General features: G+C 42.2%; 54 protein-coding genes, 1 tRNA gene and 1 pseudogene (2 of these 56 running past the window's edge). 21 read left to right on the forward strand and 35 right to left on the reverse strand.

All coding sequences use genetic code 11. From position 1 onward, the window contains the following. The 5 genes from VL20_RS16380 to VL20_RS16400 all read left to right on the forward strand — a co-directional run. On the forward strand, positions 1–1,507 hold the 3' portion of the coding sequence (locus VL20_RS16380) for a dynamin-like GTPase family protein (protein WP_052277117.1). The gene continues 920 nt to the left of window position 1, outside the view; the window shows 1,507 of its 2,427 coding nt (coding positions 921–2,427); its start codon lies beyond the left edge, outside the window; it ends in the stop codon at positions 1,505–1,507. Positions 1,508–1,713: 206 nt separating this feature from the next. Continuing rightward, positions 1,714–2,574 carry a formylglycine-generating enzyme family protein gene (locus tag VL20_RS16385; RefSeq protein ID WP_052277118.1) on the forward strand — a complete coding sequence of 287 codons (861 nt, stop codon included), beginning with the start codon at positions 1,714–1,716 and terminating at the stop codon, positions 2,572–2,574. A gap of 46 nt (positions 2,575–2,620) precedes the next feature. Continuing rightward, positions 2,621–2,929, forward strand: a complete 309-nt coding sequence (locus tag VL20_RS16390; RefSeq protein ID WP_284525826.1) for a nucleotidyltransferase family protein — start codon at positions 2,621–2,623, stop codon at positions 2,927–2,929. Positions 2,930–3,090: 161 nt separating this feature from the next. Further along, positions 3,091–3,690, forward strand: coding sequence for a Uma2 family endonuclease (locus VL20_RS16395; RefSeq protein ID WP_052277120.1), 600 nt, complete (start codon positions 3,091–3,093; stop codon positions 3,688–3,690). Positions 3,691–3,739: 49 nt separating this feature from the next. Continuing rightward, positions 3,740–4,636 (forward strand): AEC family transporter, encoded by an 897-nt coding sequence (locus tag VL20_RS16400; protein WP_052277121.1) that lies wholly within the window; start codon positions 3,740–3,742, stop codon positions 4,634–4,636. A 630-nt stretch (positions 4,637–5,266) separates the two neighbouring features. Here VL20_RS16400 and VL20_RS16405 read toward each other — a convergent pair. Further along, positions 5,267–6,553 (reverse strand): O-antigen ligase family protein, encoded by a 1,287-nt coding sequence (locus VL20_RS16405; RefSeq protein ID WP_052277122.1) that lies wholly within the window; start codon positions 6,551–6,553, stop codon positions 5,267–5,269. Position 6,554: 1 nt separating this feature from the next. Then, complete coding sequence (locus VL20_RS16410) at positions 6,555–7,382, reverse strand: YaaW family protein (RefSeq protein ID WP_002789131.1); 828 nt, start codon at positions 7,380–7,382, stop codon at positions 6,555–6,557. A gap of 97 nt (positions 7,383–7,479) precedes the next feature. Between VL20_RS16410 and VL20_RS16415 the strand changes: the two genes are divergently transcribed. From VL20_RS16415 to VL20_RS16430, 4 genes and pseudogenes are all read left to right on the forward strand, one after another. After that, positions 7,480–8,424, forward strand: a complete 945-nt coding sequence (locus tag VL20_RS16415; RefSeq protein ID WP_052277123.1) for an NAD(P)/FAD-dependent oxidoreductase — start codon at positions 7,480–7,482, stop codon at positions 8,422–8,424. Positions 8,425–8,692: 268 nt separating this feature from the next. Beyond that, entirely contained in the window at positions 8,693–8,947 is a 255-nt protein-coding gene (locus tag VL20_RS16420; RefSeq protein ID WP_002734677.1) for a DUF7219 family protein, read from the forward strand. A 225-nt stretch (positions 8,948–9,172) separates the two neighbouring features. Further along, complete coding sequence (locus tag VL20_RS16425; RefSeq protein WP_052277124.1) at positions 9,173–11,236, forward strand: ABC transporter ATP-binding protein/permease; 2,064 nt, start codon at positions 9,173–9,175, stop codon at positions 11,234–11,236. A gap of 129 nt (positions 11,237–11,365) precedes the next feature. Next, positions 11,366–11,896, forward strand: a pseudogene (locus VL20_RS16430) (GNAT family N-acetyltransferase); the annotation flags it as partial. 266 nt (positions 11,897–12,162) lie between these two features. Here the strand turns inward: VL20_RS16430 and VL20_RS16435 are convergent. The 7 genes from VL20_RS16435 to VL20_RS16465 form a co-directional block, all read right to left on the reverse strand. Then, positions 12,163–13,137 carry an MvdD family ATP-grasp ribosomal peptide maturase gene (locus tag VL20_RS16435; RefSeq protein ID WP_052277125.1) on the reverse strand — a complete coding sequence of 325 codons (975 nt, stop codon included), beginning with the start codon at positions 13,135–13,137 and terminating at the stop codon, positions 12,163–12,165. Between the two features lie 55 nt (positions 13,138–13,192). After that, positions 13,193–14,173 (reverse strand): MvdC family ATP-grasp ribosomal peptide maturase, encoded by a 981-nt coding sequence (locus VL20_RS16440; RefSeq protein ID WP_052277126.1) that lies wholly within the window; start codon positions 14,171–14,173, stop codon positions 13,193–13,195. A gap of 42 nt (positions 14,174–14,215) precedes the next feature. Beyond that, the gene (locus tag VL20_RS16445) at positions 14,216–14,437 is read right to left on the reverse strand and encodes a DUF2283 domain-containing protein (protein WP_052277127.1); all 222 of its coding nucleotides are present in this window, start codon (positions 14,435–14,437) and stop codon (positions 14,216–14,218) included. 10 nt (positions 14,438–14,447) lie between these two features. Further along, positions 14,448–15,728 (reverse strand): rod shape-determining protein RodA, encoded by a 1,281-nt coding sequence (rodA, locus tag VL20_RS16450; RefSeq protein ID WP_081417817.1) that lies wholly within the window; start codon positions 15,726–15,728, stop codon positions 14,448–14,450. Between the two features lie 17 nt (positions 15,729–15,745). Beyond that, a complete protein-coding gene (locus VL20_RS16455) occupies positions 15,746–16,807 on the reverse strand; it encodes an Mrp/NBP35 family ATP-binding protein (protein ID WP_052277128.1) in 1,062 nt (353 codons plus the stop codon). 183 nt (positions 16,808–16,990) lie between these two features. Next, the gene (locus VL20_RS16460; protein ID WP_052277129.1) at positions 16,991–17,782 is read right to left on the reverse strand and encodes an MOSC domain-containing protein; all 792 of its coding nucleotides are present in this window, start codon (positions 17,780–17,782) and stop codon (positions 16,991–16,993) included. Next, positions 17,769–19,046: a glycosyltransferase gene (locus VL20_RS16465; protein ID WP_052277130.1), complete on the reverse strand. Its 1,278-nt coding sequence runs from the start codon at positions 19,044–19,046 to the stop codon at positions 17,769–17,771. Before VL20_RS16465 ends, VL20_RS16460 begins: the two co-directional genes overlap by 14 nt. 165 nt (positions 19,047–19,211) lie before the next feature. On the opposite strand from VL20_RS16465, the gene VL20_RS16470 reads away from it, so the two are divergent. After that, positions 19,212–20,372 carry a glycosyltransferase family protein gene (locus VL20_RS16470; RefSeq protein ID WP_052277131.1) on the forward strand — a complete coding sequence of 387 codons (1,161 nt, stop codon included), beginning with the start codon at positions 19,212–19,214 and terminating at the stop codon, positions 20,370–20,372. Here VL20_RS16470 and VL20_RS16475 read toward each other — a convergent pair. Both VL20_RS16475 and VL20_RS29120 read right to left on the reverse strand, forming a co-directional pair. Then, positions 20,369–21,685: an AtzE family amidohydrolase gene (locus tag VL20_RS16475; RefSeq protein ID WP_052277132.1), complete on the reverse strand. Its 1,317-nt coding sequence runs from the start codon at positions 21,683–21,685 to the stop codon at positions 20,369–20,371. The two genes, VL20_RS16470 and VL20_RS16475, sit on opposite strands and share 4 nt — an antisense overlap. Continuing rightward, the gene (locus tag VL20_RS29120; protein ID WP_128575240.1) at positions 21,682–21,858 is read right to left on the reverse strand and encodes a DUF4089 domain-containing protein; all 177 of its coding nucleotides are present in this window, start codon (positions 21,856–21,858) and stop codon (positions 21,682–21,684) included. The genes VL20_RS16475 and VL20_RS29120 overlap by 4 nt, the downstream gene beginning before the upstream one ends. Positions 21,859–22,463: 605 nt before the next feature. Here VL20_RS29120 and VL20_RS16480 point away from each other — a divergent pair. The 3 genes from VL20_RS16480 (at position 22,464) to VL20_RS16490 (ending at position 26,558) form a co-directional block, all read left to right on the forward strand. Beyond that, complete coding sequence (locus VL20_RS16480) at positions 22,464–24,065, forward strand: B12-binding domain-containing radical SAM protein (RefSeq protein ID WP_052277133.1); 1,602 nt, start codon at positions 22,464–22,466, stop codon at positions 24,063–24,065. A 170-nt stretch (positions 24,066–24,235) separates the two neighbouring features. Beyond that, positions 24,236–25,666, forward strand: coding sequence for an ABC transporter substrate-binding protein (locus VL20_RS16485; RefSeq protein ID WP_052277134.1), 1,431 nt, complete (start codon positions 24,236–24,238; stop codon positions 25,664–25,666). 166 nt (positions 25,667–25,832) lie between these two features. After that, positions 25,833–26,558 (forward strand): WecB/TagA/CpsF family glycosyltransferase, encoded by a 726-nt coding sequence (locus tag VL20_RS16490; RefSeq protein WP_002775551.1) that lies wholly within the window; start codon positions 25,833–25,835, stop codon positions 26,556–26,558. Positions 26,559–26,565: 7 nt separating this feature from the next. On the opposite strand, the gene ureG is transcribed toward VL20_RS16490, so the two are convergent. The 4 genes from ureG to psbP all read right to left on the reverse strand — a co-directional run bounded on the left by ureG (position 26,566) and on the right by psbP (position 29,274). Beyond that, the gene (gene ureG / locus VL20_RS16495) at positions 26,566–27,162 is read right to left on the reverse strand and encodes an urease accessory protein UreG (protein WP_004158168.1); all 597 of its coding nucleotides are present in this window, start codon (positions 27,160–27,162) and stop codon (positions 26,566–26,568) included. Between the two features lie 175 nt (positions 27,163–27,337). After that, positions 27,338–27,925, reverse strand: coding sequence for a Maf family protein (locus VL20_RS16500; RefSeq protein WP_002731779.1), 588 nt, complete (start codon positions 27,923–27,925; stop codon positions 27,338–27,340). Positions 27,926–28,058: 133 nt separating this feature from the next. Beyond that, positions 28,059–28,469: a hypothetical protein gene (locus tag VL20_RS16505; protein ID WP_016517297.1), complete on the reverse strand. Its 411-nt coding sequence runs from the start codon at positions 28,467–28,469 to the stop codon at positions 28,059–28,061. A gap of 256 nt (positions 28,470–28,725) precedes the next feature. Next, positions 28,726–29,274 (reverse strand): photosystem II reaction center PsbP, encoded by a 549-nt coding sequence (psbP, locus tag VL20_RS16510; RefSeq protein ID WP_052277135.1) that lies wholly within the window; start codon positions 29,272–29,274, stop codon positions 28,726–28,728. Between the two features lie 62 nt (positions 29,275–29,336). Between psbP and VL20_RS16515 the strand changes: the two genes are divergently transcribed. Then, positions 29,337–30,119, forward strand: a complete 783-nt coding sequence (locus tag VL20_RS16515) for a tetratricopeptide repeat protein (protein WP_002775527.1) — start codon at positions 29,337–29,339, stop codon at positions 30,117–30,119. Between the two features lie 74 nt (positions 30,120–30,193). On the opposite strand, the gene psb34 is transcribed toward VL20_RS16515, so the two are convergent. The 12 genes from psb34 to VL20_RS16575 all read right to left on the reverse strand — a co-directional run bounded on the left by psb34 (position 30,194) and on the right by VL20_RS16575 (position 41,999). After that, positions 30,194–30,373 (reverse strand): photosystem II assembly protein Psb34, encoded by a 180-nt coding sequence (gene psb34 / locus VL20_RS16520; RefSeq protein ID WP_002732326.1) that lies wholly within the window; start codon positions 30,371–30,373, stop codon positions 30,194–30,196. A gap of 434 nt (positions 30,374–30,807) precedes the next feature. Beyond that, a complete protein-coding gene (trpS, locus tag VL20_RS16525; RefSeq protein WP_002740424.1) occupies positions 30,808–31,818 on the reverse strand; it encodes a tryptophan--tRNA ligase in 1,011 nt (336 codons plus the stop codon). Between the two features lie 61 nt (positions 31,819–31,879). Beyond that, on the reverse strand, positions 31,880–33,193 hold the full coding sequence (locus VL20_RS16530) for a dolichyl-phosphate-mannose--protein mannosyltransferase (protein ID WP_052277136.1): 1,314 nt from the start codon (positions 33,191–33,193) through the stop codon (positions 31,880–31,882). 13 nt (positions 33,194–33,206) lie between these two features. Then, positions 33,207–33,836 carry a Uma2 family endonuclease gene (locus VL20_RS16535; protein WP_042790367.1) on the reverse strand — a complete coding sequence of 210 codons (630 nt, stop codon included), beginning with the start codon at positions 33,834–33,836 and terminating at the stop codon, positions 33,207–33,209. Positions 33,837–33,870: 34 nt separating this feature from the next. After that, positions 33,871–35,919, reverse strand: a complete 2,049-nt coding sequence (locus tag VL20_RS16540) for a DNA phosphorothioation-associated putative methyltransferase (protein ID WP_052277137.1) — start codon at positions 35,917–35,919, stop codon at positions 33,871–33,873. A 43-nt stretch (positions 35,920–35,962) separates the two neighbouring features. Further along, the gene (locus VL20_RS16545) at positions 35,963–36,742 is read right to left on the reverse strand and encodes a photosystem II electron transport protein, Sll1252 family (RefSeq protein ID WP_052277138.1); all 780 of its coding nucleotides are present in this window, start codon (positions 36,740–36,742) and stop codon (positions 35,963–35,965) included. Positions 36,743–36,906: 164 nt separating this feature from the next. Then, entirely contained in the window at positions 36,907–37,416 is a 510-nt protein-coding gene (locus VL20_RS16550; RefSeq protein WP_052277139.1) for a hypothetical protein, read from the reverse strand. A gap of 554 nt (positions 37,417–37,970) precedes the next feature. Continuing rightward, on the reverse strand, positions 37,971–38,162 hold the full coding sequence (locus VL20_RS16555; protein WP_081417818.1) for a type II toxin-antitoxin system HicB family antitoxin: 192 nt from the start codon (positions 38,160–38,162) through the stop codon (positions 37,971–37,973). Beyond that, complete coding sequence (locus tag VL20_RS16560; RefSeq protein WP_052277141.1) at positions 38,155–39,375, reverse strand: efflux RND transporter periplasmic adaptor subunit; 1,221 nt, start codon at positions 39,373–39,375, stop codon at positions 38,155–38,157. The genes VL20_RS16555 and VL20_RS16560 overlap by 8 nt, the downstream gene beginning before the upstream one ends. Before the next feature lie 43 nt (positions 39,376–39,418). After that, positions 39,419–39,640 (reverse strand): DUF4327 family protein, encoded by a 222-nt coding sequence (locus VL20_RS16565; protein ID WP_002789177.1) that lies wholly within the window; start codon positions 39,638–39,640, stop codon positions 39,419–39,421. 168 nt (positions 39,641–39,808) lie between these two features. Continuing rightward, a complete protein-coding gene (gene argB, locus VL20_RS16570; protein WP_052277142.1) occupies positions 39,809–40,696 on the reverse strand; it encodes an acetylglutamate kinase in 888 nt (295 codons plus the stop codon). Positions 40,697–40,775: 79 nt separating this feature from the next. Further along, positions 40,776–41,999 carry a M20 family metallopeptidase gene (locus VL20_RS16575; RefSeq protein WP_052277143.1) on the reverse strand — a complete coding sequence of 408 codons (1,224 nt, stop codon included), beginning with the start codon at positions 41,997–41,999 and terminating at the stop codon, positions 40,776–40,778. A 177-nt stretch (positions 42,000–42,176) separates the two neighbouring features. Here VL20_RS16575 and VL20_RS16580 point away from each other — a divergent pair, with 177 nt between their 5' ends. After that, on the forward strand, positions 42,177–43,334 hold the full coding sequence (locus VL20_RS16580) for an IS630-like element ISMae23 family transposase (protein ID WP_052277144.1): 1,158 nt from the start codon (positions 42,177–42,179) through the stop codon (positions 43,332–43,334). A 61-nt stretch (positions 43,335–43,395) separates the two neighbouring features. On the opposite strand, the gene VL20_RS31235 is transcribed toward VL20_RS16580, so the two are convergent. Next, positions 43,396–43,554 carry a hypothetical protein gene (locus VL20_RS31235; RefSeq protein ID WP_158499359.1) on the reverse strand — a complete coding sequence of 53 codons (159 nt, stop codon included), beginning with the start codon at positions 43,552–43,554 and terminating at the stop codon, positions 43,396–43,398. 481 nt (positions 43,555–44,035) lie between these two features. On the opposite strand from VL20_RS31235, the gene VL20_RS16585 reads away from it, so the two are divergent. The 5 genes from VL20_RS16585 to VL20_RS16605 all read left to right on the forward strand — a co-directional run bounded on the left by VL20_RS16585 (position 44,036) and on the right by VL20_RS16605 (position 48,788). Next, positions 44,036–44,554, forward strand: a complete 519-nt coding sequence (locus tag VL20_RS16585) for a C-phycocyanin subunit beta (RefSeq protein WP_002789180.1) — start codon at positions 44,036–44,038, stop codon at positions 44,552–44,554. A gap of 66 nt (positions 44,555–44,620) precedes the next feature. Further along, positions 44,621–45,109 carry a C-phycocyanin subunit alpha gene (cpcA, locus tag VL20_RS16590; protein ID WP_002780314.1) on the forward strand — a complete coding sequence of 163 codons (489 nt, stop codon included), beginning with the start codon at positions 44,621–44,623 and terminating at the stop codon, positions 45,107–45,109. Between the two features lie 176 nt (positions 45,110–45,285). Next, positions 45,286–46,164 carry a phycobilisome linker polypeptide gene (locus tag VL20_RS16595; protein ID WP_002745355.1) on the forward strand — a complete coding sequence of 293 codons (879 nt, stop codon included), beginning with the start codon at positions 45,286–45,288 and terminating at the stop codon, positions 46,162–46,164. Between the two features lie 137 nt (positions 46,165–46,301). Next, positions 46,302–47,978 carry a bifunctional 3,4-dihydroxy-2-butanone-4-phosphate synthase/GTP cyclohydrolase II gene (gene ribBA / locus VL20_RS16600; protein WP_052277145.1) on the forward strand — a complete coding sequence of 559 codons (1,677 nt, stop codon included), beginning with the start codon at positions 46,302–46,304 and terminating at the stop codon, positions 47,976–47,978. Positions 47,979–48,044: 66 nt separating this feature from the next. Continuing rightward, positions 48,045–48,788, forward strand: a complete 744-nt coding sequence (locus tag VL20_RS16605) for a Uma2 family endonuclease (RefSeq protein ID WP_052277146.1) — start codon at positions 48,045–48,047, stop codon at positions 48,786–48,788. Positions 48,789–49,134: 346 nt separating this feature from the next. On the opposite strand, the gene VL20_RS16610 is transcribed toward VL20_RS16605, so the two are convergent. Next, positions 49,135–50,193 (reverse strand): D-alanine--D-alanine ligase family protein, encoded by a 1,059-nt coding sequence (locus VL20_RS16610; protein WP_052277147.1) that lies wholly within the window; start codon positions 50,191–50,193, stop codon positions 49,135–49,137. 585 nt (positions 50,194–50,778) lie between these two features. After that, the gene (locus VL20_RS16615; RefSeq protein WP_052277148.1) at positions 50,779–51,783 is read right to left on the reverse strand and encodes a helix-turn-helix domain-containing protein; all 1,005 of its coding nucleotides are present in this window, start codon (positions 51,781–51,783) and stop codon (positions 50,779–50,781) included. Positions 51,784–51,985: 202 nt separating this feature from the next. Between VL20_RS16615 and VL20_RS16620 the strand changes: the two genes are divergently transcribed. Then, complete coding sequence (locus VL20_RS16620) at positions 51,986–52,843, forward strand: hypothetical protein (RefSeq protein ID WP_052277149.1); 858 nt, start codon at positions 51,986–51,988, stop codon at positions 52,841–52,843. A gap of 175 nt (positions 52,844–53,018) precedes the next feature. Here VL20_RS16620 and VL20_RS16625 read toward each other — a convergent pair whose 3' ends face one another. The 5 genes from VL20_RS16625 to VL20_RS16645 form a co-directional block, all read right to left on the reverse strand. Then, positions 53,019–53,204: a hypothetical protein gene (locus VL20_RS16625; protein WP_002759041.1), complete on the reverse strand. Its 186-nt coding sequence runs from the start codon at positions 53,202–53,204 to the stop codon at positions 53,019–53,021. Between the two features lie 533 nt (positions 53,205–53,737). After that, positions 53,738–55,660, reverse strand: a complete 1,923-nt coding sequence (locus VL20_RS16630; RefSeq protein WP_052277150.1) for a S9 family peptidase — start codon at positions 55,658–55,660, stop codon at positions 53,738–53,740. A 131-nt stretch (positions 55,661–55,791) separates the two neighbouring features. Further along, positions 55,792–55,865: transfer RNA gene (locus VL20_RS16635), tRNA-Pro, on the reverse strand. Between the two features lie 92 nt (positions 55,866–55,957). After that, positions 55,958–57,163: an FAD-dependent hydroxylase gene (locus VL20_RS16640; protein ID WP_052277151.1), complete on the reverse strand. Its 1,206-nt coding sequence runs from the start codon at positions 57,161–57,163 to the stop codon at positions 55,958–55,960. Positions 57,164–57,504: 341 nt separating this feature from the next. Then, positions 57,505–57,671, reverse strand: the 3' portion of a protein-coding gene (locus VL20_RS16645; RefSeq protein ID WP_052277152.1) for a phasin family protein. It continues 376 nt past the right edge of the window; 167 of the gene's 543 nt are visible here — the last part of the coding sequence; its start codon lies off the right edge, out of view; it ends in the stop codon at positions 57,505–57,507.

A 57,671-nucleotide genomic window follows, 5' to 3' on the forward strand; every position in this document is an offset into this window, starting at 1 on the left:
ACAACGTTTAGAAAACCTGATTCAAACGCAATTTCGTGATACTTCCCGCCTCTACAAAACCAGCGGACTTTTAGGATTTTATGGGTATCAGGTAAAAAATCAAACCAATATTAATCAGCGTTATGGTTTAGATTCTATCTTTGCCGAAAGTGTTAAAAATTTAGGAGGACAAGAAGAAACACCGCAATTTGTCAGCGAGTTTAATAACTATTGTGCCAACTCAGGTAAATTACTGGCAACTCCCTTTAAAGTTTCCATCCACGGTTATGAAACTCCTAATAAAAATTATTTCCGAGTTTTAAGCGAGTGGGGAAATCCTTTACTAGAGCAGTTAATTGCTGATAGTGGTATCGCAGAATTTCGCACGGCAATTACTCGTTATCTCACGGAGGAAAAGCGTCCGCAATTGTTTGCAACTTTAGCTGATGATTTACAATCTCTCTGCATTACTCTCAAAAATCATTATCAAGAGATTTATCGTGATTTAGAAAGTCAACCACGAGAAATTGAGGCGATGAAAGCTCTGGAGTTAAATCACCTCAATCAAGAGTTAAAGGAAGTGGGAGAGAAATTAACTAAACATATCGATGGTTATGTCAATGCTATCGTGGTTAATAGCGATGAAAACTTCGAGGAAGACTTTAAGAAACTGAAAGCGAGAATGGTATCAAGATTGGATGAGTTATTAAATACTTTTTCTGTCAAAAATGCCTACTCGCAAGCGACTTTAAACCATCCCCGCAATGCCACAGCACCTTTATTAGCAGTATTGGTAGAAGCTTTTTATTATCTGTCTAACCAGCTAGAAGATGTGTTGATTGAGGAGTCAATCAGTTTAATTAGTCGCTTTTGTCAGCGTCTTTTAGATGCGGTAAGGCAAGGTGATTATTATCGGCAAATTTATCGTTTATTGGGTAACGATAGTGGCATAGAAAATCAGCTAAAACAGCTAGAAGAGCAGTTAATTCATGCCTTAGTTTCCGAAGCGAGAACAGAGTGCGATCGCTATGTAAGAGAAAATCACAATTTTTACAACGAAGGCACTTTTTCTATCTTTCAATTTCGGCAAACTGTCCAACAAACTGCCCAAGGTTATGACTGTGAAAGTATTCTTGATGCTGAACCTGCTATCCGTCAATTACTTAAGTTAGATTTTGAGCCAAAAGTATCAGCGACAATTCAGAAAAACTTCCGCCAAACCGTTAATAATACTCTAAAAAATCAATTGATACCAATGGCAAAAAAACAAGCCGATACTATTCTACAACAGTTCAATCAAGCTCGTTCTTATCTAGAACAAACCTTAGAACAGGAAGCGGCGGAAAAAATTGCTAATAATGCCCGCAAACAGGAAGAAATTAACCAAAAAATTGAGAATTATAACCAAGCGATCAACTCTCTCAATACTTGTTTAACTGCTATGGGTTTACAGAAAAATCATTTACCTGTAATTGTTGAACAAGAATTAGAGATTGTCCCGGAAGTTGTTAATCACTCCAGCAATTAATATGGGGAGCGGGAAGGTGGAAAGTAGGGGGAAACAATCCATCTGTTAAAAACCGATTTGCTGTCAAAGCAAAAAATTAATTAAAATTAAAACTCATCGGGGGATAAGCGATCGAAGTCTTGTTATTCTTATAACTGGTGGGTTGCGAGATTTTTCCAGACTCGCAGCTTAACCCGATCAACTAATAACCGATAGAGGGGTGCAGAATGGGAGAATGGTTAGATTTTACCGATGAGGTGGTCACTGTTAATGGCAAAGGTGAGGAAATTAAACGGGAAAAAGTCACTAATCGAGGTTATCAGTATTTTTTAAGCAAAAAAACCTTTTTAGAAATGATTTCTATCCCTAGCGGTCAATACCTCATCGGTGCGCCCAAAAGTGAGTTAGGCTGGAAATTGAGTCAAAGTCCCCAATCTCTGGTTAATATTCAGGCTTTTTGTCTGAGTCGCTACCCAATTACCCAACGACAATGGCGCGAGGTGGCAAAATTAGAACCAGTAAATATTGAACTTAATCCCTATCCGGCCCATTTTGAAGGTTACGATCGCCCCGTAGAACAAATTAACTGGTGGGAAGCGGTGGAATTTTGCGATCGCCTATCCCGTCTCACAGGACTGAATTATCGTTTACCCGCAGAAAAAGAATGGGAATACGCTTGTCGGGGAGGTACATCAACCCCCTTCCACTTTGGCCCGACAATTTCCACTGATTTAGCCAACTATTCGGGGGTGGACTGGGATTATGGCGGGAAAGTGTGCAGTTATGGTCGTTATGGGGAAGGTTCCCTAGGATGCGATCGCAGGGAAACCACACCAGTGGGAATGTTTGCCGTCGCTAACCCTTTCGGACTCTACGATTTGCACGGAAATGTCAGGGAATGGTGTGCAGATTACTGGCGCGATAACTACGAAGCGGCCACCATAGAAGATAGGGACAGACGAGTTTTGCGCGGGGGTTCCTGGAATGATGGCCCTAACAAATGTCGCTCGGCCTACCGAGTCAAATTTCTGGCTACTGCTGGACTCTATGATATTGGTTTTCGTGTCGTTAGCGATAATTCTCCTTAAATCTGAAAACCGATCACTGATTACTGGTGACAGGGAGGTGAAAAAATTGAAAATAGAACTACCCCAGCAAATAATCAGTGAGTTTTGTCAGAAATGGCAGATATCTGAAATGTATTTATTCGGATCGGTTTTGCGGGAAGATTTTCGTCCAGACAGCGATATTGATGTACTGGTCAGTTTCCAAGATAGTGTTTCTTGGGGACTTCTGGAGTTTTCGAGGATGAAACGGGAATTAGAGACTTTATTGGGACGGCAAGTTGATTTGCTAACGAAAAAATCGATCGAGCAGAGTCATAATTGGATTCGTCAACGAGAGATTTTAGGGACAGCGCAAGTGATTTATGTGGCGGGATAAGGCTTTTTTACTAGATATTGTCCGAGCAGGTCAATTAGCTCGATAATTTGCCGATCAACTGGCAAAATTTGCAGGTGTTTGTCAGACAAATTTTAAAAATGTACCGCTCCTCGATCGAGAGTTAGAATTGATTTTAGAGACAATAAAGGTGATTTAACCAAATGATTGCTAACTTTGACCATAACTATCTTTCCCCAGAAGATTATTTAGCAACGGAGAGAATAGCTAAAGATAAACACGAATATATTCGCGGTCAAACCTACGCCATGGCTGCTGCAAGTAAGGCCCACGGTATGATTATTATCAACTTAGCCACGCTTTTAAAAAACCAGCTGCGGGGTAGTGGTTGTCTTGTCTATGCCACAGATATGAAAGTTCGTCTAGAAATAGCTAATAGTTATTTTTATCCCGATCTTGTGGTCACTTGCGACTCGCGAGATAATCAGTCTTTCTCAGAAGATTTTATCCGTTATCCGCGCTTGATTGTAGAAGTATTATCCCCCACTACGGCTGCCTTTGCTCGCAACGCGCTCGCGAAGCGAGATCGGGGTGATAAATTTGCCGACTATCGTTCCCTTGAAACTTTAGAAGAATACGTTCTTATCAGTCAAGAACGCATCAGTGTGGATTGTTTTCGTCGCAATGACGAAGGATTCTGGGTTCTTTATCCCTACAGCAAAGGAGCAGATATTTATCTAGCTAGTATCGATTTTCACTGTGCGATCGAATCTTTATATGAAGATATAACAGAAATCTGTTAAAAAATCAGATCAGTTTTTTTCTATGTACTATTTACTTTTTACCTGATTAATGCTTGTCATCCTCTCCGCTATTATTCCAGTGGGTTTTATCATCCTCATCGGTGTGATAGCAGGAAAAATTCTCACTGTTGAAGTGCATTCCCTTTCCCAAATCACGGTGTATATTCTTGCTCCCGCTTTGGTGATTGATGGACTCTATCGCACCACTTTATCCGGCAGCAATATCGGTTTAATTCTCCTAGGCTTTGCCCTTATCTCACTGGTAATGGCGATTGTCGTCGAAATTATCGCCTATTGTCTCAGTCTCGATGCTGATACCCGCAAAAGCCTCATGGCTGCCGCCGTGATGCCTAATAACGGTAATATGGGTTTACCTGTGGCTAGTTTTGCCCTGGGTGCGGCTGGACTGGAAAGAGCGATAATCTATATGATTGGCTCTAGTATTCTTTTATTTGGTATTAGTCCCGCTTATTTGCGAGGAAAAAGCTTTCTTTCAGGATTTCGCTTAGTTTTTCAATTGCCCTTAATCTGGTCAATTTTTATCGGCATTAGCTTTCAAACTTTCTCTTTTCATCTTCCCCTGCAATTAGATAAAAGTATTAGCTATCTAGGACAAGCGGCAATTCCTTTGGCTTTAATTATCCTAGGTATTCAATTATCTCAGCAAAAATTAGCGATCGGTAAATTAGAATTATTAGGAGCAGGTTTGCGTCTTTTAGTCGCTCCTCTTTTGGCATTTGCGATCGGCAATAGTTTAGGATTAACTGGTATGGATCTAAAAATTCTCATCCTACAGAGTGCCATGCCCACCGCCGTTAATACTGTCATTTTAGTCACAGAATTCGGTGGTTCAGCCACTTTGATGGCCCGCACAGTTGTGGTCACTACCCTTGCTAGTTTTCTGACTATTCCTTTCTTTCTTTGGTTATTAAAAGTCTATTTATAGCAGTTATCTTAAGGGTGAGGTACGAAGTTTTCGTTTTGTTAACTGTTGACTGAAAATGCTCCAGCACTCCCTTATCCCTTCTCCACAACTCCCACTCTGCAATAACTACTGGCAGCCAGAAATACGTTGGTTCATATCATACTTTGTGCTTTTTGTCAAAAAAACTTTTTTTTTGCAATAAAACTACACAAAAAAAAGATCATCGTTGTGGGTGAAATTGACTGATTTACCCGTCCTAATTAGGATCACCTTGTAGGTGTGGCAAGGGTTTCAACCGTTGCTGCCCAAAAAAGCACAGTATAACCCATTATGAAATTCAGTAAAATCGCTGTTACCACTGTAACATCGTTGTTAAATAAAAATCTTTCTCAATTAATTCTTAAGAATTTGTAAATATTGCGGAATGTTAATTTAAATATTCTCAAGTTTGTGGAGTCAATCAATAATTTTTGCTTATCTTTGTCCAAAATTGGGTTAGAAGTCAGGAGTCAGGAGTCAGGATTCAGGATTCAGGATTCAGGATTCAGGATTCAGGATTCAGGAGATTATTTTTATTTGTTCTTCCCACACTCTACACCCCACACCCTACACCCCACACCCCACTTCCCCAATTCCCCAATTCCCCACACCCTACACCCCACTTCCCACTTCATAATTCATCCCTTGACTGACCCCAGCAATGGCAGCCAAGAGAAGCCAAACAATAGTATTAATCTTGACATCGGAGAGGGTGACATCGACGAGATTAAATAAAACGCAAGCACCAAAGGCCACCAGATAGGTAAAGATAATTAACTCACCCCCGGCTTTTTGTTGCCGTAGAAAGATAAATAAACGCCACCCTTGGGCATAAATCCAACCCACCCAAACAGACAATAAAATTAAGCCAATAATTCCCGTTTCTGCCATTAACATCAAATATAAATTATGGGGATGACCTAACCACAATCCCTGACTTTTTTCGTAGAGAGGTGTAAAACTGCGTAATCCCCAACCGAATAGGGGTCTTTCTTGGGTCATTTCTAGAGTAAAACGCCATTGAGTTGATCTGAGAGTCCCTAGAGGGCGATTGGGGAACATTTCATCGGATAATCGCGCCCAAATCGCCCTAGGAACCAAAAAACGCAGACTATCCCTGAAAGGATTTGGTCCCCAAGAAGCAAGAGAAATCACCCCCCCCAAGAGGACAAAACCAGCGACTAAGGCATTCCAACCCAGATAAAGGGCGAAAATTAGGCAACCTAAAAAGGCTAAGGCCCAAGCATTGCGAGAATTGCTTAAAAATAGCCCTACACTATCGATAAATATAGTTAAAGTTAAAAACCCGACTTTGAGATTTAAAAGGTTATTTCTTTGTCTGTGCCACTGCCGCCAAGTTAGAATTAATAAACCGATCGCTAAAATCAGAGTTATAAGCAAATAAGCCCCCAAAAGATTAGCATACATAAAAACCGAAGACATCCGCCCCAAAGGTTCACCCCCCACCCCGTAGGGCCAGGTAAAAATCCCTTTTAATGCTTCTGGTTTTTGCCAACCGAGAAAAATTTGTCCCCATCCCATCACCACTACCCAAACCGACGGAATAACCATCACCCAAGCTAGTTGACGCAATTGAGAGGGTTTTTTAATTAATTGCCGAATATTGCTAAAAAAGAAGAAAAAGGGCAGGAAATTTCCTAAACCAATCCAAGCATCCCCCGGAGTTGGGGAAAGACTGGCACTAATCATTAACCAAAGAGTGACGATACCGAGACCTTGATTGAGACGTGACTGGATAATTGCCCGAAAATTGCCGGTAAAAACCCTAATTAAGACGATAATAATGCCGATACCCGCTAACTCCGGCAGCATCATGGCGATAAAAACTGAAAAAAGTATTAAATTCCACTCCCACCCTTGACTAAAAATCTTTTTCATGTTATGCAGGTTGCCAACAATCCTCACGAGTCAGACGAATTTGGGCAAGGGCAAAAATAGTCGGGATAATCCGGCCGTAATCGGTGGCGATCGCTTTCCAACCGAGATCAGCAATAAACCAACCCCATAAAGCCGGTCCTACCAAACTTAACACGGTTCTGACGGCTCCGTAGCGGGCTGCCGCCCTAGTCATGCCCTGTTTAGCCGTTTGTAGGGCGATTTGATTAACAATTGTCCCACCCTGGACTAGGGCAGTTTTTGCCCCTTGATAGCGGACAAAATGAAGAGCGAACTGCCCGGCGATATGTTTGAGCAGAATCGGTTTCAGGATAGAATTAATGGCGATGACGCTACTGCCTTTGAGGACTATATCAAGGGGATTGTGTTGTAGGTGAACGGGTAAGGGTTGGGGAGTGTGGGAATCCGCGAGCGCTTTTTGAATTTGAATCGAGAGGGATTTTTGTTCCGATGGGGGGAGACGTTTCCAAGCTTTGTTAACGAGGTGAAGATAGATTTCCGCTTCAATTTCCGTTGTCGGCATTTTTTGGGAGTAGGGAACCTTGAGGAAATGACAGACACGGACGAGAATTTGACGATAACTAACTTTTTCGGTTTGACCTTTTAATACTGTCACACCATCGGCAGCCAAATAACGAAAACGATCCTCGACACTATCTAACCAACTATCCCAATCTTGACTTTGAACGGCGATTGCGTCCGGCGCTCGTAGATAATCGAGAGGGTTAAAACGACGGCAAAAGAGGATGTTAGTGATTTGCTGCAGTTCCTCCTCGGTGGCTAACTCCAAAGCTGTGCGTAGTTCGTCCAATGTGGTTTGTCCTCCTCAGCCCCAATAATCAACTTAGTTTCGCTAGTGCTGATTACTACTAATATTAACTCAAGGGTTCACAGGATTAGGAAGGCTAGTGACAAATTTTTCGATTAAGGTTGGGATCATTGGCGCGGGTTTAGCCGGGTTAACCTGCGCTCGTCAGTTGTGCGATCGAGGTTATACTGTTAAGCTATTTGATAAGTCTAGAGGCATTGGTGGTCGTTTAGCCACGCGACGGGTTAATCGAGCTAATCAAGAGATTGCTGTGGATCATGGTTTGCCTTTTTTGACTGTTCAGGGGGAAAAAACGGCGGCTTTAATTGATAATCTCCTGAGAGAGAATCTAGTTACTTCTTGGTTTGATTCTAGCTATGTTGCTCCTTCTGGCATCAATAGCGTGGCGAAATTTTTAGCTCAAGGTTTAGAAATTGAACGAGATTTTCTGGTTACTCGTCTGGAAAATCGTCAAGGAAAATGGGTTTTAAACAATAACGGTCAAATTCGAGGGGAGTTTTCGGTGATTGTCCTAGCTATTCCCGCCCCGCAAGCAGCGTTATTGTTAGAAAACTCTCATATAACTACTATGCCAGAATTGCGATCAATCGTTTACGATCCCTGTTTAACGGTTATGGCAGGTTATGGCGATTCTTTACCCGCAGTGACTCCCTCCACCGCTATCGCTTGGTTAGGACTTGATAGCAGTAAACGGCAATCATCCCCTGATTATGTCTTTGTTGTGCATAGTAGTGGAGATTTTGCGGTTAAATATCTCGATAGCGAGGATTTAGAAGCAGTTACGCTAGATTTGCTCGCTCGTGCTTCTTTGCCTCTCCCGGATTGGTCTCAGATTCACCGTTGGCGTTATGCTTTAGTCCGTCAGGGTTTAGCTGTACCCTGTTTAAGTGTTAATAGTCCTTTACCTCTAGTTGCCTGTGGTGATTGGTGTCAAGGGGGAGATTTATCGAGAAATTCTTCCCTAGAAACGGCCTTAACTTCTGGGATAGCGGCGGCTAATCAAGTTCAGCAGCTACTCTCTTAAGTGGGTGGGTGGAATCAAATATAAGATGAACGTAGGTTGGGTTGAAGCATGAAACCCAACGTCCTAATCAAGTTCAGCAGCTACTCTCTTAAGAATCTAGAGACAGAACGTAGGTTGGGTTGAAGCATGAAACCCAACGTCCTAATCAAGTTCAGCAGCTACTCTCCTAGAATCTAGAGACAAGTTCAAATTCTTAGGTTAAGCTTAAGTTAACAAAAGGTTAAGTAATATAATAATGTAGGTATCCTATACTGGGGGGTTGGTCACAATGGAAAAATTCAATTCTAAAGATAACTTTCTCTACCCTAAAACCAGCTACAGGGGTTTATTCACGCCACAAAATTTGGTTTTTAATGCTAATTTGCAGGAATTCGCCCTGAGAGTCTCTTTTATCGCTGGTTTGCACAGTGGGGGAAAACTTACCTCCACGGAAGCTTACGAGAAAATTAACCAGCTTTGGCAAGAGTTGAATACCAGTCGAAAATTCCTACTAGCTAATCATTTTGAGGATGATGGAGATTGAGAGATGGGGTTTTTTAGTGATCAGTAAACAGTAATCAGTATCTAAAGTGCTAGACTAACAAAAATGGGTCAAGTAGTTTTTAGTTATGTCAGAGCTTTCTGACCATAGCTGGCTTTCATCTTCTAGATAAAAATGTCAACAAAAGACAACAAGAGGTAATTCTGCCGCTACAATATGATAGCGAGTTGTCAAGAGAACAGTAAAAGAACTGCCAATTGGATCTAGATGCCTCAATATACTACTAAACAAGCAACGGAAAACCCTGTTGTGTCCGACCAGTCCGCCAATAATCCCTTTTCACTATTTGGTCAATTTTGGGAAAGCCTAAAAATTGTCGCTCAACCCTATTGGTATCCAACGGAGTTAAATGGACGCGCCTTTGGAGATGTGATCATTTCTTGGGGAATGTCAGCTTTGATCCTTTTAAGTATCTTGGCAACAGTCGGGGTAGAAGCTTTTAGTAGCTACTGGAATCGTTATGTACTCGATATTATTATTGAAGATAGAGACCTTTCTAAATATCTCAATACGCTGTGGTTATCCAGTTTGTTGATTATAGGAACAACGGGGTTATTTGCTTTTTCTCAATTTATTCGTCGCAAAGTAGCCTTAGATTGGTATAAGTGGTTAACCAAACAAACCGTTAAAAAATATCTCAATTATCGCGCTTATTATAACATTGATTTTACCTCGAACTTAAAAAATCCCGATCAAAGATTATCTCAAGAAATTGAACCAATTACGACCATGACCCTAAGGTTGTTAATTACCTTCGTAGAAAAAGGGTTGCAAATGATTACTTTTGCGATTATTCTTTGGACAATTTCTCGGCAAATTGCGGTTTATCTAATAATTTATACGATCGCAGGAAATTTAATAGCAATTTATCTAACTCAAGAATTAAACAAGATTAATCAATCTGAGCTTAATAATAAAGCTGATTATAATTATTCTTTAACCCATGTGCGTAACCACGCCGAATCCATTGCTTTTTTTCAGGGAGAAGAGCAGGAAGAAAAAATCATTGAAGGCCGTTTTGAACGGGTTATTCAAAGCTCGGAAAAACTGATAAATTGGGAACGGTTTAATAATCTTTTTAATCGAGGTTATCAGTCAGCGATTAGTGTATTTTCAATGTTTATTTTGACCCCGATGTTTATTAAAAACGAAATCGATTATGGAGAAATTAGTCAAGCGAGTTTATGCTGTTTTCTTTTTTCTAATGCCTTGGGACAATTAATTACTGAATGGGGAACATCGGGTAAAGTTTCAAGTTATATTGAACGGTTAGCTACCTTGACAGATGCCTTAAAAGTTGCCAGTGAAGAGCCGAAAAACTTAAGTCGTATTACCACCCTGGAAGATAATCGTCTAGCTTTTGAAAATTTTACCCTACAAACTCCCGATTATGAAAAGGTAATTGTGGAGAATTTATCGGTTTCTGTTCCTTTGGGAGAAAGCCTACTGATTATTGGACCCAGTGGTCGAGGAAAAAGTTCCTTGTTACGAGCAATCGCCGGTTTATGGAAAGCGGGTAGTGGTCGTTTAGTACGTCCTCCTTTAGCTAAAATGTTATTTTTACCCCAACGTCCTTATATTATCCTTGGCACTTTACGGCAGCAATTACTTTATCCCCATACCAATGAGCAGCTGAGCGATGAAGAATTAGAAAATATCTTAAAAAAAGTCAATCTTCAACATTTATTAACCGACAAAAATAGCTTAGATAAAGAAGTCAATTGGGAACAGATTTTATCCCTCGGAGAACAACAAAGATTAGCTTTTGCTCGACTATTAATCACTAAACCCACTTTTACTATCTTAGATGAAGCAACCAGCGCTTTAGATTTGGCCAATGAAGCCAGTTTATATCGGCAATTACAGGAAAGTGAAACCACCTTTATTAGTGTTGGTCATCGGGAAAGTTTATTTAATTATCATCGATGGGTCTTAGAGTTAACAGAAAATTCCCATTGGCAGCTGTCAACTGTAGAAGATTATCAGCGCAAAAAAGTTAATGACATGGTAATGATGTCAAAAAAATCAGAAGATTTTTCGGTGGTAAAAATAGAGCCTTTGTCTGAGGTTAAACCTGAGCATGATGCGGAAATTGCAGGAGTTTCTGAAATAGCCGAAGGTTTGTCCCATCAACAAATGCAGTCCCTAACTGACTATTCTTTAAGTAACGTCCGGAGTCGTGCCAGTTTAGGTAAAATCATTACTGCTAAAGATGGGGTTAATTATCGTTACGATAAAGACCCAAAAACCTTAAAATGGGTGAGAATATAGCTAGGGGCTGCTGAAAAAGTTTTTCGTGGGGGTAGGGTGTGGGGTGTAGGGTGTGGGGTGTGGGGAGTTTTCTCAGTGAACTGATAACTGATAACTGATAACTGATAACTGGTATAGGAGTTTTATCAAATGAAAGCACTGGAAAAACTGGTGACGGAACGATTATATTTAGTCCCCTTAAAGCTTGAACTTCTGAAAGCAGCAATTATAGGTATCGATGAATTAGCAACAATTTTGGGGGTAACAGTTGCTGCTGACTGGGACGAACAAGAGTTGATTCAAGCTTTCCCTGATATTGCGAATATTTTGCTGCAATTCCCCTTACAAAATGAGTGGGGGTGGGGGAGTTTAATTATTCATCAAGGAGACAACACTCTTATTGGTCATGTGATGGTCAAAATTATTCCTGATGTCACAGGTTTACCCACAGATGCTGTAGAAATTGGCTATCAAGTAGCGCCGTTATATCGACGACAAGGCTATGCATCTGAGGCGACAAAAGCAATGATGGACTGGACACTTTCTCAACCGGGTATGCAAACAGTGACCGCTGGCTGCGCTCCCGATAATATAGCTTCAAAGCGAGTTTTAGAAAAAATCGGCATGAATCTGATAGAAGCGCGAGAGAAAGTCTTGGTCTGGAAATTAAGTAGGGTTTGCGGCAAAAAGTTTGTTGGTGGGGTTAGGAGTCAGTTATCAGTTATCAGTTATCAGTTATCAGTTATCAGTTATCAGTTATCAGTTATCAGTTATCAGTGTTAATCAACTTACCCAGCAAAAACCTGATTCTCTAGTTCTCCTGAGAGGGGGAAGTCTGAAAAATTTTCCCTACACCCCACACCCTCTTTCAAGTCAGGAGTCGGGGGGGAATCGGGAGTCAGAGCCTCGTCGATGCGATAAAATACTCTGGCTCTGTATTTGTTGGTTTATGAGTTGACGAGGATTTCAGCGATCGCCTGGGAGATGGGAAAATAAGGAGGATAAAGTTCTAGCCAGAAAAACTCGCCAACGGGATTAATTTCTAAAAAGATATAACGTTCATCTGGTGTGACAATCATATCAATTGCACCATAATTAAGACCGAAATATTTCATTAATTCAAGTAGTTGTTTTTCGATAGTTTTCGGTAAATCGTAGGGTTGCCATTGTTGATGGAGCGCTCTTCCCTCTTTTCGCCAATCGTAGATAGCACCGTCTAATTGTTGGGAATTAATCGCCGCCGCAAATATTTGTTCACCGACGATAGTGATGCGTAATTCCAAAGCTTTAGGAATGTTTTCCTGAAAAGTCATTGGACAAAATTGCAAACCTTCCAAATTATCTAGGTCTTCCTTAGTAACAGGACTGGTAAAAACAACCATTTCCTCTTGGTTGTCTCCATAAATAGCAAATTGAGAAAGCATTTTAGTCACAATTCCCGTCGCTTCAAACTCCTGAGCAAATTGCTTGACAGCTTCAGGATTATTAGAAGTTAAAGTCCCCGGAATTAATAAACCTAATTGTCGCGCCACTTGTAACTGCAATTGTTTATGATTGGCATGATCTACCTTCGCAATCGGATCAAGATGAAAGCCAGATAAACTAGCAATCATTCCTCGAATACTTAACCGACATTCCTTAAGAGAAGCTTCGCGAAATTGACGATCCATCCCATCGGGTAATTTTTGTCCGTATCTCATGCGTCGATACCAGACAGCAGAAACTTCTTTTAGCTCTAATTTTTGGTCTCCATCGGTAATAACTCCGCCTTTTTTATACCCTGAGTAAAGATCAACTTTTACCTCTGTCGGGAAGAGATCGGTATCAAAACGGAAGGCTTTTTTACCCATGGCTTCTATGGCTTTGACTACCAGAGGAATACTTTCATTATCGTTGCTAAAAGTAACAAGTAAAACGGTCATAAATCTCCTTGAAAACTTAGGATTAACAATTTTTTTTCAGCGCCAGCTTTGCCGATCAACCGAAGACTAAAAAATCGGCGATCGCATGAGAAATAGGTAAATCTAAATCCCGTTCTAACATTCCCCACTCACCACCCGGATTAACTTCTAAAAAAACGTATTCTCCCCCAGGAGTTAAGATAAAATCAAACGCCCCAAAATTTAACCCTAAATTAGCCATAAAAATCTGAAGTTGCTGCAATAGTGAATCGGGTAAAGTATGATGTTGCCAAGCACCTGGATCAATACCCGGTCTTCGCCAATCTACGGCAGAATTATTATACTGAGAAGATTCTAAAGCTCCCACAAATGTCTGTCCATTAACCACGACAACTCTCAATTCTAATTGTTTGGGAATTTCCGCTTGAAAAACCATAGGACAATAACGTAAAGATTCCGCTTCCTCAAGGTCTTCTGCTTTCACCCTACTGGTATAAAGAAAAAATTCCGGCGACTCCATACTATGGGCGATCGCAGTTAACAATTTACTCACCATTCGTCCCTGAACCTGGGAAAAAAACTCCCGGGCAGCATCAGGATTATTGGTCACTAAAGTGGGGGGAATAATCAAGCCAACTTCTGAGGCCAAACGAAGTTGTAATAACTTATTTTTAGCCTTCTCAATTTGCACTAAATTATCTAACCAACGCGCTGACCTTAAACTATCCCAAAAACCAGCCAAAGTCGTCTGGGATTCTCGCACACAAGCCTCCCGAAACTGAGGATCTAAATCCCCTGTTAGTTCAGGTTGCCAAATACGTCTTGTCCAAACAGATTGCACCTGTTCACTATCAATAGATTGATGATTATAGCTTAATTGATAAAAACTTTTTTTTCCATTAAATTGGGCTGCTAATTGAACCTCTAAGGGAAATTTATCGGTATCTAAGCGAAAAGGTGTGGCTCCTTTTTTTTCTATCGCCTCAGCCACGCGGTCAATCGTAAAAAAATCGCCGCTATGGGTCAACAATAAAACAACTTTAGGCGATTCTTTCATATCAGTGGGAAATTCCTGTATTTAAATTTCTTTTTGTCTCTCTTAAGTGGCGACTAATTCCGGTTTAGTGGTCAGAATCGAATATTCACAAGACTGGGGATTGTCCATCCGCTCTTGAGCATTGAGGATTTCTAACCCCACCACGTTCCCCGACTGGTCATAGTCGAGAATCACCCCCAGACTCTGCTCGTCGCTTTCTGCAATCGGCACATTACTTAAGGTGATTTTGAGAGCATCAACGACTGGATCATAGGTCACTTTCATGGCGTTCTCCTTAGTACAAACGCTTACGGGGGCGATAATTAGCCACGGATTCCACTAAACCCAAGGCGATAAAATTGGTTAATAAAGATGAACGTCCATAACTTAACCAAGGTAGAGGAATCCCTGTAATCGGGGCTAATCCCACGGTCATGCTAATATTAAGAATTGCCTGAAAAGCGATCATCGAGAGAACACCGATCGCTATTAAAGAACCAAAGTTTTCTTTAGCGGTATTAGCAATGACTAACAAACGCCAACAAACTAACCAGAAAGCTATTAAAACTAGAATACTGCCGACAAAACCGAGTTCTTCCCCGACTACAGAGAAGATAAAATCGGTGTGTTGTTCGGGAATAAAATTTAATTGGGTTTGGGTGCCTTGGTGTAATCCCCGTCCCAATAATTCTCCCGATCCGATGGCAATGCGGGATTGAATTAATTGATAACCTCCCCCCAAAGGATTCTTTTCTGGGTGAAGAAATAGGGTTAAACGATCTTTTTGATATTCTTTTAATAAACCCCAAAAAACCTCGCCTAATTTACCCACTGCCAGATTAGTTGCCACCACGATGAAAGTAGATAAAAAACGGTAGGGAAGGGTAAACCAAGCAAGTACAGCGATGATAATTGCTAAAACAATCCAAGCAGGAAAAAGTAAATTAAACAGAAAAACCGATGCGAGGGGAGATAAGAGGATAATCATCCAAGGTAGTTTCGCATTAGCCCAGTAAATCATGCCTAGGGTAATTGCCCCAAAGACTAATCCTGTCCCCAGGTCCGGCTGCGCCATAATTAACACCCAGGGGATGGCAGTGACGACAAAGACACGAGCGATCGCAAAAAGATTATCGGCGGGACGATGATGTAGGAGGGCTGCTAGGGTGATAATTAAACCTACCTTGGCAAATTCCGACGGTTGCACGTTAAAACTGCCGATATTAATCCAACTTTGCGCCCCATTCGCCGTCACCCCTAGGACAATTACCGCAATTAGGGAGAGATTGGTAAGAAGATAGGTTAACCAGTGCCATTTGAGCAGACTTTCGTAACGACAACGGGCCAGAAATAAAGCGATCGCCACTCCCACGGCCCCGAATAACCAGTGTTGCCACCAATCGAGAGCAGTGGTATGTCTTTCGGCACTACGAATCATTAAACCACCGAAAACGGTTAAACACGTCACCAAAACGAACAAAAGCCAATCAATTTGGGCTATATCCCGGAAAATGAAGCTAAACTGCTCACTAAAACCGCTTAGTTTCCTACTAACAAGGGACTGTCTTCTCACCATTTCTCTCCCCAAATTTACTAACTATAGGCTGCTAGGGATACTTTCGCCGCCACCTGACGAGCGATCGCTATCAGGGCTTTAGCTGAGGCCGATTCTGGTTGCCCCAAAACTACTGGTACACCAGTATCACCGCCCTCCCGTAGGGCTATCTCCAGAGGCACACATCCCAGTAAAGGAATGCCCAATTCTTGCGAGGTTTTTTCCCCACCACCGGACCCAAATAGATCATAGGAGCGATCGGGCTGATCGGGGGGGATAAAATAACTCATATTTTCCACGATACCCAAAACCCGCGCCCCTAGCTGTTGGAACATTTTTAAACCCCGACGCGCATCAATTAAAGAAACCGTCTGGGGAGTGGTGACAATCACCGCACCGGCTAGGGGGACCGATTGAATTAAAGTTAATTGTGCATCCCCGGTACCGGGAGGCATATCGACGATTAAATAGTCTAAATCGCCCCAATTGACTTGATAGAGAAACTGACGGATAATGCCGTTTAACATCGGACCGCGCCAGATTACGGGTTGATCGGGGTTGATCAAAAAGCCCATGGAAACCATTTTGATGCCATGGTTGAACGCGGGTTCCAATATCTCGCCATTTGCGCCCTGTACGGTCACTTGTGCGTCATTTAAGCCCAACATTGTCGGGGCGTTGGGGCCGTAGATGTCCGCGTCTAATAGCCCCACTTTTGCCCCTAAATGAGCCAAGGCGACGGCGATATTGACAGCCACGGTACTTTTTCCCACACCGCCCTTACCACTGGAAACGGCGATAATATTTTTAACCCCCTCCACACCTTGGCGATCGGGTAAAGCTTTTTGTTGCGGGGTTTCGGCAGTTACGTCCACAGCGACACTTTCCACCCCGGGCAGCTGTTTAACGGCTTTTTGGCAGTCTTCCACGATAAATTCGCGTAAAGGACAGGCAGGAGTGGTCAAAACTAGGGTAAAGCTAACTTTTCCGCCATCGATCGCCACATTGCGGATCATGTTCAATTCCACTAAGCTTTTTTGCAGTTCTGGATCTTGAACGGGACGTAATACTTCTAAAATCGATGCGGTATCAAGGGGCATGGTTTCAGTGTCTCTAGTCAAGTATTGTTCTTATGGTTATTTATCTTAACCTTGATGTCCGCATAGTTATCAGTGGGGAGTTTTTTACTGTGAACAGTGAACAGTAATCAGTAAACTGAAAGCTTACATCTGTTCAATGATAACTGATAACTGATAACTGATAACTGATCACCCCCACTTCCCCTAGATTACGGTAATAGGATCGCCGACTTTAATTGTACCTGTCTTTTCGGGGATGACATTTTCTCCGAACATGATGCCTCCGGGGAAACGGCGAAAAGTGCTTAAGGTTTTTAAAGGTTCCTGCTGGGGATTTCTCCTACCTGTTTCTTGATCTGTGGTGGTGATAATACAGCGACTACAGGGTTTAACCAGAGCATAATTTATCTCACCAATTGTGATCTTTTGCCAACTACTTTCGCTAAAAGCTCGATCGCTACTAATAACAATATTAGGACGAAAACGATTCATCGGCACTGGTGCAACTAAACGCCGATTTAAGTCCTCTAAAGAAGCAGTATTAGTTAATAAAATTGGATAACCATCGGCAAAGCTAACGGGAGTATGATTGTTCCCCGCATAGCGAGGATTCGCAGGACGTGGATAATCTGGAGATTGTCGCACTAAACGACAAGGAATGTCGAGAATTTTCTCAAACCATTCGGCGATTTCATCCCCTTGATCCATGGCTATGGTTTGAGATTCCCAGATTTGAACCGCTCTTTTTTCTCCTGTGAAATTAGGCTGGAAAGTCAGGGAATCTTGAGATGTTTTCAGAGAAAAATTATCTCCTGTAATCGTGACAGAAACGGTGGCTAATTGCGGATATTCCCTTTGGGTGATAAATTTACCCTTGCCATCCACTAACATCATTTCTCGATCCCAGAGTAAACCTTTAGGAGTCACTTCAGCTTGAGATAATTGAATACCTCGACAGGATTTAATCGGGTAGATATAGAGATCAGTAACCTGCATTTTCTTTCAGTAGTTCTACATATTTTTTGGCCACATCTTCCCAAGTCCAGAGATTAATTTTATTGGGAATATCTTCGGGTAACAAGCGAGGAATTGGATTGAGGATAAATTGTTCTAAACAGTTGGCTAAACTGTCCGCATCTCCCCTAGGATAGAATTGCACTCTTTCGGGACAATTATATAATTCTACCTGTTCTTGAAACACTTCTAAATCGGAAGCGATAACGGGAATACCTTGTAAAATTGCTTCTGCTATTGCTAATCCAAAACCTTCGTATTTTGAGGGAAATACCACACAGGAACAGGTTTGATAATAAAATTGTAAGGTTTTATAGTCTTGATAACCTAATCCCTTGATATGACTCTGGAAAATTTCTTGATTTTCCTGATAAAGTTGGGTATATTCTTTGAGATAATCTTGATATTCTTGGGTTTGGGACTGTTGAGACAATTGCAGATTTCCATTAACTAGATTATCGGTTTCTTTGCCAATTAAAACAATCTGGAAATTTAAGCCTTTTTTCGCTAGTTTAATGGCTGCTTTGAGCAAAGTCAGATGATCTTTGTAGATACCAAAGGAGGAGGGAAAATAAAAATTAACTAGCTCACTTTTGACTAAATCACTCTTGGAATTAGACTGCTCGATAAATCCCGCTAATGGTACAGCTTTTAACTTACTAGCATAGGTAGCATTGGGAAAAACTTTTAAAACATCGTCTTTAGTTTTTTGGGAAATTGTGAAGAGTAGATCGGACTGATCTAACCATTCTTTTAAGACTTCATTGTAGTTTTCTTGATAGGATTCTGAGTAAGTTAAGGGAGCAAATTGCCAAAAGACATCATAAATAATGCCACTTAAAGTAACCTTGACATTGGGGGGAGAAATCCGATTAGTCATTCCATACAAACAGTGATCAGCTTGGTAACGCTTGATAATCTGATTAATTCTTGCTTCGATGCGTAAAAGTTCAATTCTACGAGAGAAAAGACGATGAATAGAAGTCAGTCTTAGGGTTTTATAAAAATTTGCTAGAAGACCATAAAAATAGATTAATTTTGTCTCAAAACTCTGGGGATAAAAAGCAAAATCTTCGTAGATAAGTTTATCGGAATCAGGCATCAAAGACTTAAAATATTCAATGTCATTACGAGGGATAACGATAATAATTTGTTCGACGTATTCTAATAAGCTAGGTATTAAAGAGATAATGACTCTTTCTACTCCTCCTTTGCGATAAAACACGATCGGGATGACAATTTTCATAGATTTTCTGGCAGATAGATGGCAATAAAAAGATTGATTTTTGACTTGAACCCATTATATGATAGGCTCGAATTGTTCTACTGAGTCGAGAAATCGAGTTAAATTCGAGAAACTAAGACTCTATCACCCATCGCCCCTATTTTTCCTCGATCTTGGAGAAAAAGAGTGTCACAAGCTACTCCATCCCTACAATCTAATCTCAAACAATGGCTACGAGCCAGCGCACCTTCCCTATTTCAAATTAAACAGCGTTTGAGCGCCCGTCGTTGGCCGAAAAAATCGATCGTTATTTACACAGAAAAATATCGTCCCATGCGTCCGGCGGAAATTTGGCAACGGGGGGCCAGTGGCACCCAGGCATCGGTGGCTTTTTTAGCGCAAGAATGGACGAAACGCGGCTATAAAGTGACGATTTTTGGCAATTGTGAGGGTATGGAAGGGGAACAGGACGGTATTCGCTATGTTAATTATTACCAGATGAATTGGCAGGATCACTTTGAGACATTGGTGATCTCTCGTCATCCCACCTATTGCCGTCCTGGTACCAAGGCAGAACGAATTTTTTTTGATTGGCAAGATATTAAAGTGCCAGCAGACTCCTATACCCCCGAAATTTTGGCTAGATACGACAAAATTTTCTGTAAAAGCCAATATCAAAGGGATTTACTGGATTTCTGTGCCGATAATCAATGTCCGATTGTTCCTAATGGTATCGATACTTCCCTTTTGGCTGTAAGTGAGACGGTGCCAGAAAGCGAGCATCTTCCCTATCGTCTAGTCTATGCCTCTCGTTATTATCGCGGCCTAGAGTCGATGTTAAAGCATGGCTGGCCGATTATCAAGGCGGCAATTCCCGCGGCCGAGTTACATCTCTACTATGGTTTTACTAAACGGGATGGCAGTGGCGATCGCAGGGAATGGCGCGATAATTTAATCGCTTTGATTAAAGCTAGTGCGGGGGTAGTTGATCGCGGAATGATGGGTTATCGTCAACTAATCGAGGAAAAAGCGCGCTCTGCTATTCATTACTACGGTTGCACCTATCGTGAGATCGATTGTATTTCTGTGCGCGAGTCAGCAGTGGTGGGTTGTCTGCCAGTGGTGACGGATTTTGCTGTTTTTCGAGAAAAAGACTACTGTGTGAAAGTGCCAGGGGAAGTAACCGATCCGGCTACTCAGGAAGCTATAGCCTGGAAAATCGTCGAATTACTGAAAAATACCCAGCTTTTAGCCCAAGAGCGCGAAAGATGTCGTCAAATTGCCCTAACTGACACCTGGGAGCGATCGGCTGCCGCTTGGTTAGATGTGATTGAAGCGGATTCTTAGGCAAGCATTTCTTCTAAAACCCTGGCTACCCTTAGGATTAACTCTTCGCGATCGGGAGCGGCGATGATTTGCAAACCTAAAGGTAGCTGGGATGGACGTTTAATCGGCAAAGAAAGGGCAGGTAAACCGATAAAAGAAAAAGGTTGGGTGAATCTACCTAAATTGGGTCTAATTAATAGCTCTTGCCCGTCAATAATCATTTTTTCTACTCCTAACGGCGGCGCAATACAGGGAATTGTCGGGGTGAGGATAATATCGACTTCGCTGAAAATCTCTCGCAGACGATCGCGATACCAACGGCGAAAACGTTGAGCCTGTAAATACCAGCTAGAGGGAATTAATGCCCCTGCCAAGAAGCGATCCCGGGTTGCGGGGTCAAAATCCTCTAATCTGGTCTGTAAACGCGGTAAATGCCAATTTGCTCCTTCTGCAGCGGTAATTATATAGGCGGCTGCCCTGGCGCGGGCGGTTTCGGGAATGGTGATTTTTTTAGTCACTCCTAAACGTTCGGCGATCGCTGTCACCGCCTCGAATACTTCCGGTTCGGCTCCCTGCTGAAAATAATCGTCGGCAAGGGCTATTTTTACGCCCTCTAAGCCATTTAAAGAAGCTTTAAGGTTATTTTTGGCAAAAAGACTCCAAATAGCCGCCATATCCGCCACATTGCCGCTAAAAAATCCCGGATGGTCTAAACTACTAACGAACAAAAATAGGCCCTGACGGGATACGCGCCCAAAGGTGGGTTTTAGCCCCACCACGCCACAGCAAGCGGCGGGAACTCTCACGGAACCATTAGTATCGGAACCGAGGGCGAGAGGGACTAAATTAGCGGCAACGGCAGCGGCGGAACCGCCAGAGGATCCCCCCGAGACGCAACTAGGATCGCGGGGGTTGGGAGTGGCCCCATAATGGGCATTTTCGGTGACAAAACCGTAGGCGTACTCATCCATATTGGTCGCCCCCACCAAAACTGCCCCGGCTGCTTCTAGGGTTTGTATAGCGATCGCATCTTGTCCAGCGGCAGGGTGATCTCGATTGATTTTGGAACCGGCAAGGGTGACAATACCCTCGATATCAAAGAGATTTTTGACGGCGAAGGGGACTCCTGCTAAGACACCGACGGGTTCCCCATCAGCGATCGCTAGATCGATTTTTTGGGCTTGAGCGAGCGCTCTAGGGTGTAAAATGTCGGTAAAGCAATTTAAATGAGTATTTTTCGCCTCTATCACTGCCAAAGTCTGGCTAATAACTTCTAAGGCGCTAGTTTGACGATTTTGGATCGCTCGAGCTAAATTGCACACAGAAATAGTCATGGTTCAAAGGTGAGGGCGCTTTCCCCGTCATCCTCTAAGGGAAATTCTGTCACTAAACTGGCGATTTCTTGCAAGCGTTGCCAGTTTTCAACCACAGAATTTAAATAGCGATCGGGAATGGTTAAATCTAGGATTTTCGCCATGATTATAACGTATTCTTCTGGATTATTCATAGATTTCGTTCTGGTTGGGGTGAAGGAGATAAAGAGTTGCTTGAAAGCAGCGCTCAGGAATAAAATCGACACCTAGTTAAGCTGTGAAAATTGCTAGGATATAAGAGAAAATCTCCTGTAAATACAATAGCTATCCCTAGGGAGGAAGTGTAACTTGAATTTGTTCTTGACCACCGACTCCCTAGGATCATAACCTTAGATATGATCCTAGAACTGTATATTGAGATATTTTCCCCTCCTTCACCTCCGGATTAAATTAAACTTATAAGTAGGGAGGCACAATTATTTGTAGGATGGGTTAGCAGTAGCGTAACATGAGCGGGCGTTGGGTTTCATTCTTCAACCCAACCTACGTTCATCTTATATTTAATTCCACCCACCTACTTATATGACCAAAAACAAGAGGTAACAAGCCTCCCCTTTCAAGAGAATGAAAATTAAAAGCTACTAAAGACTGCTGGTAGTCACTGATAATTGATACCTGATAATTGATAATTGATACCTGATACCTGATACCTGATACCTGATACCTGATACCTGATTACTGATACCTGATTACTGATAACTGATTACTGATAACTGATTACTGATAACTGATTACTGAAATGACCATCTTACAAGACGAAAAACTCCTCTTTACTCCCGCAATACCCCACAGTGATGCCATTAGAACTATTTTTGCCTTTCCTAATCAGTATTCCGTGGGTATAACCAGTTTAGGTTATCAAATTGTTTGGGCAACTTTAGCCCTGCGATCGGATATACAAGTTAGTCGTTTATTTACGGATTTTCAAGAATCTTTACCCCGTTATCCCGAATTAGTCGGCTTTTCCTTTTCTTGGGAATTAGACTATGTTAATATCCTCTCGCTGTTAGAATCTTTAGAAATTCCTTATCACAGTCATCAACGGCAAGATCAGCAGGCGATAATTTTTGGAGGTGGACCAGTTTTAACCGCTAATCCCGAACCTTTTGCCGCTTTTTTTGATGTAATTTTATTGGGAGATGGTGAAAATTTAATTGCTGATTTTATTAATGCCTATCAAGAGGTTAGAAACGCTGATCGCCCGACAAAACTGCGTCATTTAGCCCAGGTTCCGGGGGTGTATGTTCCTAGTTTATACACCGTTAATTATGATAGTCCCGAAGGTGAAATTACAGCAATTCTACCCATAGATAATAATGTTCCCGCCTTTGTTAGTAAACAAACCTATCGCAGTAATACCCTTTCTGCTTCTACGGTGGTAACAAAACAAGCGGCATGGGAGAATATTTATATGGTAGAGGTGGTGCGAAGTTGTCCAGAAATGTGCCGTTTTTGTTTAGCTAGTTATCTAACTTTACCCTTTCGTACCGCTAGTTTAGAATCTTTAATCCCTGCCATTGAAAAAGGTTTAAAAGTGACCGATCGCCTGGGTTTATTAGGTGCTTCTGTCAGTCAACATCCCGAATTTGAAACCTTACTTGATTATCTTTTTCAACCAAAATTTGAAGGAGTTAGACTCTCGATCGCCTCAGTTAGAACTAATACTGTCACGGAAAAATTAGCCAGAATTTTATCCCTAAGAGACAGCAAATCAATTACTATTGCCGTAGAAAGTGGTTCCGATCGCTTGCGGGAAATTATCAACAAAAAGTTAGCCAATGATGAAATTATCCAAGCTGCTATTAATGCTAAAGCGGGCGGTTTAAAAGGGATAAAACTCTATGGTATGGTGGGAATACCGGGAGAAGAAACCGAAGATATAGCGGCGACTGTGGAAATGTTAATAGCATTAAAAAAAGCCGCCTCTGGACTGCGAATTTCTTTCGGTTGCAGCACCTTTGTGCCTAAATCCCATACTCCTTTTCAGTGGTTTGGAGTTAATAAAATGGCCGAAAAAAGATTAAAATATCTAGAGAAACAATTAGGTAAACAGGGCATAGAATTTCGCCCAGAAAGTTATAATTGGTCGGTGATTCAAGCCCTATTATCTAGAGGCGATCGCCGCTTAACTTCCCTATTAGAATTAACCCGTGGCTACGGTGATTCTTTAGGCAGTTATAAACGGGCTTTTAAGGAACTAAAAGGACAAATTCCCCCTCTAGATTATTACGTTTATCAACAATGGCGTTTAGAACAGGTTTTACCCTGGAGTCATTTACACGGTCCTTTATCCTCAAATGTTTTGGTAAAACATTTAGAAGATTCCCAAACAAAAAGGTAAAGTATCGCTAATAAGCTAAGACGCATTTAAACAATGTCTTGACTATCAGACCCCAAATGAGGTATTCTATCAAGGTAGATCGGATATTGGTGCAATTCAGACTTGAATTGGTACTTTTATTAACTATCAATCCCGATTAAACCATTAATTTAATCTTAGTTGATCAACCCATGAGCAAGAAAAATGAGACCGTTACCCTGCTTTTAGCCTTGGTGATTACCCTAATATTTTTTGGGGCAGGTGGTTGGTGGTTATACAATCGTTTTCAAGGAAAAAATAACCCAACCAATCTTTCTGAAATCGAGAAAATATCACCAGAGCAAAAATCGGTATCGGCACAGGCAAAATTTAGTCAAGGGGAAAAATTATTAATAGTTGACGGGGCTTCTTCGGACAAACAAGCTGCTATACAGGCCCTCGGAAAAGGAGACTTTCAGCAAGCAGTTTACCTCCTAGAAAAATCCCTGCGAGCTAATCAAAATGATCCGGAAGCTCTCATCTACTTAAATAACGCCCGTATTGGTGAAGCTAAGTCCTATACTATCGCCGTTTCCGTGCCAATTGGGAGCGATGTCAACACCGCCCTAGAAGTTTTACGAGGAGTCGCCCAATCTCAAAATCAAATCAATCAAGCTGGGGGAATTAATGGCATTCCTTTAAAAGTTCTCATTGCTGATGATGCTGATAGTCCCGAAATTGCTGCTCAAATTGCCCAAAAATTAGCGGCTGACAACAGCATTTTAGGAGTAGTAGGACACACTAGCAGTGATACCTCTTTAGCGGCGGCTGCTATCTATCAAAAAGCGGGATTAGTAATGATTTCCCCCATCAGTACCTCAACTAAACTCTCCAATTTTGGTGACTATATCTTTCGTTCTGTTCCCAGTGATTTTGCGGCGGCACGGGCATTAGCCGAATCTAGCTTGCAAAAAATTCCTAACGTCAAGGCAGTGGTATTTTTTAACTCCCAAAGTAATTATAGTCAATCCCTAAAATCTGAATTTATCACCGCTTTAGGATTAGGAGGAGGTCAAGTGGTGAGTGAATTTGATCTATCTTCCCTCACTTTTACCCCTTCTAAAAGCCTCCAACAAGCTCAACAAGAGGGAGCAAATCTAATCGCCCTTCTTGGGGATAGTGGAACCCTAGATAAGGCTTTGCAGGTGGTTCAAATCAATGGTCAAAAATTGCCGATTGTGGCGGGTGATGACGTTTATAGCCCCAAAACTCTGGATGTAGGCGGAAAAAATGCCCTGGACATGGTTGTCGCTATCGCTTGGCATTTGGGGGCTAATCCGAACAGTCCTTTTGTGAATAAATCCCGCCAATTGTGGCAAGGAGACGTAAATTGGCGCACTGCCACCGCCTATGACGCTACCCAGGCTTTAATCGCTGGAATTATGATCGCTGGCATTAAGGCAGAATCTAGCCGAGAGGGAGTTCAACAGGCGTTAAGAAGCAGTGATTTTTCTGTACCCGGGGCGACTAATCCCGTGCGATTTTTACCCTCTGGCGATCGCAATCAATCCGTGCAATTAGTGGTAGTTAAACCCGGTTCTCGTTCTAGTTTTGGGGTAGATTTTGTGCCAATTTCTCGATAAAATGACAACTAAATCAAGATGAATTATAAGTAAGTATTTATAATTAAATTGAAGATAGATTTTGCCTCTAATCCCCCCTGCCCACCTTAATAAGGGGGGTGCCGATCCCCCCTTAATCCCCCCTTAATAAGGGGGGTGTCTGACAACTTTTAACACCTACCTACTTATGTTAGAAACTCCCCCTAAATATTCTGTTCTTGGTTTACCGGTTCATCTCCTCGATAACTACAGTCGTTGGTTAATCGATCGCCTCTATCAAGGTTTTGGTTCCCACGTTGTCACTCTTAATGCAGAAATGGCAATGTTAGGGGAAAATGATGCTAAAGTTGCCCAAGTTATTCGAGAAGCAGATTTAGTTATTCCCGACGGTGCTGGGATTGTTATTTACTTAAAATTAAGGGGTAAAAAACAAACCCGCTGCCCCGGTATTGAATTATCAGAATCCTTAATTACTGAGTTAGGAATGCAGGGAGAAAGTTTTCCTATTGCTTTTTTTGGTGGTAAACCGGGGATTACTGAACAAGCGGCAAGTAATTGGCAAAAAAAGATACCTAATATCCGTATTCTGACTAACCACGGTTATCTATCCTCCCAGGAAATGTCCGATTGGATTGAGGTATTAAAAGATCAACAACCTCGGTTAATTTTAGTTGGTTTAGGAGTACCCCGACAAGAATATTGGATTAGGGAACATCGCCATCTCTGTCCCCAAGCTATCTGGGTAGGTGTGGGGGGTAGTTTTGATATCTGGTCCGGGACAAAAATCCGCGCCCCTCGCTTTTTCTGTGACAATAATTTAGAGTGGTTGTATCGACTCTATCAGGAACCTTGGCGCTGGAAAAGAATGTTAGCTTTACCTAAATTTTTCTGGCGCTCTCTTTTTTATTCCTAGTAATAGCTTAGTATAAATTCTTTTCGATAAAGGCAATCACTCGCTCTAATCCTTCCCGTGTTTTTAAGTTGGTGAAGATAAAGGGTTTATCCCCGCGCATCTTTTTGGCATCTCTATCCATCACCCCTAAATCTGCCCCCACCATCGGGGCTAAATCTATTTTATTGATTACCAATAAATCCGATTTGGTGATACCAGGTCCTCCTTTGCGAGGGATTTTATCCCCGGCTGCCACGTCAATCACATAGATGGTTAAATCTACTAATTCCGGGCTAAAGGTTGCCGCTAAATTGTCACCACCACTTTCCAGAAAAATTAGCTTTAAGTTAGCAAATTTTCTCTCTAACTGTTCAATGGCAACTAAGTTAATTGAGGCATCCTCGCGAATAGCTGTATGGGGACATCCTCCCGTTTCTACTCCTAAAATTCTTTCTGGAGCTAAAGCTTGCGATCGCACTAAAAATTGGGCATCTTCTTGAGTATAAATGTCATTGGTGACTACGGCGATCGGATATTGATCCCGCAAATTCTTACACAAGGCATCGAGCAGGGCTGTTTTTCCTGAACCCACCGGACCGGCAATTCCCACGCGCAAGCAAGACATAGTTTTTTCGGGAAAAAGTGAAAAGGAAAGGGTTAAAAATTTTGGGGCTATCGGATAGAAAAAAGAGGGGTTCGCAGGGCGACACGGATTCCCACTATAATAAAAAGTTAACACAAATCTGAGAATTTGTCAAGCCCTTTTGCCAATAAATTTGGGGAAATTATCGGCAAAAAGATCACCAAAAGTCAGTGATTTGGTAGCCAAAATCCGTTAACATCTGCCTAAACAGGGGCAAGCTTAAACCGATAACATTACTGTGACATCCCTCTAATCTTTCCACGAATAGACCCCCCTTTCCTTCTAAGGCAAAACAGCCGGCACATTTGAGGGGTTCTTCGGTGTCAACGTAGGCAATAATTGTTTCATCGCTGATATTGGCAAAGTGAACTTTAGTAATCCCACAACGAGTCAAAGTTTGATTATTAACTCGATCAATTAAAGCATGACCTGTATAGAGTGTACCCACCAGACCGCGCATTTTTTGCCAACGATTGATCGCTTCTAATTTATCCTTGGGTTTGCCATAGACTTCCCCCGCTACTTCTAAGACGGAATCACAACCAAGAATTAATCCTGTATCAAATTGGGGGGCGATCGTTTGCGCTTTACATTGGGCTAAAGTTTGGACAAGATGGAGAGTATCATCGGCATTAATTGTCGATTCATCAAAGTTACTCACTCGCACAATCGGATCGATTCCCACCATTTGTAATAGTTTTTTACGCGCAGGAGAAGCGGAAGCAAGAATTAAGGGAATAGACATAAGTTTTTTCAGTAAACAAGATAGGAGATAGTTAGGTAGGGTGGGTTAGGCAATGACAAATTATTAGAATTAATTATTAATTGATCTATTGGCCGTAACCCACCATCAGTTATCAGTTTTTTAGCTATTTATGCTAAGAATTGGCAGGATTTTCGGGGGGAAAATAACGATCTAAAATCTCAACCATGCGGGATTGTCTTCCTTCATTGTCAAATCGATTGTAAAAATCTGACTGAACCTCATAAAAATCCGACATCGATCGAGTTAATTGTCCTAGCAGTTGATCAAGTCCCCGTCTGTCTTTTTCCCATTCTTTTTTAGACTCAGCAAGACTATTAGTTAACGCTTCGATCGATTTAGCGTTATAATTAGCGATCACTCTAGTTTCTTTTAATCCCTGATTGGTTTCCTGTAGTCCTAATTTAATCTCCTGTAATCCTAATCTAATCTCCTGTAGTCCTGATTTAATCTCCCGTAGTTCTGTTAGGGTATTTTCAGCAAGAGATTCGAGTCTATCTAGTCTATTTTCTTCCGAGTTACTCATATTCAGTTATCAGTTATCAGTTATCAGTTACCACTTTCTTACTGATTACTATTTACTGATTCAGTAAGTAATCTCAATTAATTGTTAGATAGTGGGACAGGCTTCTGGTTCTTTATATGTTATCTTTAATTATAACCGGCTACCTAGTTGATGATAGGTGGTGCGTTACGACGGATTGTTACCTTTAAGTCAAAACAGGAATTTTTGCCGTCTAACGCACCCTACATTTTACTGAAAATTTCCTATCCTCTGACATTTAACTAACCGAGAAAGAATCAACGATAGTTTCAAAGAGTTCTTGAATTTGCGTCCAACGTTTTTGGGAAGTGGAAAGATTAAAAGAATAGAGTTTATGATTATTAACCGTGACGCTGGCCAGATTATGACGTTCTTGGCCGTTGACTAATTTAACTTGATATTCGAGGATATAATAATCTTGGCCGTCAATTTGATGGGATTCTGAGCGAATTAATTCTACTTCCTTATCAAGATTGGGGTTAAGACTGTTATTTTTTAGGAGACGATAGCCAACTTCCGAGGGGGTCCCTAAATCTGTTAAAGTTTTATTGTCGGGGACGGGATTGATAATAACGCTTAAATTTTCGCTCGTTTCGATCAGGTCATGAAAAACCACATCTACTCCTGCAACTTTTTTCACATCCACCTGCGTCCAACCATTAGGATATAAAAATTGATAGCCTTGGCTGCCACTGGTGTATCCTTGCAGTCCAGCGATGGGAGTTGCACAACCGGTGAAGAGGAGGGTGGTAATTAGGAGGAAAGTCGCCAAAAGAGATTTAATCATGATATTTTGACCTGTAAGTAGGGCTGTTTAATTTTACCTTGAATTGTTTAGGTGAACGGATTATGAAAATTAAGAAAAAATTGACAATTATTATAGCTATAGCGACTTTTTTACTGACTATCTCTCCCCTAAGCGCTCAAACTACCGCTAACCCCGTGAAAGCTGTAGAATTTTATAATCGGGGGGTGGATCGTTTAACCGCAGGGGATTACTCAGGGGCGATCGCCGATTTTACTCAAGCTCTACAATTAGAACCGAAGGATGCCGATGCTTACTATAATCGCGGCTATGCGGAATTAGTTCTCGGCCAGTACGAGCGAGCGATCGCAGATTATACCCAGGCCTTGACAATCAACCCCAATTATGTTAATGCTCTCGGTAATCGTTGTTATGTGCATTATCTGACGAAAAAATACGAGGCAGCGGTGGAAGATTGCACAAAAGCGATCGCTTTAAACGGAAATTTTGCTGATTTCTTTATTTATCGCGGTAATGCTAAGGATGACTTGGGAAGACACCTAGAAGCGATCGAGGATTACACAAAAGCTTTGAGTTTACAGGGAACTAGAGGACAGGATCGCATTTTCTATAATCGCGCCCTGTCCTATAACCGAGCCGGACAGCAGGAAATGGCTTTAAGGGACTATAATGAGAGTCTGAAAATTAATGCTAATTTTGCCGAAGCGTACCACAATCGGGGTTTGACCTATTATAAATTGGGAAACAGGGAAAAAGCGATCGCTGATTTAGAGGAGGCGGCCCGTCTAGCGTTATCTCAGGGTAAACAGGGGACTGCGGCTAAGTCTCAGTCAGCAGTGGCATTAATTCAGGGTCAAAAGCCTTAAAATAGGGAGTAGTTGTGATATTAGCGGTAAAGAGGAGTGAAAGGGGCTAAATCGCAACTACGAGGGACTAAATTTTAGCCAGCTTGAGATGCGTAAAAAGCGACGGCTAACAGTCCACCGACAAGTGTGATCGCAGCAACACCCCAGAAAAGATAATTACGTTGTTGCGATTTAGTGGGGGGATCCGCTTGATAAACTTTCGGTTCGGCGGCGAAATTATTTAAGCGTCCACCTTCTTCATTTGTATAAGGCATAATCAAAACCTCAAATATGACAATTTTTCAGGAAAAAAATCCTCTTATTACAATCGTACAACATATCAGTAACCGAGTCGGGTATGTTGAAAATTCCCACGGGGATAACAATTCTTAGTCTTGGGGTAACTGCCGGACTCTGCTATTTTTATTAGCGATCGCATTTTCAAGGATTGAAACTGCGAAAACAAGTTTAAAAAGGCTAATAACAAGTAGAAAAAACTATAATTGAATTGTCCCAACGTCTAGCATAGTATAGCCAAGAATTACAGCAAGCAGTAGCTAAAACCAATCAAGCTAAACAGATAAAAAAACAATTTTTAGGGAAAATTACTGCGGAATTTCGCGACCCTCTGGCGATGAATGTTATTAGAGCGAGTTTCTCTGGACAGCCTAGCAGAAATTCGCCCTAGACATCTCTGGTTTTATTATCCCTAAAATGGTGGTAAATAACCCATGGCATTTTTGACTCGATCGAGAGTTTGATTGGCCACCGCTTCTGCTTTGAGACGACCTTGCCGTAAAACTGTGGCTAAATAATCTTTATCCTCTCTAATTTCGGTGTATTTTTCCTGAATAGGTTGCAGAGATTCTATGGTAACTTCTGTTAACATCGGTTTAAATTGTCCCCAACCTAAATCTGCACATTCTCCCGCGACCACCTCTTGACTTTTTCCCGATAAAATGCTATAGAGAGTTAATAAATTATGGCATTCGGGACGTTCTGGATCATCGAAAGTTAAACCCTTAACTAGATCGGTTTTACAGCGTTTAATTTTCTTGGCAATGACATCGGGACTATCGAGAATATTAATCCGACTCATCTCGGAAGGATCGGATTTAGACATTTTATTCCGGCCATCGGTTAAACTCATCACCCGCGCTCCTTCCTTGCGGATCATCGGATCAGGAAGTTTTAAAATTGGTTGTTTCGGTTGCCCAAAAAGATGATTAATTCTAACAGCTATATCGCGGGTTAATTCTAAATGTTGTTTTTGATCTTCTCCCACAGGTACTTTATCGGCATCATAGAGTAGAATATCGGCAGCCATTAGTACGGGATAATCGAGTAACCCCGTGCCAACATTTTCCCCCTGTTTAATTGCTTTTTCTTTAAATTGAATCATATCGGTTAACCAATTTAAAGGGGTGATACAATTCAATAACCAAGTTAATTCTGTATGAGCTTTAACGTGGGATTGGACAAAGATAGTCGCGTATTCTAAATCAATTCCGCAGGCTAAATATAAAGCGGCAATTGCTAAAGTATCCTCCGCAAGAGTGGCGGGATTATGGGGAACGGTGATCGCGTGTAAATCGACCACACAAAAGAAATTATCGTAGTCTTGTTGTCCCTCCACCCAATTGCGGATCGCACCTAGATAATTGCCTAAATGTAAATTGCCAGTTGGTTGCACACCAGATAAGATTCTTTGTTTACCCATAACTCATGCGATCGCTTTTTTTCATGATTTCATTGTATCAGTTTTTGCAGCTAATTTCATCCTAAATCCAATTGGGAAAAATCATTCTCAGATAATAATCCCGCACTGACAGGGGAATGCCTAAATAAATTGGTAGCCAATGGATAAAAGCAAAAATTATCAAAATTATCAGCGAGCGTGAGCCATTTTTATAAATAGGACTGGAACTTTCTAAACCATCGGCTAAGAGCCAAGCTAGGGCAATCCAAGTGAAGCTATAGGCAGCCATATAATGATAGAGAAAAGTACAGCGACTAATTTTTAACCAGGGCAGCAGATTGGCAATATAGTTACAGATAAGATAGGCAGAAATTACTCGCTCTTTTCGGTTAAATAATCGACTAAAAACCACTAGAATTGCTCCCGTAGAAAACCACCACAAAAACGGATTACCCATAGCGTGAACATCATAAATTTTATCACCTACTCTCTTAAAATAATAAGCCACAGGTCGCCCCATTACTAACCAACTATACCAGGGAGAACAATAGGGATGAACATCAGATTGATTGCCCTTTATTCTCTGATGAAATGACCAAATTTCTTGATGTACTTGCCAAAAATTATATTGATGGTTGACGAGAAGATGAGGTATCCACAGCAAACTATAGGTAACTAGGGGAAAGACAATTAAAGCGATAAAAATGTCCTCTAATCTCAGGTTAGTTACCTTTGTCCAAAGATGATCTTTTGACTGCTCTTGATTAAATAATTTTATTAACCAAGCAATACCGATAAAAATAAATATTCCCAGTAAAAACCCTAAGCCATTCCATTTAATATTTGCCGCTAAACCGAAAGAAACTCCCGATAATAATAACCAATTGAGGTTTGAATTTTTCTGGAGTGCTAATAAAAAAAATAATTGTCCAGACAAACCGAATAAAATTAAGTAAATATTATTGAGAGCATAGCGGGATTCCACCAGAAATAATCCGTCTAAACTAGCGAGAAAAGTTGTGATTAAAAATACAGTTTTTCTCTGGATTAATTGATAAGCAATTCCCCCAATAATTAGGGGAATAAAAGAACCAGTGAAAGCATTTAACCAGCGATAACTAAAAGTTGAGCGCAGGGAACCCGTTAAATTATTAATGGCTTCAGGAGCGGCAGGAAAATGGGAACCAATCCAGATACTAATAGCAATTAAATATTGACTTAACGGTGGGTGCGACTGGAAAAATTCTTTACCGATTAGATATTCATTGCCGTATTTAGCATAATAAACTTCATCGAAAACAAGAGTATTAAACTGACTGAGATTCCAGAATCTTATTCCTAGGGAAAATACAAATATTCCTAGGATAGATAGGTTAAATTTTACTTGAGAATTCATGGAAAGATAATAGTTATGATAACTGGGAATTTTCTGTTAAACACAAGCGAAATTCTTTGACAGCAAGACGGGGATTAGGATGGTTGACGTATTCGGCTAATAATTCTAAATTTAAATCCGGTAATAAAGCACTTTTAGGGATTAAAATATATTCGCCATTCTCTTGCAAAGAATAAATTTTTAACTGATTATCTTGCCAAAACCAAACCTCTTGAGTTCCTAATCTTTGATAAACTTCTAAAACTTTCAGGCTGCCACTGGTTAAGATGATTTCAATCGCCAAATCAGGAAACTCTTTTTCTGTAAATAAACAAAAACATTCATCTGGTTCTTTTCCCGCTTCTTTTTCCTGTTTTCGCAAAGTGGTGGAACCTAATCCCCAGAAATCAATTTCAGCATATTCTAAATAAACTTCTACCAATCTACCGATATTTTTTTTGCTAACTTCGTGACGACGACTAGGAGCCATAATTTCTACCATTCCATCTAGGTAAGTAATGCGATAACTGGAACTATCTTCTAAATGTTTTAAGAGGGTTTCGTACTGTTGCCAATTAACCCCAGAAATAAACATTCTTTGTTCAGGATCATTAGCTTTTAACTCGAAATCTTCTAATCCTTGTAACCGAATCGTAGTCATCATAAAATTAATTACCTCATCTATTTTACTTAATTACTCAGGAAGACTTATTTTGATTTCTTCTGGCGTTAATTTTAGCGCGTAAAATCCTAACTTTATAGGGATCGGCATCTTTTCGCCACAGAATCTGATAGCCCTTGATTGTAGCACAATGCTCCTCTAAACATTTTTGCCAACCCTGTAAACGTTCGATCGCTTTTCTATCTTCTAACAATCCCCAATCCTTTTCTAATTGAGTTAAGCGAACCAATTTATCATAGTTGGGATAATCCGCCGTTACTAAAAGCTCTTTTTCGTGTAGAATTGGCGGATTAGGACTATCCTGGTAATCGCGAAAACTAAAATCAGCCGAACCTAAATATACATCCATGCTAGTAGCTAAAATCGGATGAATTTCTGTATCAAAATTGGGGTAATAGAGATAGGAAATTTTGGGTTGACGAAAAGATAAACGAACAACGTTAGCATTTTCTAACCGTCCGATAGTTTGACTAGCACAACCTTCATATAAGCGTAATAACATCGGTAATTTTTCCAAAACGCTAATATGAATAGTTAGGGAATAACGGGAAAGTTTGCCTAAGGAACTATTTTCACAAGTACGAGCGATCGCTGCCAAATTTCCCGCACTTATTAACACTTCTTCTGCTAAAGCGCAAGCATTGCGATAACTGCCAAATAAAGCTTTAAAATCGGCACGGGTAGCGGGGGATAATTCCCGTACTTTCGGACAGTGGCTAAATTGACTTAAAGCTAAATAAAGTAAAAGATCGGCGCGTCTTTTGTCGGCAATTATCTCCCATTCTTCCCCTTCTGTTACTTGTAGAATCACTTGAAAAGCGCGTCTAAAAGTGCCAAATTCTGCCTTAATTTCTTCCTCTTGTAATAATTCTCCCGCGACGGGTAAACGTCCCTGCTGGGTGTAAAATTCCATCAGGGGAGTCAATAAATCTTCGTAATCTTCAAAGCATTTGAGATGGGTTTTAATTTTAGGAGTGGCAGTGCGGGAACGACATCTCGATAAACGAAAAATTTCGGCTTTTTCTTCCTCTCGAAAAACCAGATAAATTCCCAAAGTTATTGGAATAGAATCAACCCCCAAAGTGCTATCAATATACTGTTTTAGTTCTTCCTGTTGATAGTATTTTTGAAAAGTATTGCGACGAGTTATAATTCCATCTTCATAAGCCATTAAACCCCGTTCGCTATCATCAATTAGTATCTGTGCCGAAACAATTAAAACTTGACGGGTTAATTGCCAAGCTTTTAATAAAGCTTCTTGCCGTTCTTCGGCGGATTCAATAACATTAATTACATAGCCTAAATTAACAATATCAGATTCAATTAAAGGACTATCGGGACGATAATAAGGATCCCAACCTTCACTTTGATAACCCTGTTCAGCTATGCGTTCTATATCACCTCCATAACCACAACCGTAATCAAAAAAAGTGGTTTCAGGAAGAAATAATCCCGCCGCTAATGCTAATCTTGCCGGACGAGAAAGGGTTTTGCGAACAAGAGCAGCTTTGTGGCGATCAATTATTATTGATTTTTCCCTTTGTCCCTCTAGATTACAAACTAAATAATCTCCTGCAAAATCAAGGTGATGCTTTCTTAAAAGCCGTTGCCATTCCTGTTTAGTACCGATGGGATAAGAACTGTTTAAAAGTCCTAAAGCACTTTCGATTTTTGTGAGATGCTCGAATTCTTCATAAAGGGGATAGTCCCTAGTAACAAAAGTTTCTTTTCGGTGTAAAATGGGCGGATTATCAGCATTTTGATAATTCCATTCATTCAAGATTAATGTCCCCATATCTACCACTAAACTTTTAGTTAAAACTGGGTGAGGTTCCCGATCAAAATCGGGATAAAAAAGATAGGATATTTTCGGTTTATCGGTACTAAATTTAATTATTGTTGCCTCGGATAAATGCTGATTAATTCTTGCTTGTTGTTCGTAATTCTGGAGGATAGGATCCAATTGATGTAATGCTTCTCTATGAACATAAAGCGCCCCCGGTAATAGTTTACCGATGGGACTAACTTGACACAGTTGCACGATTAAGGCGAAATTCTCAGCCATGGCAATTAATCTGTCTAATGACAAATTCTAGAGACAGAAAAAACTAAATAAATCTAGTTAAATGAACCCGATAGCGCTCTTTTTTGGTCACAGTAACCTCACCCACTTCTAGACGACCTTTTCCCCGAAAAGAAATCAAATCACCAGTTTTAACATTATAACTAGATTGACTGATATCTTTCCAGTTAACTCGCACATCCCCAGCGCTAATTGCTTCGGCCATTTTACTGCGAGAAATGCCAAAACCCGCCGAGGCGATCGCATCTAAACGTAAGGAAGCTTCCACCGTATTAATTTCTTTTTTTTGCGGTGGTCTAACTTTTAATTCCGCCAAAGGAATCAGGCTAGTTTTCACGGGAACCGAACGCACTTGTCGCAAATTAGCAGATAAAAAATCTGCCAATTCAGGCACTACAATTGCCTGCGCTCCTCGCTCACCTAAAACAATTATATCGCCGACTTTTTCCCGGACGATACCCGTCCCCAACATCGCCCCTAAAAAATCCCGATGGTTAGCGGTATCAAAAAGAAAATTACCGGCAATATCAAGGGCAGATAGGGGAATATCTGTTACTGTCAAAGGTAGATCAACTCTAGCAATACCGAGGCGCTGTCTTTCTGCTTGGGGATAACCGCCCCATTTTTGCATTGACACATCGGTTAAACGCTGAAAAACCCGTTCTACTTCCGCTAAAACCGCGGGAGAAAGAAAGTCTGTCACCGTCACTTCCCAAGTCTTAATCGCTTGTTCGGCTTTATCAATAACTTTCGCTATGTCCTCGCGGTTCTCGACACCCTTTAGTAATTCTTCTCTTGGTAACATTGTTTTGTGGTAATTAATCAAAAATTCTTAGGAAAAAATCAAATGACCGATAACTTATTCCTAATAAGTACCTAGGCAAAATTATTTACACATGACGATCATTGCCCCGTAAGGGTTTTAGCTCGATCAGGCAGGTAATTAATTTTGCATGACTACTTAACCGTTCACCCTTCTAGGGCGTATCCTTGCAGATTTTCGGGGTTAAATTGACGGAGTATAAGAGTCGCTTGATTTTTCAGGTTTTCCGAACCCTGCACGATAATAATATATTTTCCGGCACCGAGACGATTGCGATAGGGAAGTGCATCGCCACTGCCGGACGATAAACCCACGCCGCCACCGACAAAAATACTGCCCATCGCCCCCCCAATCGCCCCGGCAATGCCGCCCACGATATGATTGCCCGGTTCTCCGGCCCAATCAAAGGTATGCAATCCCGTAATCAGGTTAAAAAGGTAGCCCCCGGCAAAACCGAAGGGAATTAGCCAAAAAGCCATGAGAGTAGCCCGTTTTTTGGCCTGTTGGAAGGGATCGATCAAACCGAACTCATCGGCACTTTTATAGCCGCGACCGAGAATGGTCACTTGAGATTGGGGAATTCCCGCTTTTTCGAGGGCAACGGCAGCTTCTTCTGCTTCTATGCGATCAGCTAACACGGCAATGAGATAATTCATATTCTCCAACTTTTTAGGCTATCTTCATCTCCTATTGTAAGGATTTTGGGGACTGAAAAGCCGCTCGATCGAGAAAATATGCAAGGGGATGGGAAAAAATTATTTTATTTGGCTTATTTCTGGCAATAATTGACCATAAAGATTAAGGGAGATAGTTATCATCTTTAAGGACATTTTTTTCGCTAAAAAGAAACCCCCATTTTGCCTCAACCTAGAAGGACAGCCACAATCACTACTTTAGGCCAATTATCATTATTAACAAGAAGTTTTTGGGGATTATTATCATTGGTATCAGACTGTCAAGCTTGACTCACTTGTGTCATTATTTTAATGTTATCCCGGTTCACTCCTGACGTAAAAACTAAAAAATAGGTTAGAGTTCCGGCAATGATAGCGGCTCTCTTATTTTTTGTGTGGTCAGTTTAACTTATATAGTAGTGATCGATCTTTGTGTCCTCTGTGTCTGGAGTGGTTCGTTCCACTCACTCACCCGCAAGACTGTATCTTAGAATACATTTTACCCACCAAACCTAAGAGAGCCTGATAGCTAGTCTTCAGTGAAACCCCAGCAGTTTTTGGGTAGTGGGTGAGAACCCTCCTGCAGCCACTCCAACCAATCCGACTTTAGTTGTGGGTTCTGGAATGGTTTCCCCGCGTTCTTGCAAAACTTCAAGGTAAAGTTCAATCGCTTCTTTAATATTTTCCTGAACCTCTTCAAAGGTATCTCCAATGGTTTGCTCAAGGATTACTCAGGATACTGACGCGGACTTTTTCACCATTTTGCAAAGGTTTACTACTATTAACGACGAAACGCTCCCCCGGTTCAAGTCCAGTGATAATTTCTACTTGACCGTCAAGCGCTTGACCGAGACGAACGGGACGTTTTTCTACTTGCGAGTTCTCCTCGGAAAGGACGAAAATGGCCGAGGATTCCCCTTGACTGACAATTGCTGTTTCGGGAACAATCACCTGCGCGGCAGAATTATTATTAAACCGCACCCGGGCCAATAATCCTCCTTTAATTAAACCATCCCCATTGGCTAGAGTAATCTCCACGGGAATCCGCCGGGCCGTGCCTTGGCTGAGGGGAAAAATCTTGGTGATGCGACCGGAAAAATTTCTATTACCGAAAGCATCAAGGCTGACATTAACCGTTTGTCCTAAATTAATCGTTTTTAAGTCCAATTCCGATAATAATACTACTACCTTGACCTGTTTAAAATCACCAATTTTGAGGACTTCATCGCCGATACTGACTAAATCCCCCGGCTCTTTCAGTTTTTCGATAACTATCCCCGTCGCCGGCGATTTAAGAATAGCGTAGGCCTGACGTTGTTGTTCCTGAGCGATGACCGATTTTTGGGCGGCAATTCTGCCGATAATTGCCGCCACTACCTGCTCCTCCACTTTAATTCTCGATCTTGCGCTATTAACGGCTTTTAAAGCCACTGCCGCCGCAGTTTGGGCTGTTTCGCCCTGTTGTAGGGGAATCGCTCCTTCTAGGGCTAATTTTTGCAGGCGCTCGGCATCATTTTTGGCCTGTTGGTATTGTAGTTGTAGGCGCTGCACTTCAATTTCAGCGTTACTGACTTCAATTCTTGCCCGGGCTAATTCGGCTTCTAGGGCCGACAGGGCGGCTTTTTCTTGCCGGACAACGGTGGCAAGGAGACGATCATCAATATGGGCGAGGATTTGTCCTAATTGCACCTCATCTCCCACATCGACGAGGAGATTGAGTAACTGACCGGTGGCTTGCGATCGCAGAGAAACGACTTTTAAAGGTCGGGTAGTTCCCGTGTAATCGAGATTGCCTCCTCTGGTTGCTGGTTTAGCCGTGGTGACGTTGACGGTGGTAGTACGGGCTGCCGGTGGCGGTGGCTGGGTTTCGGTCCGGGGAGAACAACTGGCACTGAAGGTTAAGATAACCAGAGCGGAAAGGATAATCGGAGTCGATCCCATGGCGATAGTCCTAGTAGAAAGCCGCTTTTGAGTCGATGGTGGCTTATTCTTCGTCCCAAGCTTCTACCGCTACCACTTCACTGAGAGGGTCTTGCATGGAGAAACCGAAATCGAGCAACTCTTGCTTCCAGTAAGTCCACTCATCTCCGTATAAAAGAGCCAGTTTCCAGATACTATCGCTAGGTTTGACTACTTTTGCATCTATCCACTTGCTAGCCTTGCGTTGAAACTTCACCATCGGGTGAGCTACAGCTTGTTTGGTCATAAATTCAATTGCTATGAATACTTCAGATTTTGCGCTTCCCGACTAAACTAACTCAAGACTAAAACTTTTGCCCTTACAAAGGATCGAGAAGCGCATTTATTAACTCACTTTTACACCATATCTGTGGTTTTAGGCAAGTCTTTTTGAGCAAAAGTACGGTAATTACTACTATAGATTAGTATAACCGGAGGCCACAATCATGGAGCCGATGCCTCGATCGGTGAAAATTTCCAGTAAAAGGGCATGGGGAAGACGACCATCGATAATATGAGCAGCTTGAACTCCCTGAGCCAGCGATCGCACACAGCAGCTAACTTTGGGAATCATCCCGCCGGCAACGATGCCTTTTTGAATCAACTCCCGGGCCTGTTGGATATCTAATTTAGCCAATAAAGTGGAAGGATCCTTATAATTCTCTAAAATTCCGGCTGTATCGGTCATCAAAATCAGTTTAGCTGCCCCTAAAGCTGCCGCTATTTCTCCGGCTACCGTATCGGCATTGATATTATGAGCTTGGCCGGTTTCATCGGCGGCCACACTAGAAATCACGGGAATATAGCCACTATTGACCAAGGATTCGACGACGCTAGTATCGACACTGCTCACTTCTCCCACAAAACCAATGCCCTCTTTACCCACGGGACGAGCAGTGATCAGATTACCATCCTTACCGCATAATCCTACCGCTTTACCGCCAGCTTGATTGATCAGGGCAACAATTTCTTTATTGACGCGTCCCACTAGCACCATTTCTACCACATCCATGGTGGCGGCATCGGTGACGCGTAAACCGTCTTTAAATTGGGGTTCAATACCTAATCTATCCAGCCAACTATTGATTTCCGGACCGCCACCGTGGACAATAACGGGACGAACCCCCACACAGGAGAGAAAAACGATATCTCGCATCACCGTGTCTTTGATATCGCTGTTATTCATGGCCGCACCACCGTATTTAACCACTACAGTACGACCGCGAAATTCTTGTATATAGGGTAGGGCTTCGCTGAGGATTTTCACCCGTTGGGCATCGTTTTCGTGGGTATTATTGTTCATGGGTTTTTTTACCTGTCTGATTCAGTGATCAGTTTAGCGGTTTCGGGTTTGACAAAAACTGTTCACCTTGAACGGATTGCTAGAAAGTCTTAGAATTGCCGAATTTTTCGACGCAACGGACAAAAATCTCGACTCCCATGGTTAACACCGATTCATCAAAATCAAAGCGGGGATGATGGTGGGGATAGGCTAATCCTAATTCGGGATTGGCAGACCCCAAGAAGAAATAACAGCCGGGTACTTCCTGTAAAAAGAAGGACATATCTTCCCCTCCCATGGTTTGACATTCGGGAACGATTCCGGCTGGGGTTTCCACCACTTGTGCGGCGATTGAGCGCACTAATTCCGCCATCTGATCATGATTGATTACCGGGGGATACAATTGCCAGTAATCGAATTGATAACTAGCCCCCTGACTTTGACAGATGCCCCCGATAATTTCTTCCATCCGTTGTCGGAAATAGCCCCCTAACTGGGGATTGAAATAGCGCACCGTCCCACTGAGATTAGCACTATCGGCGATCACGTTTCTAGCGCTTCCCGCCGCTAATTTACCCACAGTCACTACGGCGGCATCGAGGGGGTTAAGGTTGCGGGCGACGATAGTTTGCAGGGCGTTGACGATTTGGGCCGCCACCAGTAGTGAATCGACGGTTTGATGGGGAATTGCCCCGTGGCCGCCCCGGCCTTGAATCTGGAGATCGAAACATTCCACCGCCGCCATTAAGGCCCCATTTTTCACGCCTACTGTCCCTAAAGGCAGATTATTCCAGAGGTGTAGCCCGATAATTCCCTCCACGTCGGGATTTTTCAGCACTCCCGCTTCGATCATCGGTTTTGCACCCCCCGGCCCCTCTTCGGCGGGTTGGAAAATAATTTTTACGATCCCCTTGACATCGTGACAGTTTTGTGCTAGGTAAACTGCTGTGCCGAGGGCGATCGCTGTGTGACCATCGTGACCACAGGCGTGCATCTGGCCCGGATGTTGGGAACGATAGGGGACTTGGTTTTCTTCGGCGATCGGTAGTGCATCCATATCGGCCCGCAGGGCTAAAACTGGCCCCGGTTGACTGCCTGCGATGGTGGCGACAATTCCGGTGCCGGCGATGCCGGTTTGATGGTCAATTCCATATTTAGTCAGGGTTTGACTGATTAAGGAGGCGGTGAGATGTTCTTGAAAGCCTAGTTCTGGTTTTTGGTGTATTTGTCGGCGCCAGTGGACTAATTGCGGCTGCAGAGAACGAATAGCAAGGCGAATTTGAGCGCCATTCAAGCTATTAGGAACGGGAAAGGAGGAAATCATCAGGTTCGGACGGCTAGTTTTTTTGATCACTGGTTTCTAGTTTAACTTCAGGAGGCGGTCGGCGGTCGTCAGGAGATAGGGTGATAGGGTTTTGGGGTGATAGGGTTTTGGGGTGATAAGCTAAAACGCACTTAAACCACCTAAAATAGAAATAGTAACTTGAGAAAAATCCTACTTATGCCAGCCAAAGATTTCCTAGACTTAGAAGAAAAGAAAAACTTACAAAAAGCTCTTAAAGAAGAAGAAAGAGCAGAGGTTAGGGAAAGAATTTTAATGTTTCTCTTGCTAAACGACGGAAAAACTCAACGAGAAATAGCTGAGTTTATTGGCTGTTCACTCAAAACGGTCGCCCCTTGGTGTGTTCACGGCGATCCTAACAATTTAGAAAGTCTAGAAGATGGGAGAAAAAATGGAAATCATAAAAAAGCCACAGAGGAATATATTAATTTACTATTGAAAATAGTTGATGAAGACCCGAAGGAATTTGGATATGAATTCGGGAGATGGACAGCGGCAAGATTAGCAGAGCATCTAGAAAAGGAAACAGGAATTAAACTGAGTGGCTCGCAAGTGAGAAGAATATTGAGAAGAAAAAAGTATGTGTATATCTGGGCGAAATATAGTCTAGAAGATAAGCAAGACAAGAAATTAAGAAAAGCATTTAAAGAAAAATTAGATGAATATTTAAGGTTGGCTAAAGAAAAGCCAGAGTCAATCCAGGTATGGTTTTGGGACGGGGCTTTCAAGGTGGCGACGCAGGTTCGCCACACAGCCCCTTATGAGTGTGGATTTAGTTTGAGAGTAATAAGAAGGAGAGCTTGGACAAAAAAAGGAAAGCGAAAAAAAGTGAATGGACAAAGAAAAAGAGGAAGGGTGAATGTGATGGGAGCCTTAAGATATAATGACAAAAAACGAGTCTGTTTTATGATCAAAAAAGGAAATTCAGAAACTTTCCATGAACAATTAAAGAAACTTCATGAAGAGATTCGTCAAGAATGGATAAACTTGGGAAATCTGCCCGAAGATTTTCGAGAAAAAGGACCGAAAATTATCATCATATTAGACAATGCTAGTTATCACAAAAAGAAAGATGTTATTGAGCAGGTGGAAAAAGAGTTGCCCAATATTAGGCTAGAGTTTTTACCAGCTTATAGTCCAGATTACAACCTAATAGAATTATTGTGGCATTCCGCTAAAGAGTACATAGCTAATCGAGAATTTGAAAATAAAGAAGAACTGGAAAAAGTAGTCAATCAGCTTTTAAATGAAGGGGGATTGATTATTAAATGGAGTAGAAAACTTAAAAATAAGGGTAATGCTGTCAATGTAACTTAAATGCGTAAAAGCTTAGGGTGATGAGACAGCTTCCCCACTTCCCCACTTCATAATTCATAATTCATAATTCATAATTCCCCCTCCCCACTTCCCCACTTTCCCACTTTCCCACTTCCCCACTTCCCCACTTCCCCACTTCCCCACTTCCCCACTTCCCCACTTCCCCACTTCCCCACTTCCCCACACCCCACACCCCACACCCCTCTTTACAAAACTTCATCGTATTTCAGGGCTGGAAAGGGCAATCCTTGGGCAATAGGGGAAGGGAAAGCGGGAAAATATTAAAAAAAACTTAAAATTTTCATCTTGCTGCCCTTTATACCCTTAAAGCCTTGCTGTCTCTGATTTCCCGACGGTGAGAGGCTTTGAGCCATGTCAGGAATTGATGACCAACTCGATCGAGTCATTGTTAAGTGACTGTTACAAAAAGACAGCAAAAAACTTAATAATATGTAACAAACAAAGTTTCGACAGCAGTGTATAAATTTAACTTGAGGGGCCAAGATAACAGACAAAAGTTAAGCTGGATACTTGTTTAACCTCCTTAGGTGATTTATGAGAGAGCCGTGAAGTTTTTTCAGGTTTCTTAAAGTAAATCGCAACAATCGCGGTCAAGGCTCGTCCAGACTCACCGTGAAATCCCTTAAGAGGGAAAATTTTAATTGCAAGCAAATCCCATTTAAATTTAGGAGATTGTCACAATGTTTGACGCATTCACCCGGGTAGTATCCCAAGCTGATGCTCGCGGCGAATATTTAAGCTCTTCCCAACTAGACGCTCTCAGCGCCATGGTTGCCGACAGCAACAAACGGATGGACTCTGTTAACCGGATCACCAGTAACGCTTCCACCATCGTTGCTAACGCCGCTCGTAGCCTGTTCGCTGAACAGCCCCAACTGATCACCCCCGGTGGTAATGCCTACACCAGCCGTCGTATGGCCGCTTGCCTACGCGACATGGAAATCATCTTGCGTTATGTTACCTACGCTACCTTCTCTGGCGACGGCAGTGTTCTCGATGATCGTTGCTTAAATGGTCTTCGCGAAACCTATGTAGCTTTAGGAGTACCAGGAGCTTCCGTAGCTGCTGGCGTAAGCAAAATGAAAGAAGCTGCTTTGTCCATCGCTAACGATCGCAACGGTGTCACCGCCGGCGATTGCAGTGCTTTAATGTCTGAAATTGCCAGCTACTTCGACCGCGCCGCCGCTGCTGTCGCCTAGTCCCCAGGGCTAGTCTCAATTAAACCGTAGGAAACTTATTGCAAGATTATTGGGAGATACCAAACAATGAAAACCCCCCTTACCGAAGCCGTAGCAGCCGCTGATTCTCAAGGCCGTTTCTTAAGCAGCACCGAAATCCAAGTAGCTTTCGGTCGTTTTCGTCAAGCTTCTGCCAGCCTCACCGCCGCTAAAGCGTTGACCGAAAAAGCTAGTTCTTTGATCTCTGGGGCTGCTCAAGCCGTGTACAACAAGTACCCCTACACCACCCAAATGCAGGGGAATAACTTTGCGGCGGACCAACGCGGTAAAGACAAATGCGCTCGTGACATCGGTTACTACCTCCGCATGGTGACCTACTGCTTAGTTGCTGGTGGAACCGGTCCGATGGACGAGTACCTCATCGCTGGTATCGACGAAATCAACCGCACCTTCGACCTGTCTCCTAGCTGGTACATCGAAGCTCTCAAATATATCAAAGCCAACCATGGTTTAAGTGGCGACCCTGCGGTAGAAGCCAACTCCTATATCGACTACGCTATCAACGCTCTCAGCTAGTCCAATCGAAAAAACTGCTGGTCTGGAAAGACAGGAGGTTGTTAGCAAAAGGGTTAGCAATCACCTGTTCTTCCAGACCTTGTTATATCCATCGTCAAGGCGGCCAGGTAATCGAACTGATCCTCCCCTAGTTTTGAGCGGTCAGAAAATGATCATTTTTTTGTAGGAGAACTTTAGTGGCAATTACTACCTCAGCTTCTCGTTTAGGGACAACCGCTTTTAGCGAGGTTGCTCCCGTGGAATTACGTCCCGATTGGTCCCGTGACGACGCACAGGCGGTTATTCGCGCCGTCTATCGTCAGGTGCTAGGCAATGACTATATCATGCGTTCCGAGCGCCTTACCAGTGCCGAATCCTTACTCTGCAACGGTTCGATCACCGTGCGGGAATTCGTCCGCGCCGTGGCCAAATCGGAACTGTATAAGAACAAATTCTTCTACGGTAACTTCCAAACCCGCGTCATCGAACTTAATATCAAACATCTTTTAGGTCGCGCTCCCTACGATGAGTCGGAAGTGGTCTATCACCTCGATCTCTATGAAAACAAAGGATTCGAGGCCGATATCGACTCCTACATCGATTCCGCTGAATATACCGAAAACTTCGGCGATAGCATCGTTCCCTACTATCGCGGTTTCGCCACCCAACCCGGTCAAAAAACCGTGGGATTTACCCGGATGTTCCAACTCTATCGCGGTTATGCCAACAGCGATCGCTCTCAGATTGCCGGCAAAACCTCCCGTTTAGCGGTGGAATTAGCTCAAAACGGTGCTTCGGCAGTAGTCGGTCCCTCCGGTGGCAGCGATGGTTGGGCCTATCGTCCCTCTGCTCAACGCAACACCCCCAGTAAAGCTCTTGGTGGTAGTGTGGCCTATGGTGATGTGGGTAAGCTCTATCGCGTGGAAATTGCCGCTATTAGCAAACCGGGTTATCCCCGTGTCCGTCGCAGTAGCAAAGCGATTATCGTCCCCTTTGAACAGTTAAATAACACCCTGCAACAGATCAACCGTCTCGGTGGCAAAGTTGCCAGCATCACCCCCGCTAGTTTGAACTAATTTTCTAGCTTAAGATAACTAAAAGTCTCCCGGGCAGCCGTCAGGTTCACCGGGAGACTTCTTTCTAGGGAACTTGTAGAAATTGACCCTCAGCAGATCGAGCAAACCTGTAGAATGAAAATAATTCCCTCGTTTTAATGCCTGTGACTGTCACTTCGATCGCTTTTGACTCTATCGATACTGCCTTAGCGGAAATCAAAGCCGGACGTGCCATTGTCGTAGTTGATGATGAGAATCGCGAAAATGAAGGAGATATAATCTGTGCGGCCCAATTTGCCACCCCCGATCTGATTAACTTCATGGCAGTGCAAGCTCGCGGTTTAATCTGTCTGGCAATGACGGGAGAGCGTCTTGATGCTCTCGAATTACCGTTGATGGTGACAAAAAACACCGATAGCAATCAAACCGCTTTTACTGTTAGCATCGATGCCGCTCCCCATTTAGGGGTTAAAACTGGCATTTCAGCAGAAGATCGGGCGAAAACAGTGCAAGTTGCCATTAATCCAGTCACTCGTCCCGACGATCTCACCCGTCCCGGTCATGTCTTCCCGATTCGTGCTAAGGCCGGTGGAGTCTTAAAACGCGCCGGTCATACGGAGGCAGCCGTGGATCTGGCTCGATTAGCTGGGTTGTATCCGGCGGGAGTTATCTGTGAGATCCAAAATCCCGACGGTTCCATGGCCCGTTTACCGCAACTATTTGAATACGCTCGTCAACATAATCTCAAGTTAATTAGCATTGCCGATCTGATCAGTTATCGCTTAAAACATGATCGCTTTGTCCATCGGGAAACGGTCTGTAATTTTCCTAGTCAATTCGGCACTTTTCAGCTTTATGCCTACCGAAATTTATTAGATCAAACCGAACACATCGCTATTGTGAAAGGTGATCCTGCTCTCTTTGGCGATCAACCTGTAATGGTACGAATGCACTCAGAATGTCTGACTGGGGATGCTTTGGGATCCTTGCGTTGCGATTGTCGGCAACAGTTACAAAGTGCCTTAAAAATGATTGAAAACAACGGTTTAGGGGTGGTGGTTTACCTGCGACAGGAAGGCCGGGGAATTGGTTTAATTAATAAGCTAAAAGCCTATTCTTTACAGGATATGGGACTAGATACGGTGGAAGCCAACGAAAGGTTAGGATTTCCCGCCGATTTGCGCGATTATGGCATGGGAGCGCAAATGCTCAACGATTTGGGGGTGAGAAATATTCGTTTAATTACCAATAATCCGCGTAAAATTGCCGGATTAAAAGGCTACGGTTTGGAAATAGTCGAGCGAGTACCTTTGCTGATCGAGGCTAATGATTATAATTCCAATTATCTGGCCACAAAAGCGGAAAAGTTAGGACATCTATTCTTACAAACCTATCTAGTCACCATCGCTCTCAGTTGGGGGGAAAATCCGCCGTCAATTTCGCAAAGATATCATCAATTAGAGAAGTTACGGCAGTTAAGTCGCGCTAATCAATTATCTCTCCAAGAAGAAACCCGACCGGTAGCCAATGCCCTTTTTGATCGCGCCCCTTTGATCGTACATTTAGGTTTAGATATTCGTCAGGGTGTCAGCAGTAATTGGTATAAAAATCCTTCCCATCCTTATCTTCTGGTTATTGACAAGATATTAAATGACGTTAAAGATTGGTCGGAAATTGAACGCTTAGAATTTTTAATTTCCGACGGAGACGATTCGATGACGGGATTACAAATGAAACTTGATCGTCAAAAAATGTCCGATGAAGATTTCTCACAATTACCACAATTAGCTACCCAAATTATCTACAGTTTTACTCGTGATTCAGCAAAAAATTAGTTTTTTATGACCAGAAAAGATCGTAACAGTTATAATTAAACAAAGCTAGTATAACGGGGAAAAACTATGACAACTCTCGACATTTTACCGGAAGTTACCTGTCCCCCCACCGATTTATGGAGTGATGAACCACCCTTGGAAAGTGATTTACATCTGCAACAGATCATAATTCTTCTCAGTTGTCTAGAATTATTATGGCAAGAGAAAAACGATTACTATGCTTCTGGTAATCTGACTATCTACTATAACGAAGAACAACTGAAAAAACGTGATTTTTGTGGTCCTGATTTTTTTGTGGTTTTAGATACAGAAAAACGTCCCCGCAAAAGTTGGGTAGTTTGGGGAGAAGGGGGTAAATATCCCAATGTAATCGTGGAGATTCTTTCCAATTCTACGGCCAATATTGACCGCACTAAAAAGAAAATTCTCTATCAAAATACCTTTCGCACTCCTAATTATTTTTGGTTCGATCCTAATACCTTAGAATTGCAAGGATTTAGACTAATTGCGGGACAATATCAGGCTATTCCTGCTAATGACCAGGGTTATCTATGGAGTGAACAATTAGAACTATATTTAGGCATATTTGACCGTAAACTGCGTTATTTTACCGCCGATGGTCAATTGGTTCCCACTCCCCAAGAAGCTGAATTAGAGCAAAGACAAGCAAAGGAACAGATTCTTTTAGAAAGGGAACAGGAACGACAAGCGAAGGAACAGGCTATCCTCGAAAAAGAACAAGCTATCTTGGAGAAGGAAAAATTAGCCCAAAAATTACGAGAATTGGGCATTGATCCCGAAACTATCTGATTGATCAATATCTCTAAGTAGGGTTTGCTGAAAAAGTAGGGGCGAAGCATTCGGATAGAAAATCTACGGTTTCACCGATAGGTTATTGCCCGAATGCTTCGCCCTTACAGAACGCGGGCCGATGAAGACCCAAGGTTTTGAAGCACGATTCTCTCAAAATCTTGCACCTGTTTTGCGAAACAAGACCCTAAAACCCTTACCTCGTCTATATTTCACATTTATTCAGCAAACCCTAGTTAGGTGTTAAAAATTGTCAGGTTCCCCCCTTATTAAGGGGAGATCAAAGACAAAATTTATCTTCTATTTAATAGGTAATTCCTATCCTAGAAATGGTGGTAATTTAACCTTATTTTTCCTGTCTTTCTAAGGCTAATTGTACTAACTTATCGACCAATTTATCAAACTCTAAACTGGTGGCTTTCCAGAGTTGGGGATACATACTAAAATTAGTAAACCCCGGCAGAGTATTAATTTCATTGATCAACACTTCCCCAGTCTTTTCCACATAGAAAAAATCCACCCGCGACAATCCCGCAGCATCCACAGCTTTAAATGCTTCTACAGCCATTTCTCGCACTTGATTAGCAATTTTATCAGGAATATTAGCGGGAATCACCATGCTCGATCGCCCGTCAGTATATTTAGTTTCATAGTCATAAAAATCACTATCAAAAGTAATTTCTCCCACCAAAGAAGCTTGGGGATTATCATTACCTAAAACCGCACATTCGATCTCCCTTGCGGTTACTCCTGCTTCAACAATAATCCGTCGATCATAACTAGCGGCACTATCTAAAGCAGCCTCTAATTCTTGCAGGTTGCGTGCTTTACTAATACCCACCGAAGAACCTAAATTAGCCGGTTTAATAAAACAAGGATAACCTATTTCCTCGGCGATTTGATCGCACAATTGCGGAAAAACACAGGCATTTGACCACACTTGCGAGCGGGTTATGGCCTTATACTTAACTTGGGGTAATCCAGCGGCTGCAAAAGCAGTTTTCATGGCAATTTTATCCATTCCCAAGCATGAACCCAGGACCCCACTACCCACAAAAGCAACCCGCATGAGAGTGAGTAATCCTTGTAAAGTGCCATCTTCCCCATTCGGTCCGTGGAGAATTGGAAACCAAACCTCAATTTCGCTCACTTCTGTGGGAAATTGCCAGATATTGACTTTTATCTCCCTCTCAATAGCTAGGGGTTGCCCAGAGGTTAAAATTTGTCTAGCAGTTGCTGCCGAATGCCAACAGCCATTTTTATCGATATAGAAGGGGATAACGGCGTATTTGTCAAGATTTTCGGGGTAATTAAAAGCTTGCAGGATCGATCGAGCCGAATTGATAGATACCTCATGTTCTCCCGATCGACCACCAAACAACAATCCTACCTTGATCTTATCCATATTATCCTCTCTAGACCCAGCTAGATCCTAAATTAGAGTTCAACTATCATATATACTATGGGCGGAGTTGACAATAGTTGCAATTGATTTAGAGGCGGCTGTTCCTCGTCAGATCCGGGTTTTGGCAAAACCTCAAGATAAATTAAGCTAAACGGCGCTTAACCTGCATGATCCAACAGCTATAACCCTTTTGGAGTCTATATCGGTGATCCGAAGTAAAAGCCGTTTAGCTTAATTATCGATCGGGCAAATACTGTCGGGCGGACAGAAATTCAAGCCCTCGGACAGACTACCCACTGTCTATTAAGTGAAAGCTTAGTAGATAAGGTAACTGGATGAACAGGGAATCCCGAAGCGCTTAGTGCGATGGGAGCGTCAACTAATCAAGAAAAGATGGCTCTCTGAGTCCTTGGGTGAAAAATGTTCACCACGTCACATTATGGACGGAAGCTTTCATTGGTGTCAACTTAAGCAAGAAGCTTAATTATTAAGAGTAGCTGATCATTCAAGAAAGAGGAAGTAAAAAATCGTAAAATAAGGCGGATAAATCTAAAAATAATTTTCATTCCTACCCCTACTATTTCTTTAGGTTTCAGAGGGAAAGTAACCAAACAGTTTTTTATAATCAGAGGCTAGATATCCTCGGTGAAAAAAACCTAATTCTTCAGCAATTTCATAAATTAATTTTGTCTGATTATTTTGGTTAAGAGATTGATGTAAAGCATTAAGACGAAGCAATTTAAAATAATTGTAAGGAGACATTTGATAGAAGTCTTTAAATATATATTCTAAGGTGCGTTGACTTACTTCCAAGTCTTGACAAATCGCTGGGATAGTAAGATCAGAACGCAGATTTTTTCTCATCATTTCTTCTGCTTTTTTGAGGATATAGGTGCGTCTGATAGTGTTTTTAGGGGTTTTAATATCTTTGGTTACTACTAAAGTCAAAAGAAAATCTTTGACAATTTCTTCTTTTAATTTTTGCCTGACAAAATTCAATCTTAATGCTTTTTTTGGCCCAGATATTTGTTGCCAATCTAAATTAAATAGCATTTGATAAAGTTGATGACAAGATTGTTGTAGATAACGAATTTTTTCCGATGGGCAAATCACAATAGAAGAAGCGGAAGAATTTAAAAACTTTTTCGCTTCTGGTAGCTCTAAAGTTTGGCACAATTGTTGCAGATAATTATCATGAACGTAAAGCTGAAAACGATTGGAAAAAGGATGTTGAAAAACGGAAATTTCTGATTTAGGGGGGATAATCCCAAGATAGTTATTTTCTAATGGATACAAATTTTGGAAGAAGACAGAATTCACCTGAACAGGAATCGCAAAAACCCATATTTTAGAATGGACTACTCCCGCAACATTCGTTAAACAATTACGTTGCGATAATTCTAACATCACTTCATCGATGATGATCCTTGAAAGATACCCTTCAAAATGATCACCACTGAGTTGTAAAGCATCTACGTTGAGAAATTCTCGATTCTGAAAATAGCGAGAAAAGTCACAAACATATTCACTTTTAAAGGTTAATTCCTGAGAATTAATTAAAATATTGGTTTTATTGTCAAAAATAAACATCTGTATATAACTCCTTAGTTATTGAGTGAAATTAAACTTTTTTTGCCCATCAATTTAAAAACTTGCGTTTTTCGGATCATCTTAGCATAGAGGACTGAGTAGTATTGAGTTACAGCAGAGTTGATTTGTTAATTTTGTCCATCAGTGTAATCTAGGTTAAATCTATCACTTTTTTCCGTTATCAATTACTAAGGAGATTGCGATGGCTAAACAATATATTCCACTTGAAGATTGGTCTGGATCTGTGGTATTCGGTGGAGAAATTCCTCAATTACGTCCCCCGGCATTTTCTGACGACTCAAAATATACCACATTTAGCTCTACCTATTATCTAGAGGGATTGGAAATTTCCGATAGCTATATCTATGATCCAAGAGGATCAGAAATTTCCGAAGCTGTTGCTGGGGAAATCGCTACGTTCGCCGTTCCCCCGACAAATTATCCAAGGGAATTGGAAATTTTCGATAGCTATACCTATGATCTAGAGGGATCAGAAATTTCTGAAGCTGTTGCTGGGGAAATCGCTACGTTCGCCGTTCCCCCGACAAATTATCCAAGGGGATTGGAAATTTTCGAAGCTGTTGCCCCTAATATTAGCACTCGTTTCTATGCCATCGAAGCAACTATTGATTTCTCCAAAGCTAAAGGGGACTTACAAGGTGTTCTGATGGCGCAGGGTGGATATTTTGGTGGACATAGTTTCTACATCTATCAGGGAAAACTATGTTATGTCTATAACTGGTTAGGACAACAACAGAGGATCACCTGTGATCTTCCTCGTCTTAGTAGCGAGGTGACACTCAAAGTTGAATTTGCCAAACCAAAGATAATCGCCCCTTCCGATGAAAAGTTGGGTGACAGCACAATAGATAATATGAAACTGTATATTAATAACATCGAACAAAATGTCGATATTATAAGAACTTTATCAAATCATACTCCTAACTTCCTAACTCAATATAAACACGAGATTCCTTACGAGTTTCAAGGTGCGAAGCTGCAAAGAATTATCGTTACCATTACCGATGATATTATACTAAATCCCTTGAGTAAAGGCTAGTTATGAGGAGAGGCAAAAGGCAACCCCCCCGACGTCGGGGGGTTGATTCATAGTAGGGTTGATTCATGAATCAACCCTACCTTGATCCCCCCTTAATCCTAGGGCGTTGACAATCCCCGCACTAAAGCGACGGGGATTCTTGGTTCAAAGAGATTACTTGCGTAAAATCGGTCAACTAGAAATGACGGGAAACGATTTTTTCGATGGTTGCTTGGGTATCCTGCAGCAGTTTCTCGCGACTATCGCTAGTATTAGTCAGACTAGGCACGAGATTACGAGCTTGTAAAGCCATGTGAAGCTGTAGTTGAGCTACATACTCGCGGATATCTTCACGGGTTTCCGATTGGTTAGGATGAAACATAGAGAAACTGGAAAGGTCTGTCTAGCTGATGGTGTCTTGTCGATAACTCCTATACAAGTTATCACGAGAGCTTAGGTTCCAGTCAAGGGTCGGCCGCAACTCTACACATTTCTCAACACAACTTATCTCTCTTTCATCAATCTAAGAGAGTTAAAATGAGAAGAAAAGCCTGAAACCGAGACAGAGACTATGGTTAAGCCTAGACCCGCCCAACGGTCAAATCTGTAGATATTTACTGTGAATTGTCCAAAAACTTATTTGGAAAAGCGAGATGCGCCTTTTAAGCATCTCCACATCAGCTTAATAAGCGAGCTTAATAGAAGTAGTTAGGGTTTGCGGCAAAAAGTTTTTCGTGGGGACAGGGGGGTTGGGGGGGTTTTGCCTTTTGCCTGTTGCCTGTCTTCATAAGTAGCCTATGCTCAACGAATTTAGTATTACTTGTGCAACAATGGTAATTCACCTCAGACAGTGATGCAATTCAGACTTGAATTGGCCTCAGCACCCCTCGAACCTAGGAAATTAATTTGGCATGATTACTTAATTTCTACGGGTTCTAAATTATCAGCAGGAGTAAAACCAAAGAGACGGGAATAGAAATAAAATTCTGCATCTAATGCTCGTTTTATCGATTCAGCTTGACGAAATCCGTGTTGTTCTCCCGCAAAGGGAAGGTAAGCAACGGGTAAACCTTTCGCTTTTAAAGCTTCTACCATCATTTCCGCTTGATTGGGTGGAACCACTCGGTCTTCTAAACCTTGGAAAAAGATCACCGGACAGGATAACTGAGCGGTAAAATGAATAGGCGAACGCTGATAGTAAATTTCCTTTTCTTGAGGATAAAGTCCCACCAATTTATCTAAATATCTCGACTCGAATTTATGGGTATCGGTGGCTAAAACCTCTAAATCACTAACTCCGTAATAACTAGCTCCTGCTTTAAAAGTATCATGAAAAGTTAAGGCCGCTAAAGTTGTATAACCACCGGCGCTGCCTCCGGAAATTGCCAATCTTTCCCCATCGACTAATCCCTGATTAACCAAATATTTTGCCCCGTTGATGCAGTCTTCCACATCGACAATTCCCCAATTTCCCAGCAAACGCTGACGATATTGACGACCATAACCCGTACTACCGCCATAATTGACATCTAGATAGCCAAAACCGCGACTGGTCCAGTATTGCACCCGCAGACTTAAACTAGAGGTCGCCGCAGCCGTCGGTCCACCGTGACTTTTGACTAAAAGGGGCGGTAATTCGCCATTGGGGGCGGTATAATCGGGGTTTTTGGGGGGATAATACCAAGCATAGGCCGTTAGTCCCTTACTGGTGGGAAAAGCGAGCATTTCCGGAATCGAGAAATAATCGCTAGAAATAGTTAAATTACTGGAAGATTTGAGAATTTCTCTCGTTCCTGTGGCTAAATCCATTGAGACAACCGCCGTTACTTCCCTGAAAGAACCGCCAATAAAAACTATTTTGTTATCGCTAACTTGTAGGGAAGAAATGTTAGTATCAGCAGTGATAATTTCTTGGAATTCTCGATTAACAGTATCGATACTTCCTAAATACCAACGACCATCTTTTGTATAGCTACAAATAATCTGGGATTTCCCAGCAAAGCCGTAGTTAGATAAACCAAAAACCCAATGAGGGTAGGCAAATTCAGCCTCGATCAGTTCGATAACTGGTTCGATTTGTTCATCGTGTTTAAAGCAATAAAAGTTCCAGAAATTATTGCGATCACTGGTAAAATATAACTGTTCATCGGCGGACCAGCGCGGTTCACACACCGACTCATTTTCACCACCAGCAATGACCCGAATATTACTCAAATAAAGATGATTAATATCGGCCACCCAGAGAAAAGAACTATCCCAAGGCATATTAGGATGATTCCAACTAATCCAAGCTAATCGAGAACCGTCGGCACTTAAGCGAGGAGAGGTATAAAAATCATCGCCTGATACTAAAGTTTCTATGTTTCCTGTATCCACATCGATGCTGACAATACTATTAACTGGTTCTCGATCTTTTTGGCTATGATCTTCACAAACACAGATTAAACGATTGCGAAATTCATCGAGAATTAAATCCGCATAACGACAGGAATTTTCTGGGGTCAGAGGTTGGGGTAAACTATCAGCAGTTTGGCGATAAATTCTTTGGTCAGCAAAATTACAAAAATAGATAATTCCGGCAACAATTAGATAGGAACCTCCCCCGTATTCATGGACACGAGTTCGCACATTAAAAGGTGCTGGGGTGATTTCTGTGGTTGTGCCGTCGGGGTTTAATTTAACTAAAACATTTCGCCCCTTTTCCTGTGGTCTGCCTTCTAACCAATAAATATCTTCTCCGTCTAGAGTTACACCGCCAAGACTAATCGATGCTGCCACAATTAGATCGGAGGTAATCGGCGATTTCCAGGAACCGTAAGCTGATATTTGATGAGACATTTTCGACTAGAGCAGTGATCTTAATGGTGAACTAACTTGATCAGGAACGCTGATAAATTAAGAGAATTCCGAGTAAACAGGACAAAGTAGGGATTAGGTGCATCCCTACCTAACTCTCTGTTTTCCTGCAATCGGAGCGGCGGGATTCGAACCCACGACCCCTACTACCCCAAAGTAGTGCGCTACCAAGCTGCGCTACGCCCCGATATTGAACCTTAACCATCATAGCGATAATCGCAGCATTTTGCAAGCTTTTTTTTTCTTCCTTTCTCCCCCATCCCCGGAATTAGCGGCCAGCTATCTAGCTAATTGGGGAATACGTCCTTTTAATCCCGTCATTAATTGCAGGGCAAACAATTTCAACGGGGGAAAACCGCGCATCATTGCCAATCCGAGACGACGGATGAGAACGATGGGCGGCCAGTTATTGGAGAACAGGCGATCAAGAAAATCCGTGAAGCCTAAAATCGCTAAATTCTCCGATCTACGCCATTTTTCGTAGGATTTTAGGGTAGAAAGCGCTCCTATATCTTCTTGCTTTTCTACTGCTTCCTTTAATACCTGCGCTAAAGCGGCCGCGTCGCGAATGCCTAAATTTAAACCTTGACCACCGACGGGATGACAACAGTGAGCGGCATCACCAATTAAAGCCAGTCGGGGTTTAACATAAGTATCACTCTGCATTAACTGTACGGGAAAGAGAGCGCGGGGGCTAACTAATTCGAGTTTTCCCAGTAATCCCCCCGTATATGCTTCTAATTTCTTGATAAATTCCGCTTCGGGCATTTCTTGCAGTTTTTTCGCTTCCCCATGGGGATTTGTCCAAACGATCTGACAGCGATTACCCTGGAGCGGTAAAATGCCCATCGGACCGGTGGGCCAAAATCTTTCAAAGGCGGTATCGTTGCGATCGAGTTGATGTTTAATGGTGAAAGCGACACAGGATTGCCAATATTTCCAACCTTTGGTTTTAATTTGCGCCCCTTGCCGGATAGCGGATTTGGCTCCATCGGCCCCGATAACTAATTTTGTGGTGATTTTTCGGGTTTGACCAGCTTCTTCCAGGGTGACAGTGGCTGTTTCTGCTCCGTACTCCACTTCTAACACTTTAGCAGGGGATAACCACTCAATGCGATCGCAATCTTGGCTGGCCTTGTGCAGGGCGGTTAAAATCACTTGATGTTCGCCCACATAGCCCAAATAATCGGTTTTTAGCTCATCGACAACGAAGGGGACAAAAATCGGGTAATCGGCATCAGAAAGGCGAATATGACTAAATTTACCGATACTGGGCGAGATTTTATCCCAGATACCCAAGCCTGTAAAAATCCGGCTGGACATCAGCGAGAGGGCATAAGCTTGACGACGGGAGGCGGCCACCTCTAGGGGACGTTCCTCGATCATAGCGATATTTAATCCTGTATTTTTTAAGGCCACCGCTAGGGTGGTCCCGACTATACCGCCCCCGACAATGATTAAATCGTAGCTGTCCCGTCTTAACATATAAATATTTTTCTCAAAGATCATCAGTGACTACACTGATCTATTCTGACACGATTTTCGGGGTTGCTGTCGGGTTTGATTGTCTTCACCCCACCTAGCCATTGATAGACTTTCAAGGGTTTTGTCCCGTTGCCGAGAGTTTCGGGTTATCGCTCTTCCCGGACTTCTGGAAGGGCGATAACAAGCTGCTGCCCTGTTAGCTGATGCTCCTGCTGCGCCAGTCTTCCTCGATACCCCGACGGCCAAGGCAGCGGCGCTGGCACTTGCCCGCCGTTGGGGATATGTTTGGGGCAGCAACCCGGGAACTTGGCCAAAGACATAACCCGCAAGATCAAGTTTTTTTAACTCTGATCAGATGCGAATGCGTCAAGGCTTTTTTGAGTCCAATTGTCCAGAGCAGTATTGATAGAGTTAAGAACTCCCATTGTTTCGAGCATATTCCCCTTCAACTTTTCTTGAAGTTCGCTAAAAATACTGGTTTGGACATTGAATAGATCATCTACTTTTT

This window comes from Microcystis panniformis FACHB-1757, assembly GCF_001264245.1.
In the GTDB taxonomy this organism is placed as follows: domain Bacteria; phylum Cyanobacteriota; class Cyanobacteriia; order Cyanobacteriales; family Microcystaceae; genus Microcystis; species Microcystis panniformis.

What these genes read in the sequence shown, in the direction of transcription:
- VL20_RS16385 (WP_052277118.1), top strand. Translation starts at nt 1,714, where the DNA reads ATGGGAGAATGGTTAGATTTTACCGATGAGGTGGTCACTGTTAATGGC.
- VL20_RS16395 (WP_052277120.1), top strand. Translation starts at nt 3,091, where the DNA reads ATGATTGCTAACTTTGACCATAACTATCTTTCCCCAGAAGATTATTTA.
- VL20_RS16400 (WP_052277121.1), top strand. Translation starts at nt 3,740, where the DNA reads ATGCTTGTCATCCTCTCCGCTATTATTCCAGTGGGTTTTATCATCCTC.
- VL20_RS16405 (WP_052277122.1), bottom strand. Translation starts at nt 6,553, where the DNA reads ATGAAAAAGATTTTTAGTCAAGGGTGGGAGTGGAATTTAATACTTTTT.
- VL20_RS16420 (WP_002734677.1), top strand. Translation starts at nt 8,693, where the DNA reads ATGGAAAAATTCAATTCTAAAGATAACTTTCTCTACCCTAAAACCAGC.
- VL20_RS16425 (WP_052277124.1), top strand. Translation starts at nt 9,173, where the DNA reads ATGCCTCAATATACTACTAAACAAGCAACGGAAAACCCTGTTGTGTCC.
- VL20_RS16435 (WP_052277125.1), bottom strand. Translation starts at nt 13,137, where the DNA reads ATGACCGTTTTACTTGTTACTTTTAGCAACGATAATGAAAGTATTCCT.
- VL20_RS16440 (WP_052277126.1), bottom strand. Translation starts at nt 14,173, where the DNA reads ATGAAAGAATCGCCTAAAGTTGTTTTATTGTTGACCCATAGCGGCGAT.
- VL20_RS16445 (WP_052277127.1), bottom strand. Translation starts at nt 14,437, where the DNA reads ATGAAAGTGACCTATGATCCAGTCGTTGATGCTCTCAAAATCACCTTA.
- rodA (WP_081417817.1), bottom strand. Translation starts at nt 15,728, where the DNA reads ATGGTGAGAAGACAGTCCCTTGTTAGTAGGAAACTAAGCGGTTTTAGT.
- VL20_RS16455 (WP_052277128.1), bottom strand. Translation starts at nt 16,807, where the DNA reads ATGCCCCTTGATACCGCATCGATTTTAGAAGTATTACGTCCCGTTCAA.
- VL20_RS16460 (WP_052277129.1), bottom strand. Translation starts at nt 17,782, where the DNA reads ATGCAGGTTACTGATCTCTATATCTACCCGATTAAATCCTGTCGAGGT.
- VL20_RS16465 (WP_052277130.1), bottom strand. Translation starts at nt 19,046, where the DNA reads ATGAAAATTGTCATCCCGATCGTGTTTTATCGCAAAGGAGGAGTAGAA.
- VL20_RS16475 (WP_052277132.1), bottom strand. Translation starts at nt 21,685, where the DNA reads ATGACTATTTCTGTGTGCAATTTAGCTCGAGCGATCCAAAATCGTCAA.
- VL20_RS29120 (WP_128575240.1), bottom strand. Translation starts at nt 21,858, where the DNA reads ATGAATAATCCAGAAGAATACGTTATAATCATGGCGAAAATCCTAGAT.
- VL20_RS16480 (WP_052277133.1), top strand. Translation starts at nt 22,464, where the DNA reads ATGACCATCTTACAAGACGAAAAACTCCTCTTTACTCCCGCAATACCC.
- VL20_RS16485 (WP_052277134.1), top strand. Translation starts at nt 24,236, where the DNA reads ATGAGCAAGAAAAATGAGACCGTTACCCTGCTTTTAGCCTTGGTGATT.
- VL20_RS16490 (WP_002775551.1), top strand. Translation starts at nt 25,833, where the DNA reads ATGTTAGAAACTCCCCCTAAATATTCTGTTCTTGGTTTACCGGTTCAT.
- ureG (WP_004158168.1), bottom strand. Translation starts at nt 27,162, where the DNA reads ATGTCTTGCTTGCGCGTGGGAATTGCCGGTCCGGTGGGTTCAGGAAAA.
- VL20_RS16500 (WP_002731779.1), bottom strand. Translation starts at nt 27,925, where the DNA reads ATGTCTATTCCCTTAATTCTTGCTTCCGCTTCTCCTGCGCGTAAAAAA.
- VL20_RS16505 (WP_016517297.1), bottom strand. Translation starts at nt 28,469, where the DNA reads ATGAGTAACTCGGAAGAAAATAGACTAGATAGACTCGAATCTCTTGCT.
- psbP (WP_052277135.1), bottom strand. Translation starts at nt 29,274, where the DNA reads ATGATTAAATCTCTTTTGGCGACTTTCCTCCTAATTACCACCCTCCTC.
- VL20_RS16515 (WP_002775527.1), top strand. Translation starts at nt 29,337, where the DNA reads ATGAAAATTAAGAAAAAATTGACAATTATTATAGCTATAGCGACTTTT.
- psb34 (WP_002732326.1), bottom strand. Translation starts at nt 30,373, where the DNA reads ATGCCTTATACAAATGAAGAAGGTGGACGCTTAAATAATTTCGCCGCC.
- trpS (WP_002740424.1), bottom strand. Translation starts at nt 31,818, where the DNA reads ATGGGTAAACAAAGAATCTTATCTGGTGTGCAACCAACTGGCAATTTA.
- VL20_RS16530 (WP_052277136.1), bottom strand. Translation starts at nt 33,193, where the DNA reads ATGAATTCTCAAGTAAAATTTAACCTATCTATCCTAGGAATATTTGTA.
- VL20_RS16535 (WP_042790367.1), bottom strand. Translation starts at nt 33,836, where the DNA reads ATGATGACTACGATTCGGTTACAAGGATTAGAAGATTTCGAGTTAAAA.
- VL20_RS16540 (WP_052277137.1), bottom strand. Translation starts at nt 35,919, where the DNA reads ATGGCTGAGAATTTCGCCTTAATCGTGCAACTGTGTCAAGTTAGTCCC.
- VL20_RS16545 (WP_052277138.1), bottom strand. Translation starts at nt 36,742, where the DNA reads ATGTTACCAAGAGAAGAATTACTAAAGGGTGTCGAGAACCGCGAGGAC.
- VL20_RS16550 (WP_052277139.1), bottom strand. Translation starts at nt 37,416, where the DNA reads ATGAATTATCTCATTGCCGTGTTAGCTGATCGCATAGAAGCAGAAGAA.
- VL20_RS16560 (WP_052277141.1), bottom strand. Translation starts at nt 39,375, where the DNA reads ATGGGATCGACTCCGATTATCCTTTCCGCTCTGGTTATCTTAACCTTC.
- VL20_RS16565 (WP_002789177.1), bottom strand. Translation starts at nt 39,640, where the DNA reads ATGACCAAACAAGCTGTAGCTCACCCGATGGTGAAGTTTCAACGCAAG.
- argB (WP_052277142.1), bottom strand. Translation starts at nt 40,696, where the DNA reads ATGAACAATAATACCCACGAAAACGATGCCCAACGGGTGAAAATCCTC.
- VL20_RS16575 (WP_052277143.1), bottom strand. Translation starts at nt 41,999, where the DNA reads ATGATTTCCTCCTTTCCCGTTCCTAATAGCTTGAATGGCGCTCAAATT.
- VL20_RS16580 (WP_052277144.1), top strand. Translation starts at nt 42,177, where the DNA reads ATGCCAGCCAAAGATTTCCTAGACTTAGAAGAAAAGAAAAACTTACAA.
- VL20_RS31235 (WP_158499359.1), bottom strand. Translation starts at nt 43,554, where the DNA reads ATGAAGTTTTGTAAAGAGGGGTGTGGGGTGTGGGGTGTGGGGAAGTGG.
- VL20_RS16585 (WP_002789180.1), top strand. Translation starts at nt 44,036, where the DNA reads ATGTTTGACGCATTCACCCGGGTAGTATCCCAAGCTGATGCTCGCGGC.
- cpcA (WP_002780314.1), top strand. Translation starts at nt 44,621, where the DNA reads ATGAAAACCCCCCTTACCGAAGCCGTAGCAGCCGCTGATTCTCAAGGC.
- ribBA (WP_052277145.1), top strand. Translation starts at nt 46,302, where the DNA reads ATGCCTGTGACTGTCACTTCGATCGCTTTTGACTCTATCGATACTGCC.
- VL20_RS16605 (WP_052277146.1), top strand. Translation starts at nt 48,045, where the DNA reads ATGACAACTCTCGACATTTTACCGGAAGTTACCTGTCCCCCCACCGAT.
- VL20_RS16610 (WP_052277147.1), bottom strand. Translation starts at nt 50,193, where the DNA reads ATGGATAAGATCAAGGTAGGATTGTTGTTTGGTGGTCGATCGGGAGAA.
- VL20_RS16615 (WP_052277148.1), bottom strand. Translation starts at nt 51,783, where the DNA reads ATGTTTATTTTTGACAATAAAACCAATATTTTAATTAATTCTCAGGAA.
- VL20_RS16620 (WP_052277149.1), top strand. Translation starts at nt 51,986, where the DNA reads ATGGCTAAACAATATATTCCACTTGAAGATTGGTCTGGATCTGTGGTA.
- VL20_RS16625 (WP_002759041.1), bottom strand. Translation starts at nt 53,204, where the DNA reads ATGTTTCATCCTAACCAATCGGAAACCCGTGAAGATATCCGCGAGTAT.
- VL20_RS16630 (WP_052277150.1), bottom strand. Translation starts at nt 55,660, where the DNA reads ATGTCTCATCAAATATCAGCTTACGGTTCCTGGAAATCGCCGATTACC.
- VL20_RS16640 (WP_052277151.1), bottom strand. Translation starts at nt 57,163, where the DNA reads ATGTTAAGACGGGACAGCTACGATTTAATCATTGTCGGGGGCGGTATA.